The sequence below is a fragment of the Streptomyces sp. R818 genome (assembly GCF_056172735.1).
Window position 1 is genome coordinate 114423 of sequence record NZ_JAOCNE010000012.1, and the last position, 56511, is coordinate 170933.

51 protein-coding genes, 3 tRNA genes and 2 pseudogenes (1 of these 56 cut by a window edge) are annotated in these 56511 nt (G+C 70.7%); 26 read left to right on the top strand and 30 right to left on the bottom strand.

The window, feature by feature from the left end; genetic code table 11:
* From N5I75_RS26910 to N5I75_RS26920, 3 genes and pseudogenes are all read right to left on the bottom strand, one after another.
* Positions 1–346: pseudogene (locus tag N5I75_RS26910) on the bottom strand (hypothetical protein); the annotation flags it as partial.
* Positions 343–606, bottom strand: a complete 264-nt coding sequence (locus N5I75_RS26915) for a DUF6284 family protein (RefSeq protein ID WP_476681472.1) — start codon at positions 604–606, stop codon at positions 343–345. The gene N5I75_RS26915 and the pseudogene N5I75_RS26910, both read right to left, overlap by 4 nt.
* A gap of 131 nt (positions 607–737) precedes the next feature.
* The gene (locus tag N5I75_RS26920; RefSeq protein ID WP_476681474.1) at positions 738–929 is read right to left on the bottom strand and encodes a hypothetical protein; all 192 of its coding nucleotides are present in this window, start codon (positions 927–929) and stop codon (positions 738–740) included.
* Between the two features lie 665 nt (positions 930–1594).
* On the opposite strand from N5I75_RS26920, the gene N5I75_RS26925 reads away from it, so the two are divergent.
* The 3 genes from N5I75_RS26925 to N5I75_RS26935 all read left to right on the top strand — a co-directional run bounded on the left by N5I75_RS26925 (position 1595) and on the right by N5I75_RS26935 (position 3916).
* The gene (locus N5I75_RS26925) at positions 1595–1960 is read left to right on the top strand and encodes a GntR family transcriptional regulator (RefSeq protein ID WP_476681476.1); all 366 of its coding nucleotides are present in this window, start codon (positions 1595–1597) and stop codon (positions 1958–1960) included.
* A gap of 242 nt (positions 1961–2202) precedes the next feature.
* Positions 2203–3417 carry a helix-turn-helix domain-containing protein gene (locus N5I75_RS26930; RefSeq protein ID WP_476681478.1) on the top strand — a complete coding sequence of 405 codons (1215 nt, stop codon included), beginning with the start codon at positions 2203–2205 and terminating at the stop codon, positions 3415–3417.
* A gap of 52 nt (positions 3418–3469) precedes the next feature.
* Entirely contained in the window at positions 3470–3916 is a 447-nt protein-coding gene (locus N5I75_RS26935) for an NUDIX domain-containing protein (protein ID WP_476682319.1), read from the top strand.
* 48 nt (positions 3917–3964) lie between these two features.
* Here the strand turns inward: N5I75_RS26935 and N5I75_RS26940 are convergent, their stop codons facing one another.
* The 4 genes from N5I75_RS26940 to N5I75_RS26955 form a co-directional block, all read right to left on the bottom strand.
* Positions 3965–5659 carry a DUF6119 family protein gene (locus N5I75_RS26940; protein ID WP_476681480.1) on the bottom strand — a complete coding sequence of 565 codons (1695 nt, stop codon included), beginning with the start codon at positions 5657–5659 and terminating at the stop codon, positions 3965–3967.
* Between the two features lie 419 nt (positions 5660–6078).
* Positions 6079–6846, bottom strand: coding sequence for a hypothetical protein (locus N5I75_RS26945; RefSeq protein ID WP_476681482.1), 768 nt, complete (start codon positions 6844–6846; stop codon positions 6079–6081).
* 222 nt (positions 6847–7068) lie between these two features.
* Positions 7069–8250 carry a DNA cytosine methyltransferase gene (locus tag N5I75_RS26950; protein ID WP_476681484.1) on the bottom strand — a complete coding sequence of 394 codons (1182 nt, stop codon included), beginning with the start codon at positions 8248–8250 and terminating at the stop codon, positions 7069–7071.
* Between the two features lie 330 nt (positions 8251–8580).
* A complete protein-coding gene (locus tag N5I75_RS26955) occupies positions 8581–9660 on the bottom strand; it encodes an alkene reductase (RefSeq protein ID WP_476682320.1) in 1080 nt (359 codons plus the stop codon).
* Between the two features lie 425 nt (positions 9661–10085).
* On the opposite strand from N5I75_RS26955, the gene N5I75_RS26960 reads away from it, so the two are divergent.
* Positions 10086–10778: a sensor domain-containing protein gene (locus tag N5I75_RS26960; protein ID WP_476681486.1), complete on the top strand. Its 693-nt coding sequence runs from the start codon at positions 10086–10088 to the stop codon at positions 10776–10778.
* Here N5I75_RS26960 and N5I75_RS26965 read toward each other — a convergent pair.
* Genes N5I75_RS26965 through N5I75_RS26975 form a run of 3 tightly spaced genes read right to left on the bottom strand, consistent with a single transcriptional unit; the run spans position 10761 to position 14060 of the window.
* A complete protein-coding gene (locus tag N5I75_RS26965) occupies positions 10761–12662 on the bottom strand; it encodes a propionyl-CoA synthetase (protein ID WP_476681488.1) in 1902 nt (633 codons plus the stop codon). The two genes, N5I75_RS26960 and N5I75_RS26965, sit on opposite strands and share 18 nt — an antisense overlap.
* Before the next feature lie 57 nt (positions 12663–12719).
* A complete protein-coding gene (locus N5I75_RS26970) occupies positions 12720–13046 on the bottom strand; it encodes a cupin domain-containing protein (RefSeq protein ID WP_476681490.1) in 327 nt (108 codons plus the stop codon).
* A gap of 42 nt (positions 13047–13088) precedes the next feature.
* Positions 13089–14060, bottom strand: a complete 972-nt coding sequence (locus N5I75_RS26975; RefSeq protein ID WP_476681492.1) for a LysR family transcriptional regulator — start codon at positions 14058–14060, stop codon at positions 13089–13091.
* A gap of 181 nt (positions 14061–14241) precedes the next feature.
* Here N5I75_RS26975 and N5I75_RS26980 point away from each other — a divergent pair, with 181 nt between their 5' ends.
* The gene (locus N5I75_RS26980; protein ID WP_476682322.1) at positions 14242–14994 is read left to right on the top strand and encodes a sulfite exporter TauE/SafE family protein; all 753 of its coding nucleotides are present in this window, start codon (positions 14242–14244) and stop codon (positions 14992–14994) included.
* Positions 14995–15022: 28 nt separating this feature from the next.
* On the opposite strand, the gene N5I75_RS26985 is transcribed toward N5I75_RS26980, so the two are convergent.
* Positions 15023–17656, bottom strand: a complete 2634-nt coding sequence (locus N5I75_RS26985; RefSeq protein WP_476682324.1) for a GNAT family N-acetyltransferase — start codon at positions 17654–17656, stop codon at positions 15023–15025.
* Positions 17657–17871: 215 nt separating this feature from the next.
* On the opposite strand from N5I75_RS26985, the gene N5I75_RS26990 reads away from it, so the two are divergent.
* From N5I75_RS26990 to N5I75_RS27005, 4 genes are all read left to right on the top strand, one after another.
* Positions 17872–18318, top strand: a complete 447-nt coding sequence (locus tag N5I75_RS26990) for a hypothetical protein (protein WP_476681494.1) — start codon at positions 17872–17874, stop codon at positions 18316–18318.
* Positions 18319–18446: 128 nt separating this feature from the next.
* Positions 18447–18605 (top strand): hypothetical protein, encoded by a 159-nt coding sequence (locus tag N5I75_RS26995; protein WP_476681496.1) that lies wholly within the window; start codon positions 18447–18449, stop codon positions 18603–18605.
* Positions 18606–18904: 299 nt separating this feature from the next.
* The gene (locus N5I75_RS27000; RefSeq protein WP_003955420.1) at positions 18905–19201 is read left to right on the top strand and encodes a type II toxin-antitoxin system VapB family antitoxin; all 297 of its coding nucleotides are present in this window, start codon (positions 18905–18907) and stop codon (positions 19199–19201) included.
* 148 nt (positions 19202–19349) lie between these two features.
* Positions 19350–20003, top strand: coding sequence for a LytR C-terminal domain-containing protein (locus N5I75_RS27005; protein ID WP_476681498.1), 654 nt, complete (start codon positions 19350–19352; stop codon positions 20001–20003).
* 102 nt (positions 20004–20105) lie between these two features.
* Here N5I75_RS27005 and upp read toward each other — a convergent pair whose 3' ends face one another.
* Positions 20106–20741, bottom strand: coding sequence for a uracil phosphoribosyltransferase (gene upp, locus N5I75_RS27010; protein WP_394432597.1), 636 nt, complete (start codon positions 20739–20741; stop codon positions 20106–20108).
* A 112-nt stretch (positions 20742–20853) separates the two neighbouring features.
* Between upp and N5I75_RS27015 the strand changes: the two genes are divergently transcribed.
* From N5I75_RS27015 to N5I75_RS27055, 9 genes are all read left to right on the top strand, one after another.
* Positions 20854–21060 (top strand): hypothetical protein, encoded by a 207-nt coding sequence (locus N5I75_RS27015; protein WP_476681500.1) that lies wholly within the window; start codon positions 20854–20856, stop codon positions 21058–21060.
* A gap of 224 nt (positions 21061–21284) precedes the next feature.
* Positions 21285–21851 carry a tRNA adenosine deaminase-associated protein gene (locus N5I75_RS27020; protein WP_476681502.1) on the top strand — a complete coding sequence of 189 codons (567 nt, stop codon included), beginning with the start codon at positions 21285–21287 and terminating at the stop codon, positions 21849–21851.
* 129 nt (positions 21852–21980) lie between these two features.
* Positions 21981–22439 (top strand): tRNA adenosine(34) deaminase TadA, encoded by a 459-nt coding sequence (gene tadA, locus N5I75_RS27025; protein WP_476682326.1) that lies wholly within the window; start codon positions 21981–21983, stop codon positions 22437–22439.
* Between the two features lie 10 nt (positions 22440–22449).
* Positions 22450–22534: transfer RNA gene (locus tag N5I75_RS27030), tRNA-Ser, on the top strand.
* Between the two features lie 177 nt (positions 22535–22711).
* Positions 22712–22900 carry a hypothetical protein gene (locus N5I75_RS27035; protein ID WP_361076648.1) on the top strand — a complete coding sequence of 63 codons (189 nt, stop codon included), beginning with the start codon at positions 22712–22714 and terminating at the stop codon, positions 22898–22900.
* Between the two features lie 37 nt (positions 22901–22937).
* Positions 22938–23231 carry a Dabb family protein gene (locus N5I75_RS27040; RefSeq protein WP_476681504.1) on the top strand — a complete coding sequence of 98 codons (294 nt, stop codon included), beginning with the start codon at positions 22938–22940 and terminating at the stop codon, positions 23229–23231.
* A gap of 215 nt (positions 23232–23446) precedes the next feature.
* The gene (locus N5I75_RS27045; RefSeq protein ID WP_476681506.1) at positions 23447–24265 is read left to right on the top strand and encodes an RNA polymerase sigma factor SigF; all 819 of its coding nucleotides are present in this window, start codon (positions 23447–23449) and stop codon (positions 24263–24265) included.
* Positions 24266–24511: 246 nt separating this feature from the next.
* Positions 24512–25435, top strand: coding sequence for an RNA polymerase sigma factor SigF (locus N5I75_RS27050; RefSeq protein ID WP_476681508.1), 924 nt, complete (start codon positions 24512–24514; stop codon positions 25433–25435).
* Between the two features lie 53 nt (positions 25436–25488).
* Positions 25489–26313 (top strand): hypothetical protein, encoded by an 825-nt coding sequence (locus tag N5I75_RS27055; protein ID WP_476681510.1) that lies wholly within the window; start codon positions 25489–25491, stop codon positions 26311–26313.
* A 29-nt stretch (positions 26314–26342) separates the two neighbouring features.
* Here N5I75_RS27055 and N5I75_RS27060 read toward each other — a convergent pair whose 3' ends face one another.
* Positions 26343–26555, bottom strand: a complete 213-nt coding sequence (locus N5I75_RS27060; RefSeq protein WP_476681512.1) for a hypothetical protein — start codon at positions 26553–26555, stop codon at positions 26343–26345.
* Positions 26556–26750: 195 nt separating this feature from the next.
* Between N5I75_RS27060 and N5I75_RS27065 the strand changes: the two genes are divergently transcribed.
* The 3 genes from N5I75_RS27065 to N5I75_RS27075 all read left to right on the top strand — a co-directional run bounded on the left by N5I75_RS27065 (position 26751) and on the right by N5I75_RS27075 (position 30864).
* Entirely contained in the window at positions 26751–27257 is a 507-nt protein-coding gene (locus N5I75_RS27065) for a MarR family winged helix-turn-helix transcriptional regulator (RefSeq protein ID WP_476681514.1), read from the top strand.
* A gap of 100 nt (positions 27258–27357) precedes the next feature.
* A complete protein-coding gene (locus N5I75_RS27070; protein WP_476682328.1) occupies positions 27358–29820 on the top strand; it encodes an MFS transporter in 2463 nt (820 codons plus the stop codon).
* A gap of 225 nt (positions 29821–30045) precedes the next feature.
* Complete coding sequence (locus N5I75_RS27075; RefSeq protein WP_476681516.1) at positions 30046–30864, top strand: YceI family protein; 819 nt, start codon at positions 30046–30048, stop codon at positions 30862–30864.
* A 20-nt stretch (positions 30865–30884) separates the two neighbouring features.
* Here the strand turns inward: N5I75_RS27075 and N5I75_RS27080 are convergent, their stop codons facing one another.
* The gene (locus tag N5I75_RS27080; protein ID WP_476681518.1) at positions 30885–31658 is read right to left on the bottom strand and encodes an ANTAR domain-containing protein; all 774 of its coding nucleotides are present in this window, start codon (positions 31656–31658) and stop codon (positions 30885–30887) included.
* A gap of 28 nt (positions 31659–31686) precedes the next feature.
* Positions 31687–32334 carry an ANTAR domain-containing protein gene (locus N5I75_RS27085; RefSeq protein WP_476681520.1) on the bottom strand — a complete coding sequence of 216 codons (648 nt, stop codon included), beginning with the start codon at positions 32332–32334 and terminating at the stop codon, positions 31687–31689.
* Between the two features lie 303 nt (positions 32335–32637).
* On the opposite strand from N5I75_RS27085, the gene N5I75_RS27090 reads away from it, so the two are divergent.
* Complete coding sequence (locus N5I75_RS27090; protein ID WP_476681522.1) at positions 32638–33000, top strand: STAS domain-containing protein; 363 nt, start codon at positions 32638–32640, stop codon at positions 32998–33000.
* Positions 33001–33090: 90 nt separating this feature from the next.
* A complete protein-coding gene (locus N5I75_RS27095) occupies positions 33091–33561 on the top strand; it encodes a PPOX class F420-dependent oxidoreductase (RefSeq protein WP_476681524.1) in 471 nt (156 codons plus the stop codon).
* A 31-nt stretch (positions 33562–33592) separates the two neighbouring features.
* Here the strand turns inward: N5I75_RS27095 and N5I75_RS27100 are convergent, their stop codons facing one another.
* Complete coding sequence (locus N5I75_RS27100) at positions 33593–34348, bottom strand: TetR/AcrR family transcriptional regulator (protein WP_476681526.1); 756 nt, start codon at positions 34346–34348, stop codon at positions 33593–33595.
* Between the two features lie 219 nt (positions 34349–34567).
* On the bottom strand, positions 34568–36079 hold the full coding sequence (locus N5I75_RS27105) for an MFS transporter (RefSeq protein WP_476681528.1): 1512 nt from the start codon (positions 36077–36079) through the stop codon (positions 34568–34570).
* Positions 36080–36191: 112 nt separating this feature from the next.
* Here N5I75_RS27105 and N5I75_RS27110 point away from each other — a divergent pair, with 112 nt between their 5' ends.
* Positions 36192–37061, top strand: a complete 870-nt coding sequence (locus tag N5I75_RS27110; protein WP_476681530.1) for an endonuclease/exonuclease/phosphatase family protein — start codon at positions 36192–36194, stop codon at positions 37059–37061.
* Between the two features lie 314 nt (positions 37062–37375).
* On the opposite strand, the gene N5I75_RS27115 is transcribed toward N5I75_RS27110, so the two are convergent.
* The 9 genes and pseudogenes from N5I75_RS27115 to N5I75_RS27155 form a co-directional block, all read right to left on the bottom strand.
* Positions 37376–39553 (bottom strand): ArnT family glycosyltransferase, encoded by a 2178-nt coding sequence (locus N5I75_RS27115; RefSeq protein ID WP_476681532.1) that lies wholly within the window; start codon positions 39551–39553, stop codon positions 37376–37378.
* On the bottom strand, positions 39550–40947 hold the full coding sequence (locus N5I75_RS27120) for a bifunctional glycosyltransferase family 2/GtrA family protein (protein ID WP_476681534.1): 1398 nt from the start codon (positions 40945–40947) through the stop codon (positions 39550–39552). The genes N5I75_RS27115 and N5I75_RS27120 overlap by 4 nt, the downstream gene beginning before the upstream one ends.
* 26 nt (positions 40948–40973) lie before the next feature.
* Positions 40974–42500 (bottom strand): sensor histidine kinase, encoded by a 1527-nt coding sequence (locus N5I75_RS27125; protein ID WP_476681536.1) that lies wholly within the window; start codon positions 42498–42500, stop codon positions 40974–40976.
* Positions 42497–43246, bottom strand: a complete 750-nt coding sequence (locus N5I75_RS27130; RefSeq protein WP_476681538.1) for a response regulator transcription factor — start codon at positions 43244–43246, stop codon at positions 42497–42499. Before N5I75_RS27130 ends, N5I75_RS27125 begins: the two co-directional genes overlap by 4 nt.
* Before the next feature lie 126 nt (positions 43247–43372).
* The gene (locus N5I75_RS27135) at positions 43373–44284 is read right to left on the bottom strand and encodes an amidohydrolase family protein (protein WP_476681540.1); all 912 of its coding nucleotides are present in this window, start codon (positions 44282–44284) and stop codon (positions 43373–43375) included.
* Positions 44265–44618, bottom strand: coding sequence for an antibiotic biosynthesis monooxygenase family protein (locus N5I75_RS27140; protein WP_476681542.1), 354 nt, complete (start codon positions 44616–44618; stop codon positions 44265–44267). The genes N5I75_RS27135 and N5I75_RS27140 overlap by 20 nt, the downstream gene beginning before the upstream one ends.
* A gap of 333 nt (positions 44619–44951) precedes the next feature.
* Positions 44952–45856, bottom strand: a pseudogene (locus tag N5I75_RS27145) (DUF2797 domain-containing protein).
* A 92-nt stretch (positions 45857–45948) separates the two neighbouring features.
* Positions 45949–46021: transfer RNA gene (locus tag N5I75_RS27150), tRNA-Arg, on the bottom strand.
* A 226-nt stretch (positions 46022–46247) separates the two neighbouring features.
* Positions 46248–46338 (bottom strand) — tRNA-Ser (locus N5I75_RS27155).
* Positions 46339–46551: 213 nt separating this feature from the next.
* Here N5I75_RS27155 and N5I75_RS27160 point away from each other — a divergent pair.
* Positions 46552–47076, top strand: a complete 525-nt coding sequence (locus N5I75_RS27160; RefSeq protein WP_476681544.1) for an SSI family serine proteinase inhibitor — start codon at positions 46552–46554, stop codon at positions 47074–47076.
* Positions 47077–47279: 203 nt separating this feature from the next.
* Complete coding sequence (locus N5I75_RS27165) at positions 47280–51794, top strand: PAS domain-containing protein (RefSeq protein WP_476681546.1); 4515 nt, start codon at positions 47280–47282, stop codon at positions 51792–51794.
* A 70-nt stretch (positions 51795–51864) separates the two neighbouring features.
* Here N5I75_RS27165 and N5I75_RS27170 read toward each other — a convergent pair whose 3' ends face one another.
* The 4 genes from N5I75_RS27170 to N5I75_RS27185 form a co-directional block, all read right to left on the bottom strand.
* Positions 51865–53517 carry a long-chain fatty acid--CoA ligase gene (locus N5I75_RS27170; RefSeq protein ID WP_476681548.1) on the bottom strand — a complete coding sequence of 551 codons (1653 nt, stop codon included), beginning with the start codon at positions 53515–53517 and terminating at the stop codon, positions 51865–51867.
* Between the two features lie 118 nt (positions 53518–53635).
* The gene (locus N5I75_RS27175) at positions 53636–54271 is read right to left on the bottom strand and encodes a SigE family RNA polymerase sigma factor (RefSeq protein ID WP_476681550.1); all 636 of its coding nucleotides are present in this window, start codon (positions 54269–54271) and stop codon (positions 53636–53638) included.
* A 225-nt stretch (positions 54272–54496) separates the two neighbouring features.
* Positions 54497–55456, bottom strand: a complete 960-nt coding sequence (locus tag N5I75_RS27180; protein WP_476681552.1) for a DUF1906 domain-containing protein — start codon at positions 55454–55456, stop codon at positions 54497–54499.
* 67 nt (positions 55457–55523) lie between these two features.
* A protein-coding gene (locus N5I75_RS27185; RefSeq protein WP_476681554.1) for a lipid-transfer protein crosses the window boundary here: on the bottom strand, positions 55524–56511 show its 3' portion. It continues 179 nt past the right edge of the window; 988 of the gene's 1167 nt are visible here — the last part of the coding sequence; the start codon falls outside the window, past its right edge; it ends in the stop codon at positions 55524–55526.

Sequence of the window (56511 nt, forward strand, 5' to 3'; positions counted from 1 at the left end):
GGTAGATCGTGTGCGGGGCGCCGTAGTGCAGCAGCACCGTCAGCGAATCGCCCTCGGACGGGCCGACGGCCTCCAGCTCCTCACGGAGTCGGCGGATCTCGATGTCCTTCAGGAGCAGGGCCTCCTGCGCGGCGGCCAGCTCCTCGACCGCAGCGGCCAGGAGCCCGCTCACCTCGGCCGTGGCCGCCTCCGCGTCCTGCGCGCGGCTGGTGGCGGCATGCAGCTCCCGCGCGTGCCGGGCGAACTCCACGTTGGCCGCGCCGTTGGTCTGCCGGGCGTGCTCGTACGCGGCCTTGGCGTCGGCCCCGAGTCGTTCGAGGCGGGATGCGGTGACCAGGCGGATCATGCGGCCTCACCCCGAGTGCCAGCGTCGCGGTTGGCGAGCGCGGCGCGCTCGGCCAACACCTTGTGCGCGGCCCGGCGCCGCCGACGCTCGTCCAGCGGCGTCACCGGCCGGTCCAGCAGCGCGATCTGCACGTCCAGCAACTCCAGCTCCGCCGCGATCAGCGGCGCCTCACGCTCGATGGCGTCCAGCTCCGCCGCCGTGGGCTCCAGATCCGCAGCGAACCCGGTAACAGCATCCTGAACAGGAACGATGTGCCTCATGGGTCGTGTCTCCCTAGCAGTAGGTACGGCCCCAACAGCGGCTCCCGGGTGGCACCCCGGGAGCCGCGCGCCGTAAGAGAAGTGACCGCGCTCAGGCGGCGATGCCCGCGGGCAGAGGCCCGCGGGAGGGTTCAGAGCTTCTGCAACTCGCCCGCGCTGCACAGCACCGGGGCGTTCAGCAGCCCGATGTGGCCGACGGTCCACCGGCCACCCGTCAGCGGACCGGGCGGAACCTCGTCCACGATCCGGCCGGTCTTGCCGGCCGCACGCGGGTCATCCGCGCAAGCCACGATGCGCACCTTGTCGCCAGCCTTGAACGACATGACGTGCTCCCCTCCGGGCCGGACGTTCCGGCTCCCCGCCGCCCCGCCCGTACACCAGTCCCCGAAGGGCTCGCGCACGGGCGGAGGAGGCAACCGGCCGCCGCCATCAGACAGCGGGACCAGGAGGAATGGACCGAGGTGGGTGCGGCGCCGCCGACCGGTCCGAAACGGCGGCGCCCAGGTACGTCGTCGGTTCACACCGACCCCCTCACAGACGAAGGGACACGGCTTTCACCAGCACCCCGTTGCCACGGCGTACCAGTCCCAAGCCGGATAGATCGGGTGCGTCATCGTCACTGCTCTGACGCCAGCAGGGCGGCGCGTACCAGGTGGCGCCCAGGGGGTTGTCCATCGGTGACGAAGGCATGATCCCCAGGGGCGTTTCTCCAGAGCTGACACGCAGGGCAGGACAGGTTCGCCCGCCACGAAGTGGCCGCCGGCGGCCATCACCCGGGCCGTTGCGGGGACGGAGCCCAAGCCCCGTCGACAGTCCACTCTTCAGTTCTCAAGGAACGACTGGTCACGGGCGTAACCGCGACGAAGACTCCGTCTGCGCGGGGCGGCCCGACCAACGAGTCTGTTCTAGCACAACTGATACAACCAGTACAAGGAGGTGTTCTGTTCGTGCCAGTTGAACTAGTGCGATAGCGGCTAGCATCGACTGCATGGCGGCTACTGCGGACAACGCGCGACGAGTGAACGAGCAGATCGCGGAGGCTCTTGGGAGGGACATCAAGAGCGGCAAGTTGAAGGCGGGAGACAAGCTGCCTTCAGTCCGGGCCATCGCGGAACGCTTCGACGTTGCCGTTGGTACAGCAACGAAGGCCGTCCAGCTCCTGACGAAGCAGGGACGGGTCAGACCGGACTCGACTCGGGGCTACCGCGTGGCTGCTCAGCCTGCGGCGAGTGTGCAGGAAGAGCCAAGCCCAGAGTTCGTAGCGATCATGCGCGAGATCGAGTCGATGCGGGAGAGCCTGAGTCGCCTCGACGAGCGACTCCGCGAGTTGGAGCAACGGGAGCAGCCAGGGTGAGCGGCTGAGCCAAACGTTGTGCTCGTTGTGCCAGTTGAGCCACTTCCGTAGAGAGCCCTTCGAGCGCCATCATCAACTGGTGCCGCTCATCCGCTGTCAGAGGCATAGCCGTACTCCTTCGTCATCGCTGCGGGCGTCTCCCTCCCGACAACCACGACGCTATGAGCGGCCCATGACGCGACCCCGGAAAATCTTTCCGGGGTCTATCTGCGAACCGAGGTGACGCTGAAGTCATGCGAGGAATGACGCAGCAACTGACGATCGGCGAGCGGGTCGCGTGGTACCGCCATCGCCGCGGAATCTCACAGGACGTGCTGGCCGGGCTGGTCGGCCGGACCGCTGACTGGCTCGGCAAGGCGGAGAACAACCGCATCGAGCTGGACCGACTGTCTGTCATCCGCGCGTTGGCTCACGCGCTGGATGTGTCCATCGGTGACCTCATCGGTGAGCCGACACTGTTGGAGTGGTCGGCAGACAGTGGGCGGCGTACAGTCCCTGCGCTGCGCGAGGCGCTTATGGACTACCGGCAGTTGACCCCGCTCCTCGGGGCGCCGGCGGATGGCGAACCCCCGACCCTGGCTGCATTGCGTTCCGACGTGGGCGAGGTGTGGGACGCCTACCAGGCGTCGCGATACGGGTTCGCGACGCGACAACTGCCCCTGATCCTCGCAGATGCCCTGCTCGCAGTGCGTGCGTACGCTGGCGACGAACGGGAGGAGGCGAACGCGCTACTCGCCCTGACCTACCAGGGAGCCGCGATGGTGCTGGGCAAACTGGGGGAGAGCGAGCTCGCTTGGATGGCGGCGGACCGCGGACTGGCCGCGGCACAGCAGAGCGGAAACAACGTCGTCATCGGATCGCTTTTCCGGTCGGTGACGCACTGCCTTCTGTCTACGGGGCGCTTTGAGACTGCGGTGCAGCTCGTGAGCGACGCGGCAGGCTTCCTTGAGGCGGGTCTACAGGACGCAACCCCCGCGTACCTGTCCGTCTACGGAACTCTCTTCCTGACTGGCTCAATGGCCGCAGCTCGTGCGGAGGACCGAGCGACGACACGGACCTTTCTGCGGGAAGCCGACGCGATGGCGTCATGGCTTGGGGCCGACGGGAACCACATGTGGACGGCCTTCGGGCCTACGAACGTCGCTATTCACAAAGTGGCAACCGCCGGCGAGTTGGGGGACTTCCAGATCGCGGCAGAGCTTGGGCCGCAGGTCGACACGAGCGGGCTCCCAGTCGAACGCCGGGTGCGGCACAACCTTGAGGTAGCGCGGGCGCTTACAGCCTGGAATCGCACGGATGATGCGCTCAGCATGGTTCTGGACGCCGAGGAGATGGCACCGGAGCAGGTCAGGCACCACTACATGAGCCGAGAGATCGTGCTCGGCTGGGTGCGCGGGACCCGTGGGCGGCCGACTCGCCCCGTAGCCGACTTGGCCGAGAGGCTTCGAGTGGTCTGATCTGGTTAGGCTCGGTCGCGTGAGCCAGACCGAGAACGAACACGAAGCCAAGATGGCGCGCCCGCGGATGGCCTCGGGCGCGCTCTTCTTTGATGCCCTAGGCCGCGTCATGCTCGTTGAGCTGACATACAAGGACTACCGGGACATCCCCGGCGGCTACGTCGATGTAGGCGAGTCACCGCGGCAGGCTTGCATACGCGAGGTGCGTGAGGAACTCGGTATTGAACCAGATATCGGTCGCCTTCTTGCCGTCGATTGGGCACCGAGCCCGGCGGAGGGCGACAAGCTGCTCTTCCTCTTCGACGGCAGTGTGCTCTCCGAGGAGCTCAAAGCCGAAATCAGTTTGCAGCAATCAGAGATCAGGTCGTATGCCTTCCATCCAGTAGCCGCTGTCGGTGAACTCACTATTCCGCGCCTCGCGCGACGGATCCGAGCGGCGGAAGCTGCTCGGCATGACGGCTCTGTGGCGTACTTGGAGCATGGTCGACGGCCTGAATGAAGCCCAGAGTGGCGCATCTAGCCGGCATGCACTAGGCACCGGATTGACCTACTTCTTCTCTCGCTTGAAAGTCATCTGTATGCGAGCAAGCGTAGGAGTTGATCCAAGCATTCTGACACGCTTACTGAAGCTTCGTAGATTCACCTTACTGAACGTTGGCAGATCTTCAGGCATGCGCTGCTGACCGTCGAAAGCCACGGCGTACGTGACGAACTTGGGCGGCACGTGCGAAGCAGCTCCAATAAGACCGGGATTCAGCGACCGTACCGCTTCGATCATGTCTCGCCGGTAGCCAGCATCCATAATTATGGTTTGCGCCGAAACAAAGCCCTGCGAGAACAGATGGCTTAGCGTTTGACTGCCCGAATATGGTTTCACATGAATGAAATACCCGTCGACATGCAACAAGTCACACGCTTCGATTTCATCGCCATCTTCGCCGTATAGCTTGTTCCTGTCCAGACATATTAGATCCGAGCGGCCATCTTTCGCCTTATCATTGTAGTGCTTCTCCCAGTTTTGCCCGACACCCCAGTCGTCCCAGGGGATCAACCGCAGAACATCTGTGACGTCTTCCAGTCGAGACAGATCTTGATCAAGTTTTTCCGTGTACTTCTCCGCAAGGGCGTACCACTTGCCAAGCGTCAACAGATAGCGCCGCGTCTGATCGCCAGACTCAAAAACGAGCCAATGTTTCAGCGGCCTCGCCGGACTAGCGGAATCACCGTTCGCATCACGAGCGATTACCTTGATGTCGTTGAGACAGGTAACGCCAAATTTTCCCGGCAGGGAAAACAAAGCAGCTCGAAGCGCATCCAGGTTCATCGCCTCGAAGCTAACCTCCCAGCCATTCTTGTAGGCGAGAAAGTCATGCACGTTTTCCACCGAGACGTCATCCGGCGGAGCGCACGACAGAACGTGCACAGTGAGATCACTCACTCCGAGCTGTTCCAGCGGTTTCCCCTGCGGCTTCCGGCTCCGTTCGCCGAAGAGCTCATCAACGAGCAGCTTTTCTAGATCTTTGACTATTTCGCTTTTTATGCGCAAGGGCTCAAGCGAGTCAATGAAAGCTAGATCTCGATTCGCACTGGCACTTTCTGTAGTCTCAAGCATTTTGGCCAGGATATCCTGCAGTTTGTGCAGGTCTGTGTCAATCTTGAACGAGACCGAGTCCGTTGCCACGACGGCTCCGATGTCGGGAAAATCCATACCCGCATCCAGCCTACCAACGAGCTTTCTAGTGAACTCACCATCCAGCTCGATCTCAAAGTCGCTAATGCGCGTGTTAGCCGGTATCTGCACCCATTGTGACCGCGCAGAGGCATCAATCCTTCGACTGCCCACTCCGTTCATAGCTTGGCTGTCGAATCGGCGAGCAGCAAATTTCAGACCGAAGTTCGCCTCAACCCAGGACCATTCGAGCGTTGAGCTTCCGTATCCGAAGCAGACAGCGAAAACCCGTTCGTCCACCGGAAGAAAAATGACGAAGCGATTCGAATAGTTGAGCACCGCTTCAAGCTCGCTAAACACACCAGCGAGCATCTTTGCCCAGGGGGGCTGTTTCTCAGACATGTCCCTGAGGTAAGCCACGCACCCTTGCGGAGCCAGTGGCGCATCGGCCAGTCGCCTCATACCCCTAGGCTTACCTGGTCGATATTGTGGTCGGAACGCCTTCTCGTAAGACTCCAGCCCCTCTCGCAAGAGGAAGCAATTGAAACGAAGCGTCGGTGCCGTACTGGTCATAACCACACCACCCCCCAGCGACGTGGAGGTTGTTGTATCACACAGTGTTCAACAAAGGAACCGCTTCGACCACAACACGTCTTTATGCGAACAAAGATTCGCATAGCGTGAGGCCGACCCGTTGCGTCACCGGGATGCTTGTGAACGGTGTAAAGCACACGCGGCACGAGCACTCGGCGACGCTGATCCAGTACGACCACTGAACCTGTGCTGCCGGTCGTGCGGTTGCTCCCCATCCGGCGTAGTGGCGAGCGTCGTCCTCAAGACTCGCGCCCCGTGCCCCCATCCGGCATACCCCTACGGACGCCTCTGTATGGCAACGGGGACGCACCAGACCCATGCCACCGATCGGCTCGGATGGACTACCCAACGGGGTGGCGCTCATCAGCCGGCCGCCAAGCACCACCCCGTTCAAGGCGTTAAATCATCGAGAAGCGGGTGTCGTATTCATGAGCCATGCGCTGCACCATCGAGTCGTAATGTAGGACGTCGTCCTCTGCAGGGGCCGGAGCAGACGTAACCAGCGTGCAAGGGCTTACCCCGTCGTTGATCATGTCAACTACCACGATCCCCAGTCCATCGAAGCCCTGAGAGCTGTGGTGGCTACGTCGGGGAAGATCGGCGACCTGTGCAACAGCTCTCTGCAACGCGTGGGGCTGCCTGTGTTTGTTCGGGCCTGGATCGTTAGTCGGGCTGTAGAACTCTTCTGCGGCGTTGACCATGAAGAAACCGATCGAAAGAGCCTGGCTTGAGTGGCCGTGCACAATTTGATGGCTGGAGTTCAGCTCGTCGTACAACCTCGGAAGGGCTTTGATGTGCTCGGTCATGCACGCCTTGGCCTCAAGCGCCACAAGGACACTGCCAACCGGGCCTTCGGTAATGACAGGCAGACTCTCCAGCAGGCTCCGCTGCCTCGGGGTGAGCTCAATGCCGTGCTTGTCCACAAGTGTGCCCAGCGTATGAGGCTTCTTACGGACAGCGGCTCCGGCCTTCGGACGGCACAGCACTAGGTCGAGTCGCTTCTTCTTCTCAGGTGAGAAGCTCCTCAGCGTGTGATTGATGCCGAAGACCACCTTGCCTGACTCCACGTGCCAGCGCAGCAAGTCGCTCGTCAGCATGAGATCGAAGAGGATTCCCCAGCAGATGAGCTGGCCGTGCCGGTCGCTACGACCGTGATACTGCAGCATTCGGCCTTTGATCGGAACGGCCCTGCTGAGGCTCCGAGTGAGAATGTCAACGGCTTCCAAGATCCACCCCTTTCGGGGGGCACCCTACCGCTCCTTCAGCCCGTTCCTCCCGGCTACCAACAACCCTGCCTGCGACCAGGCTTGACGTTGGCAGCGCCCGCCCCACGGTCCACGCCGCAGGACGGCAGGGTCAGCTTCGAGCTGTCGTCTGGGTGCGCTTCGCTAAGCGGGCACGAGACTGGACATCTGCTCAGCATGCAGCTTGAGCGCATCCGAAAATGCCTGCGGATAGCGGAGCCGACTCCTGAGCAGACGGCCGTGAAACCCTACTGTCGCGCGGAGACTCAGCGGGGCGGCCTCGTCTACGTTGATCACATCCAAGAGATGCTGGTAAGTGTGCGCCTCGGGCCACAAACTCACTGGGACAGACCAGCGCTGGCTCGCGCTGCCCCACGCGGCTGACGGCCAGCGCGTTCCCCTAGCGAGTGTTTGGTGGTTCGCCCCGTCATACGTGCCGGGGGTGACTAGCCGACGGCCCAGCCACTCCGAGACGCCAACGGTTACGGCGTTACCCACTAGCTTCCACCTGACGCCAGGCTTTGCCTTCTCAAGCGCAGGTTCAGTCCAACCGCGGGGGAAGCCTTGCAGAGCTTCGGCGTCCTCAATTCGTGGCGTCACAATAGCGCGCCCTGGTTGGCCTTCGCGTACCCACATGGCCGGCGCAGAAGGGATACCAAGCCCCGACCCGCCCTTGAGGGTCGGTAGAGCGTCCTGAGCCCAGCCCAAGCCGGTGTTGCCTTCTGTCCAGTAGAAGCCGAACGCATCGTCTCGATAGTCATCGTCAGAGCGCTCGCCCGCGTCGTCCCCGAAGAGCACTGAGCAGGGGTCCTCGGTACGTGAGGCGACGAAGATAACTCTCTGTCGTCGCTGCGGCACGCCCGTGAAGCGCGAGTCCACGAGCCGGTATGCCCACGTGTAGCCGAGCCGCTCAAATTCGCCCACCAAGTACTCCATGGCCGTGCCACGGTCCAGCGCGAGCATGTTGCGTACATTCTCGATGACTACCCACTTCGGGGAAGCATCGCCCAGAAGCTTGATGAGGTGCTTGACCATCCCGGATGCTTCCCCGTGAATGCCAGCAGTTCGCCCCGCTTGGGACAGGTCTGTGCAGGGGAAGCCGGCTGTCACAACATCAACGTCCGGCAGGGCTGGCAGGGTTTGGATGTCATCGTGCAGCGGGATATCTGGGAATCGCTTCTGGAGTACGGCCTGTGCTGGCTCCCACCACTCGCAGAGCAGCTTGGTGCGCATACCTGCGGCTTCAAGCCCGCGCTCGACTCCGCCGATGCCGGCGAACAGTCCAGCAACGGTCAGTGTCTGAGTAGTGGCATCCGGGTCTGGCATGGTGACGATGATCCTACGTCCCTTCTTGTGCGAGCACAGTTTCTCCTGCGTACCAAGTGATGAGCCGAGGGGGTGCGAGTACGACACCGTTCCTTGTCCTGGTCTTTGTCCAGTGCACTGGCAGCCGTCACAGTTCAACACCGTCCATGCACCCCGTCTGACCTGCTGGGCGAACCCCTGCGGACGCCTCCGTACGACCACGCGGACAGTTGGAAAGCGTGTTGGGGGCAACCCCTCACGAGTTCGAATCTCGTATCCTCCGCCAGTGCCTCACCGGGCACGATGTCGAAGGCCCCGCTGCTTGCAGCGGGGCCTTCGACGTTGGCGGGGTCATGTCGCCGGTGTCGGCGTCGTCGTCGTCGCGAGGGGTGGGTAGTCCGTGTAGCCCTCCGCGCCGCCCACGTACATCAGGAACTTGTCGCGGATCGGGTTCAGGGGTGCTGCCGTGCGGAGGCGGGCCGGCAGGTCCGGGGTGGTGAGGAAAGGGCGGCCCAGAGAGATCAGGTCCGCCCCCGCGGTGAGGAGGGCCTCGCCCGCTGCTCGGCCGCCGTCGGGCGGGGAGGTGTCGGAGGGGTTGAGCGGGTTCGCGATGAGCGGACCCGGCCAGGCCGCGCGGATCTGCCGGTACGTGGGAGAAGTCGGGTCGGCGTGGACCAGGTGCAGGTAGGCCAGGGGGCCTACGGACTCCAAGGACCGTACGAGGGTCTCGTAGAGGGCGTTCGTGTCGCCCTCCTCCATGCCGTTGACCGTCAGGCCCGGGGAGAGGCGGACGCCCACCCGTTCCGGGCCGATCGCCTCGGCCACCGCGCGGACCACCTCGACCGTGAGACGGACGCGGTGTGCGACCGGGCCGCCGTACGCGTCCGTGCGCCGGTTCGTGTTGGCCGCCAGGAACTGGTGGAGCAGGTAGCCGTTCGCCGAGTGCACCTCTACTCCCTCGAAGCCCGCGTCGATCGCGCGGCGGGCAGCGGCTGCGAAGTCCGCGATCGTCCGCCTTATGTCCTCGTGCGTCATCTCGCGCGGGACAGCCGACTCCTCGTGGCCGTTCGGGGTGTGGATGCCGCCCGGGAGCGGGATGGGGGACGGCGCCAGCGGGGTCAGGCCGCTCGTCGCCGGGTGGCCCACGCGGCCACCGTGCTGCAACTGCAGGAACATCCGGCCGCCCGCCGCGCGCACCGCCCGCGTCACCTGCTGCCAGCCGGCCTGGTGCGCGTCGGTGTGCAGGGCGGTGATGTTCGGGTACGTCCGGCCGACCGCGTTCGGGGTCGTCGCCTCCGCGATGATCAGGCCCGCGGTGGCGCGCTGGGCGTAGTACGTCGCCATGAGGGGCGTCGGGGTGCCGTCCGGGAGTGCTCTGTTGCGGGTCATCGGGGCCATGACCAGGTGGTTGGGGAGGGGGAGAGCGCCCAGGTGGGTGGGGGGGAGAGGGGGGAGAGGGGGGAGAGGGGGGAGAGGGATGAGCGGGGTGAGGTTGTGGTGGCGTGTGGCCCGGTGGGTGTGGACGTGGACGTGGACGCGGACGTGGTCATCGGATCGCTCCCTGCGGTGTGCTGGTGTCGGGCGGCCGTGACAGCACTGTGCGCGCGGGCGGTTCGGGTTCGCTGATGGGCTGCTGCGGATCCGCTGACGGTTCGCTTGGGGTTCGCTTGCGCGGGGTGCCAACCGTGCGCCGCGCTCAGCGCCCAGGTGCCGACCGTGCGCCGCGCTCAGCGCCCAGGCGCCCACCACCCCGTAGAACAGCTCCCGGAGGGGCCCGAGTCCGGGGGGTTAGCCCCACCCCCAAGACCCCAAGCTCCCCCATGTCCCCGCCCCTCCCCGGACGGGACGCTGTACGCATGACCTCGACCATGACCTCGGCCGTCACCTCGCCGACGCTCTCCGCCCCGCGGCGCACCCCCGCCCCCGCCCCCTTCTGGCGCGCCCCCTTCGCCCGTTCCACGTACCGCGAGATCGGGCACACGCTGACCTCGTTGCCGGTGGCGATCGCCGGGTTCGTGTTCTCCGTGACGATGGTCGTGCTCGGGGTGGGCACCCTGGTGGTCTGGGCCGGGCTGCCGGTGCTCGCGGCGGCGTCGGCCGGGGCGCGGGGGCTCGGCGGGGCCGAACGGAACCGGGCCCGCGCCCTCCTCGGCCTGGACGTCCCCGGCCCGCACGGCGAGCCCGCGCCCGGTCTGCGCGGCCGGCTCGCCGACGCCGCCGGGTGGAAGGCGCTGCTGTTCCAGACGGTGATGTTCCCGTGGCGGGTGCTGTCGTTCGTCGTGTCGGTGACGTTCCTGGTCACCGGGTGGGCCGTGGCGCTGTTCCCGGCGTACTCCTGGGTGTTCCACCGCTACCTGGACTGGCCCGGCTACCGGGTCTACGACTTCACGACCGACGCGGGCGTGCACCACGCCTATTACATCGAGTCGCCCGCGCAGATCGCCGGCGTCTCGGCGCTCGGGTTCGTGCTCGTGTTCCTGACGCCGCTGCTGGTGCGCGGGCTCACCCATGTCGACCGGGTCGCGATCCGGTCACTGCTGTCCCGTTGAGCGGCTCCGCGTGAGGACCGGGCGCAGTGCGTCCAACACGGTCGCGTCGTCGACCGTCGACGGCACCGGTTCCTCCCGGCCGTCCGCGATGCCCCGCATCGTCCTGCGCAGGATCTTCCCGGACCTCGTCTTCGGGAGCGCGGCGACCACCGCCACGTCCTTGAGCGAGGCGACGGCGCCGATCCGGTCCCGTACGAGCGCGATCAGCTCCGCCTCCACGGCGCCCGGGTCCGCTTCCGCGCCCGCCTTGAGGACCACGAGCCCCCTCGGCACCTGCCCCTTCAGCGGGTCCGCGACGCCGATCACCGCGCACTCGGCGACGGCGGGGTGGGCGGCCAGGACCTCCTCCATGGCGCCGGTGGACAGGCGGTGGCCCGCGACGTTGATGACGTCGTCCGTGCGGCCCATGACGAAGACGTAGCCGTCCTCGTCGATGTGGCCGCCGTCGCCGGTCAGGTAGTACCCGTCGTACGCGGAGAGGTAGGAGGCGACGAAACGGTCGTCGTCGTTCCAGAGGGTGGGGAGCGAGCCCGGGGGCATCGGGAGCTTCACCACGATCGCCCCGTCCTCGCCCGCCGGGGCCTCCTTGCCGGACGCGTCCAGGACTCGTACGTCCCAGCCGGGGAGCGGGTACGTGGCCGAGCCCGGTTTCACGGGAGCCACTCCGAGCCCCACCGGGTTGGCGACGATCGGCCAGCCCGTCTCGGTCTGCCACCAGTGGTCGACGACCGGGACGCCGAGGAGGTCGCTCGCCCAGTGGTAGGTCTCCGGGTCGAGGCGCTCCCCGGCCAGGAAGAGGTGGGTGAGGCGGCTGAGGTCGTAGCGGCGCGCGAGCTCGCCCTGCGGGTCCACCTTCTTGATCGCCCGGAACGCGGTCGGCGCCGTGAACAGCGCCTTCACCCCGTGCTCCGCGGCCACCCGCCAGAACTGGCCCGCGTCCGGCGTCCCGACCGGCTTCCCCTCGTACAGGACGGTCGTGGCGCCCGCGAGGAGCGGCCCGTAGACGATGTAGGAGTGGCCGACGACCCAGCCCACGTCCGACGCCGTGAACATCACCTCGCCGGGACCGACGCCGTACACGGCCTCCATGGACCAGCGCAGCGCGACCGCGTAGCCGCCGCAGTCGCGGACGACGCCCTTCGGTTTTCCGGTGGTCCCGGACGTGTAGAGGATGTAGAGCGGGTCGGTGGCGGCCATGGGGACGGGTGGCGCCGGGGTGTCCGCCGCCGCGCGCATCGCCTCCTGCCAGTCGAGGTCACGCGTCCCCATCTCCCCCTCCTGCTGCGGCCGTTGGAGGATCACGCACGCGTCGGGCTTGTGGGCCGCCAGCTCCACCGCCCGGTCCAGGAGCGGCTTGTACGGGACGACCCGCGACCCCTCGATCCCGCAGGACGCGGAGACGACGACCTTCGGCGCCGCGTCGTCGATGCGCACGGCCAGCTCGGGCGCCGCGAACCCGCCGAACACCACGGAGTGCACCGCCCCGATCCGCGCGCACGCGAGCATCGCGACGACCGCCTCCGGCACCATCGGCATGTAGACGACGACGCGGTCCCCGCGCCCGACCCCGAGCCGGACGAGCGCCCCGGCGAACGTGGCGACCTCCGCCGTCAACTCCGCGTAGGTGTACGTGCGTCGGGTGCCCGTCACCGGCGAGTCGTGGATCAGCGCCGCTTGTTCCCCGCGGCCCGCCGCCACGTGCCGGTCGAGGGCGTTGTGGCAGACGTTCAGCCGCCCGTCCGGGAACCAGCCGTAGAACGGCGCCCGCCCGGCGTCCAGCGCCCGCGCGGGCGCGACGTCCCAGTCGATCGCCCCGGCGGCGGCCAGCCAGAACCCCTCGGGGTCCTCCGTACTCGCGCGGAAGACTTCCTCGTACGACGTCATCGGCCCGCCCTTCGTCCAGTGTCGTTCAGCGCCTGGAGAGACGGGAACACGATCCGGTCAGGCCATCACCGCGGTCAACAGCACCACCGCATCCGTCAGTGCGAGCAGCCCGTGGCGTTCCTGGGGGATCGCGCGGAGTTCGTTCTGGCCCAGTTCCGCGTCGCCGGAGACCGTGGTCAGGCGGACGCGGCCGCGCAGGACGAGGAGGGTGGCGGCCTGGGGGGTGTTGTGCTCCTCCAGGGCGCTGCCCTCGGTCAGTGCGATGACGCTCTGGCGCAGGGGGTCCTCACGGACGAGGACCTCCGCGCTGCGGCCGTGCGCGTCGCGGTGGGCGGCGGCCAGGTGCTCGTCGGCCAGGGCGGGTAGGTCGTACGTCGTCGTCATGGGGCAAGCGTGGACCGGACGGGCGCGGAGCGCGACGTGGCGTCAGCCGATCGGTTCAGGCCACCCGGGCCGTGCCCCGGCCGGGCGCCGCCCCGGGCAGTTCTCGTTCACCGTGTCCGCGAACGCCCTGGCCAGCGGGGAGAGGGCGGACCAGCGGCGGACCGCCCAGCCGACCTGGAGCGGCGGGAGGATGGGGACCGGGAGCAGGGTGAGGGACGGGGACGAGGACGGGTGAGGCGGGGTGCGCAGGCCCGGGAGGTCGGGGACCAGGGCGTGGCCCAGGCCCAGTTCGGCCAGGTGGACCGCGGTGTCCCAGTCGGCGATTCCCGTGCCGGAGGTGGCGCTCTTCCCGGGGCCGGGGCCGGGTCCGAGGCCCAGTTCCGCGAAGTGCGTGTCCAGATGGGCGCGGGACGTCGCGTGCGCGGGCGGGAGGATCAGCTGGGTGGAGGCGCCCAGGTCATCGGGGGTGGCCGTCGCCTTCGTCGCCAGGGGGTCGTCCGCGCTCACCGCGAGGACCCAGGGCAGCTCCACCACAGGGCGCAGTTCGATGCCGCGTTCCGGCGGGCCCATGGTGATCCAGGCCAGGTCGAGGTCGTGCGCGGCGAGCGCCTCGAAGCAGCCGCGGCTGGAGCTGACCGTCTGGAATTCCAGGCTGACCTGGGGGTGCGTCCGGCGGAACGCGACGATCGCCGCCGCCATGAAGTGCCGTACGGACGTCGCGCCGGTCGCCACCCGCACCGAGCCGCTCTCGCCGCGCGCCAGATCGTCGAGGCGGCGCAGCGCCTGGTCGAGGGCGCCGAGGCCGTCGGTGGCGGCGGCGCGCAGGATGCGGCCCGCGGGGGTGGGCACGACCCCGCGCGCGTGCCGCTCGACCAGGCCGATGCCGACCTCCTTCTCCAGCCGTTTGACGTGCTGGCTGACCGCGGACTGCGTACAGGACAGCTCGCGCGCGACGGCGCTGAGACTGCCCGCGCGGCACACGGCGACGAAGACGCGGAGGTCGTCGAGGGTCATGGAAGCCAAGGTATCCCTTGGGTGTGTGCAAGACGACCCTAGGATTGACTTGGGGTGCGGGGCGGAGCACGATCGTTTCGGGTCGATCCAAGGGCGGCAACCCGTCGCGGAGGTCGCGAACTCCCGCCGGGTGCCGACCCGTCGCGGGCCGATGCACAGTGCCGGAGGGCTCGTGGACATCATGCAGGCCGTGGCCATCGGCGGGGCCGGGATCGCCGCGGGCGGCATGAACGCCGTCGTGGGGTCCGGGACCCTGATCACCTTTCCCACGCTGCTGGCCTTCGGCTATCCGCCGGTCCTCGCCAACGTCTCCAACAACGTCGGGCTGGTGCCGGGCGTGCTCAGCGCCGCGTACGGCTATCGGCGCGAACTGCGCGGCCAGCGCCGCCGGCTCGTGCGGTTCGGCGCCGCCTCGCTGCTCGGCGGGCTGGCGGGCGCCCTGCTTCTGCTGCGCCTCCCGGACGCCGCCTTCCGCGCGATCGTGCCCGTGCTGATCCTGACGGCCTGCGTCCTCGTCCTGCTCCAGCCGCGCCTGAACCGCTGGACGAAGAACCGGCGGCAGGCGGACGCGCGGGCCGACGGCGGTGTCCCCATGTGGCTCGGCGTCCTCGGCACCGGCGTCTACGGCGGCTACTTCGGCGCGGCCCAGGGCGTCCTGCTCATGGGCATGTTCGGCGCGGTGCTCCGCGACGACCTGCAGCGCCTGAACGCCGCCAAGAACGTTCTCGCGTCGCTGGTCAACGGCGTCGCCGCGATCGTCTTCGTCATCGCCGCCGACATCGACTGGACGGTCGCCGCGCTGATCGCCGCCGGGTCCACGGTGGGCGGCCTGCTCGGCGCCCGGCTCGGGCGCCGGTTGCCGCCGGTGGCGATGCGCGCGGTCATCGTCACGGTCGGAGTGACGGCGTCGGTGCTCCTGATCGCGCGCTCATGAAAGCGCCGCCGGACTCCGCCCCTGGCACCTACCGGCTGTAGAAGCCCAGCTGCGCCCGCTTCTCCGGCAACCGCACGTCCGGCAGGTCGATCTCCGGGAGCACGATCTCCCCGCCGAACTCGAAGCCCGCGCGCCGCAGCAGCGCGATCGCCTTGCCGTTGCGCGCGTCCGGCTCCACCACGAGGCGCTTGCGGCCCAGGCCGTCGAGCCCGTACGAGATGAACACGCGCGTCAGCGCCTCGGTGAACCCGTGCACGGCGCCCTCCTTCCCGGCCGGGCCGACGAGCAGGTGCACGCCGAGGTCGCCGTCGCGCACCTCGTAGCACTCGCTGACCCGGTCGGCCTCGGGCTCGTACGTCTGGAACAGGGCGACGGGCGTGCCGTCGAGCCGGACGAGCCAGGCGTGGTGCGTGTCGAGGGAGTCCAGGTGCGCGTAGATCTCGCGCACCTCCTCAAGACCGAGGCCGGTCATGCCCCAGAAGCGGGCGCGCTCCTCGGTCACCCATGCGTGCAGTACGTCGATGTCGGCGCCGGCCGGGTCGAGGCGCGCGATCCGGAACGTGCCGAACCCCTCGACGGTCTCCTCGTACGCGACGCTCGTCGCGGGCAGTGCTTCGGTCACGGGGCGCGGCTCCTTGATCAGACGGTCGAAATCGGTGACGACGGGCGCCAGTTCGCCGCGCAGCCACAGCGGCAACTGGTCCCGGTGGTGTGCGGAGCCGGGTGTCCCGGACGCGCCGAGCGGCACGATCCAGCGGCTGTCGTCGCGGCGTGCGAGGTCCCACACGTAGCGGGCGGCGGGTCCGCGCGCGCTGAGGTCGGTCACTCCGGGCACGCTCGACGTCGACAGGACGCAGTCGTGGTCGCCGTCGAGGCCCGGCCACAGCGTGCCGGGGTCCGGCAGCGCCTGCCAGGGCGCGAGCCGGTGCAGCTCGCCCCAGGTGGTGTCCGGGTCGTCCGCGGCCTCCTCGACCGCCGCGCGGACAGCGGCGAGACGGTCCTCGTACGGGAGCCAGTCCTCGGCCAGCAGGTGTTCCAGGGCGAACGCGATCCGCGGCACGAGGGCCAGCCAGGGCCGGAACACCTCCGGGTAGCCGGGCATGAGGCCCGTGAGCGGGGCGAACCGTTCGTGCTCGGCGAGACGCCGCACCACGCGCGAGCGCACGCGCGCGTAGGCGGCTGCCCGCACACTGCCCGCCACCATGCGGCGGTCCCAGTTGATCAGGCGCTCGCGCAGTCCGGCCGCCGCCGGGGAGAGGCCGTCGAGCCGCTCCACCAGTTCGAGCAGGGGCTTGCAGGAGGCCAGCTCGGTGTCGGTGTGCACGTGGCTCATGTCCTCGGCCCGCCAGGACTCCCGCCCGTCGAGCAGCTCGCGGATGCGGCGTGCGCGGTGGGGCGGGGCGAACTCGATGCCGAGCGGGGCGGCGAGCGAGCGCTCGTTGGCCATGACGGCGACGCCGTCGACCTCAGCGCGCGGCAAGGGCTCGTGCCGTCCTTGCCACGCGTACCGCTCCTCCCAGGCGGGCACCACGCGGAGCATGTTCTCCGGGTCGCGCACGGGGACGGTGCCCGCGACGCGGTGGAGCAGGCCGCCCTCGGTGTCGGCGGCGAGGACGACGTTGACGGGTTCGGCCCAGCGGTCGAAGGCGCGGTCGACGTCGGCGACGGTGCGGGCGCGGAGCAGGGCGGGCAGCGCGGAGAACCCGAGGTCCTCGTGGACGCGCGCGGGCTGGCGCAGGCTGATGCCCTCGCCCCAGCCCTCGCCGCTGTCGTGGTCGGGGCCGCCGATGACGACGACGCCGCGCTCGGTCTCGACGACCTCGACGCCGTCCTCCGTGTGCGCGTGGGCGGCCTGCCAGCCGTCGGGGCCGTACGCCTCCACGCCGCCGTCAGCGGTGCGCCGCAGCCGCTCGCGGTAAAGGTCCTGGTAGTCGGCCATGGCATTGGTGATGGCCCAAGCGACCGCGCCCGCGTGGCCGAAGTGCCCGATGCCGGGGACGCCGGGGACGGCGAGGCCGACCACGTCGAACTCGGGGCAGGCGAGCCGGATCTGCTGGTAGACGCCCGGGTCCTCGATGAAGCGGTGCGGGTCCCCGGCGATCAGCGCGCCGCCGCCGGTGGCGCGGGCCGCGTCGACGAGCCAGCCGTTGCTGCCCACGGTGGTGGGCCCGTCGGTGGCGAACAGGGCGACGGTGTCCGCGCCGAGCCGCCGCGCGACCTCGTCCCGCCACAGCTTCGCGGGGAACCCGGCGAACAGCACGTGCGTCGACAGCCACACCCCGAGCGGGGTCCACGGCTCCCAGTGGCCGGGCGCGGTTCCGGCGCGCGCGAACTCCGGTGCGGCGGCGCCGCGTTCGCGCAGGCCGTGGTTGACGCCGTCGACGTAGGCGACGACCCACGCGCGCGTGGCCTCGTCGAGAGCGTCGTAGCAGCGCCGCGCGGTGTCGGCGAGGCGGGCCTGGCGCGCGAACACGTCCCAGGCACGGGCGTCGGGGCCGAGCGGCCGGGCCGAGGTGCCGAGCAGGCGGTGCCGCTCGACCTCCAGCTGCCAGGCGCGGTCGACGGCGGTCACGTATCCCTGGGCGTACGCGAGCGCCGAGGCGTCGTCCGCCCGCAGGTGCGGGATCCCCCACGTATCCCGGAAGACCTCGAAGTCCGCCATGCCCGTAGCGCCGATGACGGCCACGCGTCCTCCACTCGCTCTCCACAATTCGTTAGGGGACCCTAACCTAATTCGCACTGGAGTCGGAGAAGCGGACCGATGAGGACCGGCCAATTCCGGGCCACCGTCAAAGCGGCGCGCCGGGCTTAGCCCAAGAGGACGGATCTGCCGGCCCCGACGCAGGTCACGGCCGGTCCCGGGGGACAAGACCCCGTATGAGCGCCGCCACGTCCGCCCCGAACGCCGGGACGACCGCGGGCCCGTGCCCCCGGCGGGAACGGGCCGGGACCGACGCGCCGCTCCCCCGCCACCGACTCGTACGGGTGCTCGTACGGACACTCGCCCCGCTGCTCGGGCGCCCACTGGTCCGGCTGCTCGCCCCGCTGCTCGTCCTCGTGCTCGCCGTGCTGGTCGCGCCGCTCGCCGCGACACCCGCGCAGGCCGCGGCCCCGCTCCCGGCCGCCGCGTCCTCTCTCGAACCCGGCGAGCTCCACCAGGACGTTCCCGAGGTGACCCTGCGCCGCCCGGCGGGCGCGCCGACGCCCCTGACCCGGGACCGGAGTCCGCGCCCGTACGCACGGCCGCTCGCGCCCACCGGCCCGGCCGAACGCCTCACGCCCCCGTCCCACCGCGCCCTGCGCACGGTCATCCTGCGCTGCTGACGGCCCCCGGCCATGGGCGGCCCGGGTCCGAGTCACGGGCCCACGGCGGCCCCGGCCCACATCACCGGCCCCGGCCGCCCGGCCCGACCGCACCGCAAGACCTCCGCAGGACTCGGAAGGACACCCCCATGCCCAAGGACCCGTACGCACTGCTGCGCGCCCTCGTACGCGCGGAAGCGGCGCGCGACAGCCGCGCCCGCAAGGCGTCGCCGCGTGAGAAGGCCGCCCCGCCCCCGATGACCCCGCGCCAGGCGCACACCGCCCCGCTGGACGAGAACGACCGCTGAGGAACGGCGGGGGAGGCGGGAGAGAACGGCGGGGGAGGCGGGAGGACAAGAAGGGGGAGATCCCCTCCCGCCTCCACCCGTCAACCCCGCGCCCACCGCTCCCCCGGATGAGCCCTCACCGCGCGACTCGGGGCGCCGACAACCCCGGTGTGCGCGGCGCCGGCCCCCATGGCGCCCGCTTCCGGCCCCCGCCCAGGGCACCGGCCTCCCGGTTCGCACCGTTTGCCGCGGGTATGTACCGGACTCGTCCTGCGTCTCCATGGCTGCGCCCGGCGAGCCCGGCCCGGTAGGCTTTCCGTGTGATCTTCAAGCGCATCGGAAACGGCCGGCCGTACCCCGACCACGGCCGGGAAAGCACCCGGCAGTGGGCGGATGTCGCGCCGCGCCCGGTCCGCCTCGATCAGCTGGTGACGACCAAGGGCCAGCTCGACCTCGAAACGCTGCTCGCCGAGGACTCCACGTTCTACGGCGACCTCTTCGCGCACGTCGTGAAGTGGCAGGGCGACCTCTACCTGGAGGACGGCCTGCACCGCGCGGTCCGCGCCGCGCTCCAGCAGCGCCAGGTGCTGCACGCCCGCGTGCTCGAACTCGGCTGAGAACGGGCCCGGAAGCCGATCTGCGAGCTGGGCCGACGCGCCTCGCCTGTCCAGCCCTGAGGCGCACATTGGCCCTTTTGGGTTGGCCTGCCCCCCGAGCGGTGATCATTTAATAGGCATCACCGCCGCACGGCATTACGCTGCGCTCATGAGCATGCTCACTCCCCCCGGCATGGGCGGTAAGTACCGCATCACGGGGGACAAGTACCCCCGGATGCGCCGCGGTCGCCCGCGCGGCAGGATCGTGCTCGCCGTCGTCGCGTCCGTCGCCGTGCTCGGTCTGATCGGCTGGGGATCGCTCCAGCTGGTGGACGTCTTCACCGGCGGCGGCAAGGCCAAGGCCGCGGGCGCCGCTCCCGCCGACTGCGCGAAACGGCCGGAAGCGTCCGCCTCCCCCGCCGCGTCCGCGGGCAAGAAGCTGCCCACGCCCCAGCAGATCAAGGTGAACGTCCTGAACGCCACGCCGCGCGGCGGCCTGGCGAAGAAGACCGCCGACGAGCTGAAGAAGCGCGGCTTCGCCATCGGGGACGTGGGCAACGCGACGAAGGAGTACGACAAGAAGGTCAAGGGCGTCGGCCTGCTCCTCGGCGCCAAGGCGGCGACCGGCGCGGCGCTCCCGGTGCTCGGCACGCAGCTGACCGGCGCCGAGCAGAAGACCGACACCCGCGCCAAGCCCACCGAGGTCGACCTGATCATCGGCACCGCCTTCAAGTCCCTGGCGACGAAGCCGGCGGCGGACAAGGCCCTGAAGGCCCTGAACGCCCCCAAGCCCGCACCGTCGTCGTCGCCGACCTGCTCATAAGGGGCGCGGGGAACGGCGCGAGCAACCACAAAAAAGCCGCGGACGCGGCACACCGGCAACCCGGCGGACGCGTCTGCGGCTTCTGTCTTCGGGACGGGCCCGCTATTCAGCGGCCCCGTACATACGGTCACCCGCGTCGCCGAGACCCGGCACGATGTACCCGCTCTCGTTGAGCCGCTCGTCGACCGACGCGGTCACCACGGTCACCGGCGTCCCCGCCAGCTCCCGCTCCATGATCTCCACGCCCTCCGGCGCGGCGAGCAGCACCACGGCGGTGACGTCGTCCGCACCGCGCTTGATGAGCTCCTGGATCGCCGCGACGAGCGTGCCGCCCGTGGCGAGCATCGGGTCCAGGACGTAGACCTGGCGGCCGGAGAGGTCGTCCGGCATCCGGGTGGCGTACGTGGAGGCCTGCAGCGTCTCCTCGTTGCGCACCATGCCGAGGAAACCGACCTCGGCGGTCGGCAGCAGCCGGACCATACCGTCCAGCATGCCGAGACCGGCGCGCAGGATCGGCACCACCAGCGGGCGCGGGTACGACAGCTTCACGCCGGTCGTCCGCGCGACGGGGGTGTCGATGTCGACCTGCTCGGTGCGCACGTCCCGGGTGGCCTCGTACGCGAGCAGGGTGACCAGCTCGTCGGCGAGGCGCCGGAAGGTCGGGGAGTCGGTGCGCTTGTCGCGCAGCGTGGTGAGTTTGTGCGCCACCAGCGGGTGGTCGACGACGTGGATCCGCATGTCCTCAACAGTAACCGGGGCCCAGGACCCGGGCTCCCCCGCGCGGTGGCATCAACCGCCGTGACCGGGGGAAAGTGGAGAGGACGCGAGGGACTGGGGTGGTGGTGCGGCGATGCCCGACGAGGAACGGCAGGGGCGGCCCGGGGCCCAGGCGGCCCCCGGAGAGCCCGTGGAGTCGGACGCCGAACGCAGGCGCAGGCGCGCCGTGTTCCTGCGCGAGCTGACCGAGGCGCGTGAGCTGCGCGCCCGTGTCCAGCCGCGACGCGCGCGGGCCGCGCGGATGCGCCGCCAGATGAGGATGCGCACGTTTCGGTGGTGAGGACCCCGTTTCGCCGGTGACACACAGGTGACGTACAGGTGACGGGCCTCACACCGGACGCTCCCGATCGGGGCTCGACGCCAACACAGCGCGCGGAAGACCTCTCTTGGAGCCCGACTTTCTGCCACGATTCCGAGTGGGCGGGGCTTGAACTGCACTCCCCGCCTCCAAGACTCCGCCGGGGGGACCCCCGACCGGCACCTGAGACCAGTGGGAGAGTCACGGTGTACTTCGCCGCACTGCTCGCGCGCACCGAAGACGGGTGGGAAGCGAGCGACACAGAGCTCGACGACGTGGAGACCTTGTCGGACCTGTCCGATCTGGCCCGCGAGGCGTTGGCAGCGGCCGACGCCGAGGACGACACCGTCCTCGTCTTCATCGAACAGGAGGACGCGTGGTTCGGCGTCGTCCGGGTGGACGGCGAGGACGACCCTCGCATCTTCATCTCGGACGCGGCGGCCGCCGCCCGCAGCAGCTATGGCGAGATCCTGCTCACCGACGAGCTGCTCGGCAAGGATCCGGACGCCGCCGACGACGATCTGGACTCCCTCGACCTGGACGGCACGGAGGACGGCGAGTCCAGGACGGACGACGACGACGGCGAGGACGCGGACGAGGGGAGCGGCGGCGCGGGCGACGAGACCGTGCCCGCCGGGCCGCTCGGCGACACCGGCATCCTCGCCGACCTGGGCTTCTCCGAGAAGGAGCTGCTCGGCCTCGACGGGACGGACGCGCTCAGCGAGATCGCGGACGCGCTCGGGGCGGCGGAGGTGCTCGAAACGGTGCGCTGAGCGCGGGGGTCGGCGGGCGGGGTTAGATTCCTGCCCGTGACACCCCCCGAGTCCGCAGAGTTCCCGAAGTCCCCCGAGATTCCCGACCCCCCCGAGTCCGATCCCGTACGAGATCCCTGGCGGCCCGTGATGCGGCAGGCCCTGGCCGAGGCCGGGCTCGCCGCGGCGGCCGGTGACGTACCGGTCGGCGCCGTACTGCTCGCGCCGGACGGAACGACCGTGCTCGCCACCGCGCACAACGAGCGCGAGCTGACCGGCGACCCCACCGCCCACGCCGAGGTCCTCGCGGTCCGGCGGGCGGCGCGGGTGCTCGGCGAGTGGCGGCTGACCGGCTGCACGCTCGTCGTCACCCTGGAGCCGTGCACCATGTGCGCGGGCGCCATCGTCCAGTCCCGGCTCGACCGCGTCGTCTACGGAGCCCGCGACGAGAAGGCCGGAGCGGCCGGTTCGCTGTGGGACGTGATCCGCGACCGGCGCCTCAACCACCGCCCCGAAGTCGTCTCCGACGTGCTCGCCGAGGAGTGCGCGGAGCCCCTCACGCGCTTCTTCCGGGATACCGATTTCAAACCACGGCCCACCTTGGGCTAGAGTTCCTCTCGGTAGCGTGTCCGAGCGGCCGAAGGAGCTCGCCTCGAAAGCGAGTGTGGGGAAACTCACCGAGGGTTCAAATCCCTCCGCTACCGCTGACAACGCCCCTCTTCCACGGGTTTCCCGAGGAAGAGGGGCGTTCTGCGTGTCCGGCTCCTGCGCAGGTTCTGTGGACGTGGTTCTCCTGGTGCACATGTTCCTCGGTGTGAACAAGTGACCGAGATAGACTCGCGCCCGGCCACAGGAGCAACAGACGTGGCACAGGCGCGGGCATGGGGAGGCCGAACGTAGTGCAGCCGAAGAAGATAGGTCTGTTCGTCGTGGTCGTCTTCGTGCTCTACGTGATCATCACCGACCCCGCCAAGGCCGCCGACTACGTGCAGATAGGGTTCGAGGGCGTCTCGACCGCCGCGCAGTCCGTCGGCGACTTCATGACCTGGGTCGCCAACGGCGGCAAGTAGGCGAAGCAGCCCCGAGCCCTACAGGGAGAGCACAGCCGTGATCCGCCACCTGGTCCTCTTCAAGCTCAACGACGGCGTGAGCCGTGACGAGCCGCGTGTCGTCGAGGGCGTCGAAGCCTTCCGCGCGCTCGGCGGCCAGATCCCCGAGCTGACGTTCTGGGAGTGCGCCTGGAACATCACCGACCGCCCCATCGCGTACGACTTCGCGATCAACTCGGCGGTCGAGGACACCGAGGCCCTGAAGCGGTACCTCGAACACCCCGCGCACCAGGCGGGCGTGGCCCTCTGGCGCGAGTTCGCCACCTGGGTGATCGCCGACTACGAGATCTGAGCCGGGCCCGGCAGACGGCCCCGTACGGCCAAACGGCCCCTCGCTGGAGCAGCGGGGGGCTTTTTCGCGCCCTGAACCGGAACTGTCCTAACTTGCCCTGCAACACGTAGTTATAAGGTGCTTGCACACAGTGCACATGTCTTGTGATGCTATGACCGCTTTTGAGCAATGAGTAACGAAGATGAACTGACGAAGATGAACTGACGAATACAGAGGTGGGGTTGACCGTGCCGGCCAGTACTGCGCCTCAGGCGCCGCCCGCGAAGTCCACGCGCGGTGCCGACACACGGGCCCTCACGCAGGTCCTCTTCGCGCAGCTCAAGAACCTCCCGCCGGGCAGCCCCGAGCACTCCCGGGTGCGCGGCGCGCTCATCGAGGCCAACCTGCCGCTCGTGCGGTACGCGGCGGCCCGCTTCCGCAGCCGCAACGAGCCGATGGAGGACGTCGTCCAGGTCGGCACGATCGGGCTGATCAACGCCATCGACCGGTTCGACCCCGAGCGCGGCGTGCAGTTCCCGACCTTCGCCATGCCCACCGTCGTCGGCGAGATCAAGCGGTACTTCCGCGACAACGTACGGACCGTGCACGTGCCGCGCCGCCTGCACGAGCTGTGGGTCCAGGTGAACGCCGCGAGCGAGGACCTGACCACCGCCTTCGGCCGCTCCCCCACCACCGGCGAGATCGCCGAGCGCCTGCGCATCCCCGAGGAGGAGGTGCTGGCCTGCATCGAGGCCGGGCGCTCCTACCACGCGACGTCCCTGGAGGCCGCGCAGGAAGGGGACGGCATGCCCGGTCTCCTCGACCGGCTCGGCTACGAGGACCCCGAGCTCGACGGCGTCGAACACCGCGACCTCGTCCGGCACCTGCTCGTCCAGCTCCCCGAGCGCGAGCAGCGGATCCTGCTCCTGCGCTACTACAACAACCTGACGCAGTCGCAGATCAGCGCCGAACTGGGCGTCTCCCAAATGCATGTGTCAAGGCTCCTCGCCCGCAGTTTCGCCCGACTCCGATCCGCAAACAGGATCGACGCGTAGCTGGAACGGGTAGACCGTCCCAGCGGGGTTTTTCCGACAGAAACCCCGTCCACTTTGGCCACACCCCCTGCGTCCTGCGGCGATTCGTCCCTTCCATGTCGACATGTCACTACAGCGTGTTGCCGACATGTGACATTCTGCTGGAACGGCGTTTGGCGCGGCTCCACGTCCGGTATTCAGGTGGAGGCTGCGCTCTTACCTGACGGGAGCGTCCGCCGCGACCGTCCGCGACCTCAAGGGGGTGGCATGTCCGCAGACCAGGGCAGCTCGAAGGTGCTCACGCTCCCGCCCGGTGTGTCCGATGACGCGAGCGCGTCCACGACCACCGCGCCGATCGACTCCCCGCCCGCCGAGGTGGCGGAGGCGGCGGTGGTGACCGAGGCATCGGTCCCGGCCCCGTCATCGGCGTCCATCGACACCCGCACCCTGTCCCGCTCCCTGTTCCTGCGCCTCGCCGCGCTCGACGAGCACAGCCCCGAGCGGGCCTACGTCCGCGACACCCTGATCGAGCTGAACCTCCCGCTCGTGCGGTACGCGGCGGCCCGCTTCCGCAGCCGCAACGAGCCGATGGAGGACATCGTCCAGGTCGGCACGATCGGCCTGATCAAGGCGATCGACCGGTTCGACTGCGAGCGCGGCGTCGAGTTCCCGACGTTCGCGATGCCGACCGTCGTCGGCGAGATCAAGCGCTTCTTCCGGGACACGTCCTGGTCGGTGCGCGTCCCCCGGCGCCTCCAGGAGCTGCGGCTCGCGCTCACCAAGGCGTCCGACGAGCTCGCGCAGAAGCTGGACCGCTCGCCGACCGTCCCCGAGCTCGCCGCGGTGCTCGGCGTCTCGGAGGAGGACGTGGTCGACGGCCTCGCGGTGGGGAACGCCTACACGGCCTCCTCCCTCGACTCCCCGGCCCCCGAGGACGACGGCGGCGAGGGCTCCCTCGCGGACCGGCTCGGCTACGAGGACACGGCGCTCGAAGGCGTCGAGTACCGGGAGTCGCTCAAGCCGCTCCTGGCCAAGCTGCCGCCGCGCGAGCGCCGGATCATCATGCTGCGGTTCTTCGCGAACATGACGCAGTCGCAGATCGGCGAGGAGGTCGGCATCTCGCAGATGCACGTCTCCCGGCTGCTCACGCGGACCCTCGCACAGCTGCGTGACGGTCTGATCGCGGATTGAGCACCGTCCGCCGCACCCTTCCCAATTGACGGGGCGTCAGACACACTGGCGCGATGGTGCGGACGTGGATGCGCGGGCGTCGTGGGGCCGCGGTAGGTGCCGGGTGCGCCGCCGTGGCCTGTCTCGGCGCTGTCGCCGCGTTCGGCGGGGGCGCCGGTCCCGACGGCTACGTCGCCGTGGGCACGGCCGGCGGCACGCAGTCGCCGAGCACCGCGCCCAGCGGCGAGGTCCGGCTCGTACCGCTGGACCCGGACGAGACCGACCCGCCCCGGCAGACACCCACCGGTTCACCGGACACGGAGCGGTCCGGCGCGAGCGAGGACGGGGCTACGGGGGCCGGGTCGCCCGGCGCCGATTCAGCGGGCGGGGGCCAGGGCGCGGACGGCGGCCCGAGCACCGCGCGGGGCGGCGATGGTGACGGCTCCGACAGCTCCCCCCGTACGGGGACCGGCGGGACGGCCGGCACGGGCGCCAGTGCCGGCGGCGGCCCCGGACCGACCCGGGGCGGCGCCACCCCTGCCCCACCCGTCACGTCAGCCCCGGGCACCCCCTCCGCACCGAGCCCCGCCGGGCCCGCCGCGCTCAAGGTCGGCGAGCCCGTCCTCCAGGGCGCCGACAAGCGCTGGTGCCAGAAGGTGACGCTCGCGCTGCACAACTCCGGGGGCAGCGCGGTGCGTTCGGGCACGGTGACGTTCAGGACGCACATCATCGGCTCGCTCGGCGTCGACTGGGCGACGATCACGTCCACAGAGAAACTCCCCGTGCCCATCGGCGCCGGGGAGGAGAAGAAGAAGACGTGGACGGTGTGCGTCGCGTCCTGGCGGGTCCCGCTGGGGATGCACGTCGAGACCCGCGACGTCACCGTCGACTGGAAGTAGGGGCGTTACCCGGACAGCGGGCGGGGACGTTACTTCAGCGCCAGCCACGCCACCGCCGCGACCACGACGACCGCGACGACGATGCCGATGATCACGCCGACGCTCGGGCCGGACTTCACCGGGGCCGCCTGCGCGCGCACGGTGGGGGTGCCGCCCTCGTCGACGAAGGCGCGGAACATCTGGGTGGAGCCCGCGGGGTCGTAGTTGCCTTCGGGGTTCGGGCCCTGGGGGTTGTGTGCCATGGGCCAGGACCCTAGCGAATCGGCGCGACGGGCGCCACAGTCCGCTGTCGGCCCACGTGAGCTGGGCCTTTACACGAGCAAGCGCTCCTCTTTGCCGTCATTTTATCTTCGTACGTCCCTTTTAGTTTGCCTGCGGCAACCAACTGGTTCTATGGTTGCCCTAAGCAACGAATAAAATATTGGTCAGGAGGTGCTGTGGCCGCACAGCGTCATTACGACGAGCTGGCCCGTCAGCTCAGTGCCTTCGGCGCCGTCAAAAGGGATATGGCACGCATCCTGCCGCCCGAGTGCCCGGCCGGTTCGGCCGCGGTCCTCACCCTGCTCAAGCGCTATGGCGACATGCGGATGAGCAGGCTGGCCGAGCTCCTGGCGGTGGACATGTCCGTGGCGAGCCGCCACGTGGCCCACACCGCCGACCGCGGCTGGATCGAGCGTCGCCCCGACCCCGCCGACAAACGCTCGCGCATCCTCACCCTCACCGCCGAGGGGAACGCGCAGATGGACGACCTGAACGTCCGGACGACCGAGCTGCTCGCCGACCGGCTGAGCGACTGGTCGGACGACGAGGTCAACCAGTTGATCACCCTCATGACGCGCCTGCGCGACAGCTTCGGGGACTGCCGGACGACGGCGTCCCGCACCCAGCTCCCCGTCGCCGCGCAGAGTCCGGCGTCGACGCAGACCACCCGTACACCCGCGTAAACGTAAGAAAAGGAATCCCATGGCAACATCCACACCGTCCGGTGTGCGGGGCAGCCATGCCGCCAAGCACGGAGGCGCGCCTTCCGACGGCGGCGCTCCGATGACGCACCGGCAGATCATGGAGGCGCTGTCCGGGCTGCTGCTCGGCATGTTCGCCGCGATCATCTCCTCGACGGTCGTCACCAACGCCCTCCCGGAGATCATCGGCGACCTGGGCGGCGGCCAGTCCGCCTACACCTGGGTCGTCACCGCCTCGCTGCTCGCGATGACGGCCACCACGCCCCTGTGGGGCAAGATGGCCGACCTCTTCAGCAAGAAGGCGCTCGTCCAGATAGCCCTGATCGTCTACGTGGCGGGCTCCGTCATCGCCGGTCTCGCGCAGAACCCGGCGATGCTGATCTCCGCGCGTGCCATCCAGGGCATCGGTGCCGGTGGTCTCTCGGCCCTGGCGCAGATCGTCATGGCGGCGATGATCTCGCCGCGTGAGCGTGGCCGGTACTCCGGTTACCTCGGTGCGACGTTCGCCGTCGCGACCGTCGGCGGCCCGCTGATCGGTGGTGTCATCACCGACACCAGCTTCCTCGGCTGGCGCTACTGCCTCTACGTCGGTGTGCCGTTCGCGGTCATCGCCCTGATCGTGCTGCAGAAGACGCTGCACCTGCCGGTCGTGAAGCGGAAGGTCAAGGTCGACTGGGCCGGCGCCTTCTTCATCACCGCCGCGGCCTGCCTGCTGCTCCTGTGGGTCACCTTCGCCGACGACAAGTACGACTGGCTGTCGTGGCAGACCTACACGATGGTCGGCGGCGCGATCGTCCTCGCGCTCCTCTTCGTCCTGGCCGAGTCCAAGGCGTCCGAGCCGATCATCCCGCTGCGTCTCTTCAGGAACCGCACCATCACGCTCGCCTCGATCGCCTCGCTGTTCGTCGGTGTCGCGATGTTCGCGGGCACCGTGTACTTCTCGCAGTACTTCCAGCTGGCGCGCGACAAGTCGCCGACCATGTCGGGCGTCATGACGATCCCGATGATCGGTGGTCTGTTCATCTCGTCCACCGTGTCGGGCCAGGTCATCACCAAGACCGGCAAGTGGAAGGCGTGGCTGGTCTCCGGCGGCGCCCTGCTGACCGCGGGCCTCGGCCTGCTCGGCACCATGCGCTACGACACCCCGTACTGGCACATCGCGATCTTCATGGCGCTGATGGGCCTCGGCGTCGGCATGATGATGCAGAACCTCGTGCTGAGCACGCAGAACCAGGTCGCGCCGAAGGACCTCGGTTCCGCCTCCTCCACGGTGACGTTCTTCCGTTCCCTCGGTGGTGCCATCGGCGTCTCGGCGCTCGGCTCCGTGATGACCACGCGCATCGCCCACTACGCGAAGGACTCCATCGGCACGCTCGACCCGCAGGAGCAGGCGGCGGCCGGCAAGGCGATGGCCGGCAGCTCGATCCCGAACATGGATCTGCTGCCCCCGCACATCCGCACCTGGCTGGAGAGCGCCTACGGGCACGGCATCGCCGACATCTTCCTGTACGTCGCGCCGATCGCGTTCCTGGCGTTCCTCGTCACCATCTTCATCAAGGAGGTTCCGCTGCGTACGTCCGGAGCCCTCGAGCAGGCCGCGAGCGAGGCGCAGGGCGCCGGTGCCCCGGCCCCCGCCGCCGCCCAGCCCGTCCAGGCCCAGGCCCAGGACGAGCGGGTGCCGAGCCTGGTCGGCGCGGGTGAGCCCGCCGCCGACACCCAGACGCAGCCGCTGGCCGCGACCGCGTCCGTCGCCTCCGGTGACGCCCCGGCGCAGACCGTCGGCGGCGGCATCCCGGTCCGCGGCTTCGTCCGCGGCAACGAGTCCGCCCCGGTCGCCCGGGCCGCGGTCACGCTGATCTCCCTCGGGGGACGGCAGCTCGGCCGCGCGGTCGCCCAGGGCGACGGCCAGTACGGGATCGACGCCCCCGGCGCCGGCTCCTACGTGCTGATCGCCTCGGCCGACGGCTACCAGCCGCAGGCCTCCACCGTCGTCGTCGGCGAGGAGCCTGTCGCGTACGACATCCTGCTCAGCGGCACCAGCGGCCTGAGCGGTGTGGTCAAGGCCGCGGAGACCAAGGCCGCCGTCGTCGGCGCCATGGTCATCGTGACCGACGTGCGCGGTGACGTCCTCGCCACCGGGCTCTCCGGTGAGGACGGCGAGTTCACCTTCGCCGAGCTGGTGCCCGGCGCCGTGACCGTCGCGGTGAACGCCGCGGGCCACCGTCCGCTGGCGCTGCCCGTCGAGGTCGGCGGCACGGGTGTCACCCGCGTCGAGATCGAGCTGAACGCCGGTTCGCAGGTGCAGGGCACCGTGCGCGCCGGGGGCCGCTCGCTGAACGACGCCCGGGTCACGCTCATCGACGCCGCGGGCAACGTCGTGGCGACGTCCACCACCGGTGAGGACGGCGCGTACGCCTTCACCGACCTGGACGGCGGCGAGTACACCGTCATCGCGACCGGCTACCCGCCGGTGGCCACGCACCTCAGCGTGCAGGGCAGTGGCGTCGACGGCCACGACATCGAACTCTCGCACCCCGGCGAGTAGTTCGGAGCAGTTCCGACTGAGTCCCTTATGGACCCCGGACCGGGCGGCCCGCGCTTCGAGCGGAGACGCGGGCCGCCCGGACCGGTTGTGGGAAATGGGCCCCGGACCCGGTGGCGTCGTTAACGGCAGGGGACGGCCGAGACGTCACGGGCCGGGGCCCGTTCACGTCCGGGACCACCTTGATTTCCTTACGTGTGTGAGAACTTGAGCTAGGAGTTGTGACTGATGGGACTGAGTGCGCGGATCCGTACGCGGGACGGCTGGGCCCTGCCGCACGCCGTCGTCACGGTGACCGACATGACCGGCGCGCAGGTGCTGCGCGCCGAGGCCGACGACGAGGGGGCCGTGCACGACGCGTCGGTCCTCACCCCCGGCCCCTACACCGTGATCGTGACCGCTGTCGGGTACGCCCCCGCGGCCTCCACCGCCCTGGTGACGGCGACCGGCCGCGCCGAGGTGGGCACCGTCGTGCTCGCGCGGCAGGGCGGCGCGGAGCTGCCGCCGCCCGGACCGTGGACCGTCGACCCGGCCCACTCCGCCGTCGCGGCGACCGCGCAGCACCTGGGCATCACCAGCGTGCACGGCCGGTTCACCGACTTCACCGCCCGCGTCGACATCGCGCAGGACGTGGAGAAGTCCCGCGTCGAGGCCGTGATCAAGGCCGCGTCCATCGACACCGGCAACGGCATGCGCGACGGCCACCTGAAGTCGCCGGACTTCCTGGACGTCGAGACGTACCCCGAGATCACCTACCGGTCCACCGCGCTGACCCCGGCAGGTCCTGACCGCTGGACCGTCCACGGCGAGCTGAGCCTGCACGGCGTCGTCCGCCAGGTCGACCTCGACCTCAGCTACATGGGCACCGGCGCCGACCCGTGGGGCGGCACCCGCGCCGCGTTCAGGGCGACGGCCGAGCTGAAGCGCGAGGACTTCGCGATGAACTACAACCAGGTCGTCCAGGCCGGCATCGCGGCGATCGGCGCGACGCTCAAGGTCGAGCTGGACATCCAGGCGGTCCAGGGCGACGCGCTGCCGCAGGTCTGAACCGTTGCGACCAGGGGGATTCAGCCGGGGAGGCGGGCGGTGAAGTCGCCCCGGCGCGGCGGTACGCCGCCCACCTGCGTCACGATCCGGGCGCACAGCTCCCGCAGCTTGACGTTCTCGTCCTGGGAGCGGCGGCGCAGCAGCCCGAGCGCGGCGTCCGCGTCGCACCGGCGCCGGGCCATCACGATGCCGATGGCCTGGTCGATGACGCCGCGCGAGAGCATCGCCGTGCGCAGGTCGAGGCCGACCTCGCGCTCGTGCTCGATCCGCAGCGCCACCGCCACGGCGCCGGACGCCTGCGCGGCGAGCTTGCGGGCGGTCTCGCGCCGCTCGCGGAACGCGTCGCGGGTGCGCGCGTAGAAGTTGAGGGCGCCGTAGACGCCGTGGTTCAGGGTGAGCGGCAGTGCCAGCATCGAGCGGATGCCGCACTGCCACGCCTCGGCGGGGAATGGGCCCCAGCGCTTCTCGACCGCCAGGTCCGGCGTGTGCTGCTCGATGCATTCGCGCGCGGCGGTCACGCACGGCCCGGTGTCGGCCTCGTACTGGAGCTGGTCGAGCCCGCTCACCACGCCCTCGCTGGCGGCGACGGTGCGCAGCCGGTGGGCGCGGTGCAGCGTGACGCTGCATCCGCCGGGCCGCACGACGTGCGCCGCCCGCACGGTCAGCTCTTGCAGAAAACCGTCGAGACCGTCGCACTCGGCCAGGGCCCGGTAGAGGGCGCCGGTGTCCAGCGTCCGCGCGTCGGGCCGACCGTCTTCCGAATCAGGGACAGGGAATTCGGCAGGATTGGTCATTTCCTACAAGTAACCCGCGATCCGGCCTTCACGCGTCCCGGGACCGCGCCGCGGTCTCCACGTAGCGCTGCGCCAGCTCCCTCAGCTTTATGTTCTGCTGCTGCGAGGCCCGTACGAGGTGGTCGAAGGCCTCGGCCGCGTCGACCCCCTCGCGCGCCATGAGCAGACCGGTGGCCTGGCCGATGAGGTCCCGGGTGCGCATCGCCTCCGTGAGCTGCTCCTGCACGGTGGCGGAGTCGTGCGCCAGGGAGACGTGCGCGGCGAGCATCCGGCCGACGCGCAGGCTGCGCTCGTCGTGGCCGCCCGCCTTGCGCCCGTAGAGCACGAGCGCCGTCAGCTGCCGCCGCTCGGCGCGCAGCCGCAGCGCGAGCACGCAGCTCACACCGAGGACGGGCAGGGACTGCCCCGCCCCGTTGACCTCGGCGGTGTCCTCCAGGACCGCGACGGGCGCCTCCCACAGCCGCTCCCAGAACGCGCGGTGGCCCGGCATCCCCGTCACCGCCTGGGCGCTGCGCGCCGTGTCGTCGCTCCAGGCCACCGACTCGGGTACGAGGTCGCGGCCGACGGTGACGATGCCGGCGTGGTCCGCCCCCGGCACCAGGTGCACGGCGAGGCGCACGGCGGTGCGCAGGGTGGCCTGGGGGCCGGTCTGCTCGTGCAGCTGACGTGCTGCCACGGTGAACGCCTCGGCCAGCCGGAAATCGGCAGCAGAAGACGGCGGAACTTCGGGAAAACTGGGCGCAACCACCACGAACCTCTTCAGCGAGCATGACCGTATGGCCATGCGCGGGGAGAGCTCCGCAGCACATTCCCGACTGCGAGCGCAGGACGGACAGAACTCTAGCCGTTTCCTTAAGAAGAAGTGGATTTGGCAAGGAGAGCGACGCGGGGCCTTCGTGGGTGGTGCAATGGAAGCCGGGTCAGGAAGCGGCTCGTGTCCACCGACCGACCACGATCCCCGGTCTGGCAGGTGTGCCCTGTGGCCACTCCCCTTCATCTCGCGCCCGTCGACATCGCCGAGCGCACCGTCGTCACGTTCCCGCCGGAGATCGATCTCGGCAACGCGCCGGTCCTGCTCACGGAGGCCTGCACCCTGGCCGACGAGCGCGCCGAGCGCGTCGGCCACTTCGTCCTCGATCTGACCCGCACCACGTTCCTCGACTCCCAGGGCGTACGCCTCCTGCTCGACCTGCGCAGCTACCTGCGGCTCTACGGCACCTCCATGCGGGTGGCCGTCGCGCCGACCGGGGCGGTGCGGCGCGTCCTCACCCTGTCCCAGGTGCGGCGGGACGTGCCGATGCACGACAGCGTGGAGGAGGCGTTACGGGCGTGCGAGACGTAGGCGCCCCGCGCCTTCAGGGGGTCCCGCGCTGTGCGGGGGCGCCGCATAGGGGGTCCCGCGCTGTGCGGGGGTGCCGCATAGGCTGGGCTCATGGCTCCGAACATCGCGACCAACACCCGCGTCTCCCTCGACGAGTTGCTCGACTTCGTACGCCCCCGCCACCGCGCCCTGCTGATCACGGCCCGCGCCGACGGCACCCCGCAGGCGTCCCCGCTGACCTGCGGCGTCGACGACTCCGGGCGCATCGTCATGTCCACCTACCCCGAGCGCGCCAAGACCCGCAACGCCAAGCGGGACCCGCGCGTGAGCGTCCTCGTCCTCAGTGACGAGTGGAACGGCCCGTGGGTCCAGATCGACGGCGCCGCCGAGGTCATCGACGCGCCCGACTCGGTCGAGCCGCTCGTGGAGTACTTCCGGAACATCTCGGGCGAGCACCCGGACTGGGACGAGTACCGCGCGGCGATGGTCAAGCAGGGCAAGTCGATCATCCGCGTGACGCCGGAGCGGTGGGGCCCGGTGGCGACGGGCGGATTCCCGGCGCGGCTCGCGCAGGACAGCTGACGTCACCGGCTCCGCAGAGAGCCGGCCCGGCTCAGGCCCGGTCGGACGGCTGGGCGGCGACCAGCGCCTCGATGCCCGCGACGAGCAGGTCGAGCGCGACCTGGAAGTCCGCGTCGCGCAGCTCCTCGACCGTCCGGCTGCCCGCCTCCGCCGCCATGTGCTCCGCGTGCCGGAAGTCCTCGGCCATCTCCTCCGGCACCCGGAACGCCGCCATCGCCTCGTGGAAGTAGTCGTCCTGGGACATGCCGGCATCGGCGCACCGCTGCCGGAAGTGGCCCTCGATCGTGCCGTAGCCGTAGACGAACTGGAAGACGGAGGCGATGGCGCCGCGCTGCGCGGACATCGGGAGTCCGGTGGCGCCGATGACGCGCTGGACGGCGCGCGCGAAGCGCAGCGAGTTCGGCCCGATGTTCAGGTAGTTGCCGATCTGCGGTGAGACCCAGGGATGGCGCACCATCAGGGCCCGGTACCCGGCCGCCAGCTCCCGTACGTGGACCCGCCAGTCCCCGGCGTCCACCTCCTGCGGCCCCGGCACCTCCAGCTCGCCGAAGACCCGGTCGAGGGCGAGTTCGAGCAGGTCGTCCTTGGTGTCGACGTACCAGTACACGGACATCGCGGTGACCCCGAGTTCGCCCGCGAGGCGCCGCATGGAGAACTTGGCGAGCCCCTCCGCGTCGAGCAGCCGCACGCTGGCCTCGGTGATGCGGTCCCGGTCCAGGCCGCTCGGCTGCTCACTGCGCCGGGTGCGCGGCGTTCTGGCCGCCGGGGTCTCCAGCCAGATACTCATCCGCGCTGCCTTGGCCATGGCGCACCCTCCCAGAAGTCGCTCGTGAGCGGGCGGACCCTGGACCCCCGAGGGAATCCGCCCGTCCGCCCGCTCCGATGCTATGCGGAAGCCACCACCCGCTATACGGAAGCGGCGGCCACCACTGAATCCCGCTCCGCGGAGGCGGCGGCCTCCACTGAGTCCCGCTGTACGAAGGCAGCGGGACTCAGCTGCATTTCGTTATGCAGGAGTGGTGCCCACCGCTGAGTCTGCCCTCTCCGCGCGCCGCAGCAACGCGGCGGCGAGCAGCCCGCCGACGAGCACGGCGACGGCCCCGACCAGCTGACTGGTCTCCAGGCCCGAGGAGAACGCGTCGGCGATCCGGACCCGCTCCGCGTCCGATGTCGCCGCCGCGAGCGCCGCGGGCAGCGAGGCGGCGGAGACCGAGACGAGCGCCGCGAACCGGGCGTTGAGGACCGCGCCGAGCACGGCGACCCCGAGACCGTTGCCGAACTCCGCGAGCGTGCCGTTGACGCCCGCGCCGACGCCCGCCTTCTCCGGCGGGATCGCGCTCATGATGGCGTTGGCCATGGCCGGCATCGCGAAGGCGATCCCGGCGCCCATGACGATCAGGCCCACCAGCATGCCGCCGTAACGGTCCCCGCCGAGCAGCGCGATCGCCACGAGCCCGGCCGCCAGGCACGTCATCCCGGCCGCGATGGTCAGCGGCGTACCGAGCTTCGGCAGCAGCCGCGCGCCGACCCCGGTGAGGTTGAGCGCGACGACGGTGAGCGCGAGCGGCGCGGTCCGCAGCCCCGCCTCGAGGGGCCCGTACCCGAGCACGAACTGGAGGTGCTGCGTGAGCAGGAACAACGACCCGCCCATGCCGAACGCGACGAGGATCGCCCCGGCCACCGCGCCCGTGAACTTCTGGTTCTTGAAGAAGTGCATGTCGAGCATCGGATACGGGATGCGCAGCTCCCACACCACGAAGGCGCCCATGACGACGACACCGACGGCGGCGGAGGTGAGCGTGGTGGCGGAGGTCCACCCCTCGTCGGGCCCGGAGATGATCGCGTACACGACCCCGGTCATGCCGATCGTGGACAGCACGGCGCCGAGCAGGTCCGGCTGGTCCCCGCGCGGATTCTTCGACTCCGGTACGAGGACGAGCGTGGCGACCAGCCCGACGACCGCGACCGGGATGTTGATCAGGAAGATCGCGCCCCACCAGAAGTGGTCGAGCATGAACCCGCCGAGCAGCGGCCCGACGGCGAACCCCAGCGAGTTGACGGTCGCCCACAGCCCGATCGCCTTCACGCGCTCGGCGTCGTCGAAGACCTGCACGATGACGGCGAGCGTCGTGGTCATCAGGAGCGCGCCACCGACGCCCATGCCCGCGCGGGCGGCGATCAGCTGCCCGGTGGACTGGGCGAGCCCGGCCACCAGCGACCCCGCCCCGAACAGGACGAGCCCCGCCGCGAGCATCTTCTTGCGCCCGTACCGGTCGGCGGTGCTGCCCGCGGTGAGCAGCAGCCCCGACTGCACGAGCGAGTACGCGCTGATAACCCACTGGATGTCGGCGGTCGACGCGTCCAGCTCCCTGGTCAGGGAGGGGATCGCGACGTTCAGGACGGTGTTGTCGAGCAGCACGGTCAGCTGGGCGAGACAGATGACGCCGAGGATGATCCAGCGCTGCGGGTGGCGTTCGGGGGCGGTGGGTGAGTCGTTCGCGGTGGTGGTTTCCGTCATGGTTCCCCCTGCGTGCTGCTCCGTGGTCCGCGCGCCTGTGCGCGCCTTACCTATACACCGTAAGGGCACAGCTATACGCCGTACAACTCATTAATGGGCGTACGTTTCCGCCATGCCGACGCGTACTGGAGCACTGCCTCGACTGGCCCTGTCCGCAGCCCTGCTGGGCATCGCGGCGACCGCCGCGCCGCCCGCCTCGGCCGCGGCCCGCCACCACCGCCCCGTCCCCCTCCGCATCGCCACGTACAACATCCACGCGGGTTCCGGCATGGACGAGGTCTTCGACCTGGACCGGCAGGCGGCGGCCCTGCGGGAGCTGCGCGCCGACGTGATCGGCCTCCAGGAGGTCGACGTCCACTGGGGCGCGCGCAGCCAGAACCTGGACGTGGCCCGCGAGTTGGCGGACCGGCTCGGGATGCGGGTGTCGTTCGCCCCGATATACAGCCTCGACCCGGCGACGCCCGGCGGGCCCCGCCGCGAGTTCGGGGTGGCGGTGCTGTCCCGGTATCCGATCCGCGCCGCCGCGAACCACGAGATCACCCGCCTGTCCACACAGGACCCGAACCCCGTCCCGGCCCCGGCACCCGGCTTCGGCGAGGTCACCCTCAAGGTCCGCGGCGTACCGGTCCAGGTCTTCGTGACCCACCTGGACTACCGGGCGGACCCCGCCGTACGGGCGGCCCAGATCGCGGACACCCGCCGCATCATGACGGCCGAACGAGCCGCCGCCCCCGGGGCACGCCAGGTCCTCCTCGGCGACTTCAACGCGGCCCCCTCCGCCCCGGAACTCGCCCCCCTGTGGACGGAACTGACGGACGCGGGCCCGCCCGAAGCCGGCACATATCCGGCGAGCACTCCGACGCGCCGGATCGATTACGTGGCGGTGGGCCGAGGAGTACGCATCAAAACGACCTCAATCCCAAACGAGCCGACAGCATCGGACCACCGCCCCGTACTCGCCGAGGCACTAATGCCCCGCTAGGGGCGCGGGGAACGGCGCGCCCAGCCACGACGGCGGGCGCGCCGACGAAAACGAGACGCCCCCTCAGGGGCGCAAGGAACGGCGCGCCCAACCACAACGGCGAGCACGCCGACCGAAACGAGACGCCCCCTCAGGGGCGCAAGGAACGGCGCGCCCAACCACAACGGCGAGCACGCCGACCGAAACGAGACACCCCCCCAGGGGCGCGAGGAACTGCGCGCCCAGCCACAACGGCGAGCACCCCGAAGACAAGACCCCGCCCCTCCCCCTGACGCGAAGCGCCAATTCCGGGAAGGGGCGGGTTGGGGAGAATCTCAGCTCTCCCCCTGAGTCAGGTCATAGAACGTGACACTCCCGACCGTCACCTTGACGAAGTTCTCCTCCACCCAGGAGGCAATCTCCGCCGAGGCCCCGGACCCGGCCCCGGCCCCGGACCCCCCGGACTCTCCACCCGCGATGAAGTAGTGGATCCGACCGTCCTCGACGTACTGCTTGAACTGGGCAAGCGTAGGAGCCGGATCCGTCCCGTTGAACCCACCGACGGCCATGACGGGATCCCCGGTGGCGAGCTGATAGCTGGCCTGATTCTGCGACCCGACAGTGGCGGCGACCCAGGTGTAGTCCCCGGCGCCCTTCTGAAGCAGCTTCTTGGCAGCGGCGCTGACATCGGCCCCGTTGAGCAGCCCACCCATGCCACCCCCACCCTGTCCCTGCGACATCTCCGCGCCGGGCCTCTGGCTCCGGCCCTGACCAGGCATGCCCCCACCGGGGAAGCCACCCTGCCCCTGCCCCTGCCCCTGCCCCTGCCCCTGCTCCTGCCCCTGACCCTGCCCCTGTGCCGGGCCCTGTGCCTGACCTGGCTGCCCACCAGGCGGCTGCATACCGCCACCACCCCCGGGCCCACCCCCAGGCCCACCCCCAGCCATACCCATCGCACTGGCCCCCGAAGGCCCAGCCGTGACGATCGACCCGGTATGCCCGGTCCCCAACGTACTGACGGTGTAGGCAACCGGCGCCGCAAGCGAAACAACAACCCCGAGCCCGGCGGCCGAGAGCGCGACAGACCGCCCGACCCGCCCCACAAGGGCAAGCCCACCCCCCGCCGCCAGCCCCCCGACAAGCACGCCCCACCGCAACCAGGGCAGATAATCCGGCACCCGCCCAAGCAGCACATACGCCCACACCCCACTGACGACAACAACCGCCCCGAGCGTCACGGACGCCCCCACCCGGGCCCGCTCCTCCCAGAGCACCGTGACGCCCATACCGACCAGCGCCGCGATATAGGGAGCGAGAGCCACCGTGTAGTACTGGTGGAAAATCCCGGCCATGAAACTGAAGACGAGCCCGGTCACAAGAAGCGACCCACCCCACGCGATGAACGCGGCCCGAGCCGTATCCCCCCGCTTGGCCCTCCACGTGAGCACGACCCCGGCGACCAGCAGAATCAACGCGGCAGGGATCAGCCAGGAGATCTGACTGCCGATCTCTGAGTTGAACATCCGCCCGAGCCCGGTCTCCCCCCACTGCCCGGTCCCCCCACCCGCACCACCGGCACCGCCGCCACCCCCACCGACGGACCCGGTCTCCTCACCGTTGATCCGCCCGAGCCCGTTGTAGCCAAAGGTCAGTTCGAGGAACGAGTTGTTCTGGGAGCCGCCGATGTACGGCCGCGAGGACGCGGGCCACAGCTCCACGACCGCCACCCACCAGCCGCCCGCGACGACCATCGCGAGCCCGGCGAGAGCGAGCTGCCCGAGCCGCCTGCGCAGCCGGGCCGGTGCGAAGACCCCGTAGAGGAGGGCGAGCGGCGGCAGGATCAGGAAGGCCTGCAGCGTCTTGGTCAGGAACCCGAGCCCGACGGCGACCCCGGCGAGGACCAGCCACTTCGTACGGGCGTGCTCCATGGCCCGCAGTACGCAGTACACCGTGACGGTCATGAGCAGGGCGAGCAGGGCGTCCGGGTTGTTGAACCGGAACATGAGCGCGGCGACGGGAGTCGTGGCGAACACCGCGACGGTGATCAGACCCGCGGCGGCACTGAACCGCCGGCGCACGGCCCCGTACAGGACGCCCGCCGTGGCGAGCGCCATCAGGACTTCGGGGACGAGGATCGCCCAGGAGCTGAGCCCGAAGAGACGGACGGACAGCACCATGGGCCAGAGTGCGGCCGGCGGCTTGTCGACGGTGATGGCGTTGGCCGCGTCGGACGAGCCGAAGAACATCGCCTTCCAGCTCTCGCTGCCGGCCTGGACGGCGGCGGAGTAGAAGGAGTTGGCGTAGCCGGAGGCCGACAGGTTCCAGAGGTAGGCGAGGCCGACGACGAGGAGCAGGGCGAGGAAGGCGGGCCGCACCCAGCGCGCGTCCTCGGCCCGCCCGCGCCACACGCGGCGGGGGAAGGAGGCCCTCGGGCGCCCGTGCCCCGGCGCCGACCGGACCGGAGCCACGTCATACGGACGGATGTCTGTGGTGTCTGTGGTGTCTGTGGTCATCGGAGATCCCTGGGTCCGGGTTCGGGCGTCCACGAGGGCGGCGGGTCGGCTTGCTCGTTGAAGACCCACGCCCGGAACAGCAGGAAGCGCAGCACGGTCGCCGCGAGGTTGGCCGCGATGAGCACGGCGAGCTCGGTGGAGTGCGCGGGGGCGCCGGACGCCGCGTTGAGGGCGGCGAGCGACCCGCTGGTCAGGGCCAGGCCGATGCCGAAGACGACGAGGCCCTGGGCCTGGTGGCGCACGGCCCGGTCGCGCCCGCGGACGCCGAAGGTGAGGCGCCGGTTGGCGGCGGTGTTGGCGACCGCGGAGACGAGCAGCGCGAGCGCGTTGGCGATCTGGGCGCCGGAGAACGTCCGGAAGCCGGAGTAGAGCAGCAGGTAGAGCAGGGTCGACAGGCCGCCGACGACGCAGAACCCGACGAGCTGGCGGGCGAGCCCCTTGGGGACGCCGGCCAGTTGCCGGTCGCGCGGGTCGTCACCGAAGGGGCGCACGAGCCGGTCGAGGGGGAGCGAGCCGGTGGCGAGCGCCTTGCCGACCCTCCACACACCCTTGAGGTCCTCGGTCGCCGTCTTGACGATGTGGACGGTCGAGTCCGGGTCGTCGACCCAGTCGACGGGCACCTCGTGGATACGGAGCCCCGCGCGCTCGGCGAGCACCAGCATCTCCGTGTCGAAGAACCAGCCGGTGTCCTCGACCAGCGGCAGCAGCACCTGCGCCACATCCCGCCGGATCGCCTTGAAGCCGCACTGGGCGTCGGAGAACCGGGCTTGCAGCGATCCGCGCAGGATGAGGTTGTAGGCCCGCGAGATGAACTCCCGCTTCGGCCCGCGCACCACCCGCGAACTGCGGGCGAGCCGCGACCCGATCGCCAGGTCGGAGTGGCCGGAGATGAGCGGGGCGACGAGCGGGAGCAGCGCGTTGAGGTCGGTGGAGAGGTCCACGTCCATGTACGCGAGGACCGGCGCGTCGGACGCCGACCACACGGTGCGCAGCGCCCGCCCGCGCCCCTTCTGTTCGAGCCGGGAGTACCGGACCTCGGGCAGGTCCGCGGTCAGCCGGCCGGCTTCCTGCGGTGTGCTGTCCGTGGAGGCGTTGTCCGCGATGGTGATGCGGAAGCGGTAGGGGAAGGTGCGGAGCAGGTGGTGGTGGAGTCTGCGGACGCAGGCGCCGAGGTCCTTCTCCTCGTTGTAGACGGGGATGACGACGTCCAGAACGGGGCTGCCGGGGGCGTCGGGGGAGCCACCGCTGCCCACGGGGAGGTGCTCCCGCGCGGGCAGCGCACGGAACGTCGCGGCGCGGCCGGACGTAGCGGAGCGGCCGGACGTCGCGGCGCGGCCGGACGTCGCGGCGCCCCCGGCAGTGGGGCCGAGGCCTTCGGAAGAGTCGGTTCGCATGCCATCGACATTCGCCAACTGCCCTGTTAGCGCTGTGTGGTGAAGCTTTGGCCCGCCTGTGAGTACGTACGGGGTTCGACGCGGGCCCGCGCCGCCTCCTGGTGGGCGGGCAGATGCACGGTGAACGTCGTCCGGCGGCCAGGCACGCTGTCCACGGTCACGGCACCCCCGTGCGCCGCCGCGACGGCCTGCACGATGGCGAGCCCGAGCCCCGTGGAACCCGCTTTGCGCGACCGCGACGAGTCGCCGCGCGCGAACCGTTCGAAGACGCGCGGCAGCAGCTCGGCGGGGATGCCGGGCCCGTCGTCCCGCACGTCGAGACAGACCCAGGGCCCGTGCCGGTGCACGCGCGCGGTAACGGTGGTGCCCGGTGGCGTATGCGTACGGGCGTTCGCAAGGAGGTTGACGAGGACCTGATGCAGCCGGGCCGCATCGGCGAGCACGGTGGCCGGTTCCTCGGGCAGTTCGAGCCGCCAGACGTGGTCCTGTCCCGCGGCACGGGCATCGCTGAGCGCGTCGACGACGAGCGGCGACACGTCCGTCGCCTCGTACGACAGGGGCCGTCCCGCGTCGAGCCGGGCGAGCAGCAGCAGGTCCTCGACCAGGCCGGTCATCCGGTCGGCCTCGGACTCGATGCGGCCGAGCGCGTGCCGGGTGTCGGGCCCGGTCTCCTCGCGCCCGCGCCGGGTCAGCTCGGCGTACCCCCGGATCGAGGCGAGCGGCGTGCGCAGCTCATGGCTGGCGTCCGCGACGAACTGCCGTACGCGCGTCTCGCTCTGCTGCCGAGCCTGGAGCGCGCCGTGCACATGGTCGAGCATCCGGTTGAGCGCGGCGCCGACCTGGCCGACCTCGGTGTGCGGGTCGGCCTCGGCGTCCGGCACCCGCTCGTACAGGGCGACCTCGCCGCTGTGCAGGGGCAGTTCGGACACCCGGGTCGCTGTCGCGGCGACCCGGCGCAGCGGCCGCAGGGCGACACCGACCATGACGGCCCCGGTCACCCCGGCGGCCAGCAGACCGGCGCCGGTGACGCTGACCTCGATGAGGATGAGGGTGTTGAGGGTCGACTCGACGTCGTCGGCGGGAAGCCCGACGAGCAGGCGGCCGTTGCCCGACGACTGGACGCGGTACTCCCCGAGTCCGGGCAGGCTGACGCTGTGCGCCTTGCCGTCGCGGGGGACGGTGTCGAGGGCGTCGGACTGGGCGCTGGTCAGGTCGGTGATGCGGGTGGGGGAGTCACGGTCGGAACCGGCCGCTTGTTTGATGGATCCATCGGCGCCGACGAGCGCGCCCACGGTCTTCTCGCCGCCGGGGCCGGGCAGCCCCAGGAACGACAGGTCGTTCCCGCGTGCTCCCGCGCCGGGCTGCGGCTTCTCACCGGGCCCGCCCCCGGCCATCCGGACGACCTGGTCGACCTTGCCGTCGAGCTGCTTGTACAGGTACGTGTGCAGGGCCAGCGTCGTCACCGTGCCGATGACCACGCCGACCAGTGCGATCAGCCCGACCGCGGTGACGACGAGCCGGGTCCGCAGCGTCCGCGTACGGCGTCGTCTCACGACACCGTCGTGGCGGCGGGCTTGATCAGATAACCGGCGCCGCGCCGCGTATGGATCATCGGCTCACGCCCGGCGTCGATCTTCCGCCGCAGATAGCTGATGTACAGCTCGACGACGTTGGCCTGCCCGCCGAAGTCGTAACTCCACACGCGGTCGAGGATCTGCGCCTTGCTGAGAACGCGCCGCGGGTTACGCATCAGGAAGCGCAGCAGCTCGAACTCGGTGGCGGTGAGGTGGATGTTGGTCCCGCCGCGCGACACCTCATGGCTGTCCTCGTCGAGCATGAGATCGCCGACGACGAGGACGGACTCGCTGCGCCGGTCCGCCGCACCGGTCCGCCGGATCAGCCCGCGCAGCCGCGCGACGACCTCTTCCAGGCTGAACGGCTTGGTGACGTAGTCGTCGCCACCGGCCGTGAGCCCGGCGATCCGGTCCTCGACGGCGTCCTTCGCGGTGAGGAAGAGCACCGGCACGTCGGGCAGTTCGCGGCGCATCCGCCCGAGCACGCTGAGCCCGTCCATGTCCGGCAGCATCATGTCGAGCACGACGGCGTCGGGCCGGAACTCCCGCGCGGTCTGCACGGCTCCGGCCCCGTCGCCGGCGGCCCGTATCTGCCAGCCTTCGTACCGCAGGGCCATGGACAGCAGCTCGGTGATCGACTGCTCGTCGTCCACGACAAGCACCCGGACGGGGCTACCGTCCGGCCTCAGCAGTTCGGTGCGCCCCTGGGGCGAGGTCGTCGTCATACCGCAACAGTGCGACGCGCCTCTGAGAGCACCCTTTTCCGTACCTGTGAAATTCCTGAGAAACGCACAGGAGCCTCTCAGGAACCCGGACACCACAGCCAGGGCCACGTCGTCCCCGTTGCGAGGCTACGTGCGGAACAGCCCGGCACCATTGGTGTGGCACACGGCCCGCACCCACTCGCTCCCCAGCCCGAGCTCCTCGATGGCTTCGAGCTGATGCAGGTACGGATAGGGCAGATTGGGAAAGTCGCTGCCGAGCAGAATCCGCCCGCCGAGTCCGAGTTCGGCGAGCCGCCCCAGCTCCCGCTTCGGGAACGGTGCCCGCGCCTCACTGAAGTCCGTGAACGCCATGGTCGTGTCGAGCCGCACCTCGGAGTACCGCTCGGCAAGATCCAGAAACTCCGCGTACTCCGGCATCCCCATGTGGGCGACGATCAGCGGCAGCCGTGGATGCCGAGCGAGCACCTCGGCCATGGGCCCGGGCCCGGTGAAGGCGCCGGGCGCGGGCCCGGACCCGCAGTGCGCGACGACAGGCACCCCGGCCTCGGCGAGCAGCCCCCACACAGGATCCAGCAACGGATCATTGGGGTCGTACGCCCCCACCTGCACATGCGCCTTGAAGACCCGGGCCCCTCGCTCCAGGGCCCGACGGACGTACGTCTCCACCCCCGGCTCGGGATAGAAGGTGGCGGTATGCAGACAGTCGGGCGTCCGCGCGGCGAAGTCGGCGGCCCACCCGTTCAGCCACTCGGCCATGCCCGCCTTGTGCGGATAGAGCATGGAGGTGAAGGCGACGACCCCGAACCCGCGCAGCCGCGCCAGCCGCTCCCGCTCCTCCTCCCGGTACGTGATCGGCCACACGCTCCCCACGAGCGGCCCGGCCGAGTCGAAGTAGGCCCACACTTTGTCGAGCACCCGCTGAGGCATGAAGTGGGTGTGCACGTCGACGAGCCCGGGCAGCCGATGCCGCCGCAAGAACGCACCGACGAGCGCGGCCTCGTCGTCCCCGCCACCTGACTCAGCCACGCACAAACCCATGACTCCGCTCGACCTTGGCGATGTGCACGGTGTACTGCTCGTACCACTCGGCGCGGCCCCGCTTCTGCGCGTCCCGGTGCTCACCGACGGCCCGCCACTCCTCGATGGCGGCGACATCGGAGAAGTACGACACGGTGATCCCGAGCCCACCGGGCGTCCGCGCGGACTCGTGACCGAGATACCCCGGCACGTCACGCACCCTCTCGTCGAGCCGCTCGGCGGTCTCCCCGTACCCCTGATCCCCCGGCCTGCGCACGGAGCTGAACACGACGACGTAATAGGGCAGTTCAAAGGCGGGCAACGGCCGCGCTTCCCCCACGACGTGATCACTCATGCCCCCCACGGTCACCCACCGATCCCCACCTTGTCCATGCCAACCCACCCCACCGGCCCCCAGCACGCCCTGCACGCGATCACGCCCACACCACCCCGCACCCGGCATGCCCGGCACGCGATCACGCCCGCGCCACCCCGCCCCGCCCCCGGCACGCCCTGCACGCGATCACGCCCGCGCCACCCCGCCCCGCACCCGGCAGGCCCGGCAGCCGACACGCCCCGTATCGGGCCGCCTTAGCGATCGCGCTCGCCCCGCGCCGCCCCGCACCCGGCACAGCCCGCCACACCTCCGCTCGGCCCGGTCCGGCCAACCCAGCTCAGCCCCGCCCACCTAGAACAACCCACCCTGCACCCCCGGCGCCGAAGAGACCTCCCGCACCTCAACTCCCGAAACCCCCGCCCCCGCGGGCCCCGCCTCCAACGGCCACCCCGCCAGCACCCGCGTATCGAGGACGAGCCTCCGCCCACCCGCCTCGACGAGATGCAGATCAGGCCCGGCGGCCGCAGCAACGGTGCCGGCCACCACGGCCCCCTCGGCGAGCCCCGCCACAACGGCATCGACCCGATCGACAGCGGCCAGCGCAAACGCCTCGGCGTGCTCGACGACCCGGCAGGGCAACGGTTCGAGCGCCTCGGGCCACCCGCCCCCGCCCGCCCCCTCCCGGAGCCGCACGGCCACCGTATGCGCCCGCGCAAGCTCCTCGCTCCACCCCGCGCCTCCACAAGCCCCGCCCGAACGCCGCGCTTACGCTCGTACGGGATCCGGTCGGGCACCCCGAGCGCCACCCGGAGCAGCTCCTCGGCCCGCCGGGCGGACATCAGCGGCCCCCGCCCCAGCCACGTAAAGGCGACCGCCCCTTGCTCCAGCAGCCGCGCGCTTTCTCTCCCCACCCCCGTGATCCCCACCTTCACGAGCCCGTCCCCGAACCAGGCCAGATACACGTGGTACGGCCGCGGATCATCGGCCATGGTGTCGGCGGCGACGGACCGCGCCCGGTCGATCCCGGCACACGCCGAGCACTGCGCCCGCGTCCCCCGCACCGGCACGTCCTCCCACCCCGGGCACACGGTCCGCCGCCCCCCGCGCCAGACCCCGAGACACCGCCGCGCCCCACCGACCCGGAAAGCCACCGGCTCCCCGAACCGCACCCCGCTCTCCCGCTCCCCCTTTTCCCCCGTCCAGCCGAACCCGGGCCGCCCCCCGCCCCACCGCATCCCGGTGCACCACCACGTCATGCCCCCAGCATGCCGCGCCCCACTGACAACGCCCCCGCCCACCGCACACACGAAGAAGCCCCCGGAGATCCTCCGGGGGCTTCTTCTCGATGTGCACTCGGCAGGATTCGAACCTGCAACCTTCTGATCCGTAGTCAGATGCTCTATCCGTTAAGCTACGAGTGCTTGTCTTTTCAGTTTTTGTCTCCGGCCCCTTGCCTTTCGGCTCGTTCCCGGCGACAGGAAGAACATTACATGACTGCCGCCGTCATGTGAAATCCGTTAGGCACACCCGTTGTGACCTGCGAAAACGCGCTCGCAGTCGCGGGCCCGCCCGGAGCCGGGCCGCGTCGCGGGCGCCTGGGAAACACCGAAGCCCCGGTCCGTGTGGACCGGGGCTTCGATCTTGGGGCGGAGGCGGAGGGATTTGAACCCTCGATGGGATTTAAGTCCCAAACCGCATTAGCAGTGCGGCGCCATAGACCGGACTAGGCGACGCCTCCAGCACAACCGCTCCGCGCTTGCGCGAATCGGTGCGTGCAGATGATGACACAGCTGAGCGCCGCGTCACCAATCGCCCCCCACGGTACTAGGCGGGCGGGCCGGAGAGCAAAGCCCTGGGGCGGAGCGCAACGTCATGGCGGGGCGCGCGTTAAGCACGGCATGTTGAAGCGACGTTTCTCCTCCCGGCCCGCCCCCGCCTGGGGTCCCGCCCCGTGCCCCGCCTCGCCCCCCGCCTCCTGCTGACCGCCGTCGCCTCGGCCGCGGCCCTCGCCGCCGTACCGGCCGCCGCGCACGCCGACACCGGCCCGACCCGGATGCCGCCGTCCCCGTTCGGCTCGCTCGACGGGCTCGTGGACCCGGGCGCGTTCAGCGGCATCGGTGACGGGTTCGGAGGCCTCGACGGCGGCCGCGCCGGCCACCTCACCGTCTCCGTCACCGACTCGGGCACGAGCGGCGACGGCACGCACGAACTGAAGTGCGGCCCCGCGGGCGGCACCCACACTGACCCGGCCGCCGCCTGCGACCGGCTCGAGGAGCTGGACCGCGGCGGCCAGGACCCGTTCGCCCCCGTGCCGAAGGGAACGGCCTGCACGATGCAGTACGGCGGCGACGCCACCGCGCACATCACCGGGACCTGGCACGGCCGGCCCGTCGACGCCACGTACAAGCTGACCAACGGCTGCGAGATCTCCCGCTGGCACCGGATGATCCCCGTGCTCCCCGCGACGGCGTCGTGACCGTGGGTCAGGCGTGCACATCGCCCCGACCCGGCGTGCACGGGGTCCGCACAACCTCCACCCCTCCACGTGGGCTCCCTCTCATCCGGCGCCGCGATGACAACCGGTGCCCGTAGACTCCCTTCCGTGACACGCTGCGGGCCGCGAGGCAAGATGGCCCGCACGGTCGGCAAGTCGCGGTGAATCAGGGAGGAAGCGTCGTCGTGAGCAGCAGGCCATCCCGAGGCGCTGCTCGCCTCGCAGCCATACTCGATGCACTCCCGGACGCGTTGGTGCTGGTCAACACCAACGGGACGGTGGTCAACGCCAACGCGATCGCCCTGGAGGCCTTCGAGGCCCCGGGCACGGCCCTCGTCGGCCGCGGACTGCTCGATCTGCTGCCGGAGTTCGACTCCCGGCTGATCCCCGGCTCGATGCGCAGGCCCGACACCGTCACCGACGAGCGCGGGCGCACGAAGCCGACGCGGATGATCGCGCGGCGGACCGACGGCACCGAGTTCCCCGTCGAGGTGACCAGCGCGAACGTGGCGGACGGCGCCCGGGACGCCGTGGACCCGTACAGCACGGGCGGCACCTCGTACAGCGGCTCCGAGCTGCTGATGCTCGTCGTCCGCGATCTCTCGGGAACGCTCGACACCGAGGCCGAACTGGCCCGTTCGCAGCGGCAGACCGAGATGATCCTGCGCGCCGCCGCCGAAGGCGTCGTCGGTACGGACACCGACGGGCGCATCGTTCTCGTGAACCCTGCCGCCGCGCAGATCCTCGGCTTCCGCGCCAGCGATCTCGGCGGTCAGGAGCTGCACCCGCTCGTGCTGCACTCGCGGCCCGACGGCGAGCCGTTCCCGTACGCCGAGTCGCCCCTGGCCGACACCCTGCGCTCCGGACGCAAGCACCGCGTCCGCGGCCAGGTGCTGTGGAACAAGAAGGGCGAAAAGGTACCCGTCGACATGACGACGGCGCCCGTGCGCGACGGCGACCAACTGGTCGGCGCCGTCATGACCTTCACCGACCGCCGCCCGTACGAGAAGCTCGTCACCGAGCACGCCGAGGAGCTCGCCCGGCGCGACGAGGCCGCCGAGCAGGAGCGCGAGGAGCGCGCCGCCGAGCTGGCTCGGGTCCGCGAGGAGCTGGGCGCCGAACTCGCCGCCACGCGCGAGGAGCTGAGCGGTGAGCTGGCCGCCGCGCGCGAGGAGCACGCCGAGGAGCTGTCCGCCGAGCGCGAGCGCGGCGCCGCCTTCGCCGAGCGCGAGAAGGACCGGTTCGAGGAGCTGGCCGCCCGCCACTCCCAGCTGCTCGCCGTCCTCGGCCAGTCGCTGCGCGGGCCGCTCGACGAACTCCGGCACGAGCTGGGCCAGCTGGCCGCGGACGACGCCGGGCAGCTCTGGCCCGAGGCCAACCAGGTCCTGCACCACCTGGCCGCCGGCTACTCCCGCATCACGACCCTCGTCGACAACGTGCTCGCCTACCAGCTCCTCGACGCGGGCGGCGAGCAGCTCCTCCGTACGCCGGTGATGCTGGACGCGGTCGTCGCCGCCGGTGTCGACGGGGCCGTGGAGCTGATCGGGCCCGGGCGCGTCCAGTTCGCCGTGCACGCGCCGCCGATCGAGGCCGAGGTCGACGCGGGCCGGCTCGCCACCGCGCTCGCCCACCTGATCGCCGACGTCGCCGGGATCGATGCCACGGGCAACGCGCGGGTCCCCGCGGGCGCCGGGTACGTCGACTCGACCGTCGTCGTGGCCGCGGCCCAGCGCGGCGAGACCGTACGCATCGAGGTGCGCGGCCCGTACGCGGGCGGCGACCCGGTGCACGAGCCGATCGTGCGGGGCATCGTGCGGGCGCACGGCGGCGTGCTGCAGACGCACGAGATGCCCGGTATGGGCGGCAGCGCGTACGTGCTCGAGGTGCCGATCGGCAGCGGTGCCGGGGTCGTTCCCGTCCCGGCCGTGCCGTACGTCGAGCCGGTCGCCGAGCCGGCCGTAACCGAACCGGCCGTGACTGAACCAGCCGTGACCGAGCAGGTCGCCGAGCCCGTCCCGGGCCTTCCCGAGCAGGCCACCGCGGCCACGGGCGGCGGACGGCGCCGGGCCAGGCGCGCTGCCGGGCCCTCGGTCGACTCGTTCCTGGACAGCAGTGAGGCGCAGGCGGAGAGCGGGTCCTCCGGCTCCGGCGGTACGGGCCGTCGGCGCGGGCGGCGCGCCGCCGAGCCGGTCGGTTCAGCGGAAGGTCCCGAGCAGCCCGTGGCGCCCGCGGCCGCGGCGGGCCCCGAAGTCACTGGTGGCGGCACCGGGCGGCGGCGGGCACGGTCCGCCGAGGCCGGTACGGCCGCCGAGGGCGCCGTGCTGACGGCGGCCGAACACGCCGCGGGCTCGCCTGCGTTGGGTCAGACGGTGCCGCCGCAGGGCGTGCCCGCGCCCACCGGGCGGCGTGCCCGGCGTGCGGGCGACCCCGAGCAGGCGGCGCTGCCCGCGCTGCCGTCGGGCTCCTCGCAGCAGCCGGGGGCGGGGCCGAACCACGGCGAACTCGAACTGGCGGGCTCGGGTGCGGGTTCGGGCGCCGGTGCCGGCGCCGGTGGCGGGCAGCAGCCTTCCGGGCGGCGGGCTCGGCGTGCCCTCGGTACCGCGCAGAGTGCCGTGACCACCGAGGAGGCGGCGCCCCGCGAGGTGTTCGCCCTGCCGCCCGCGCAGGCCGACCGCGCGCCGCAGGTGGCGAACCCCGGGCCCGTACCGTTCGACGTGACGGACACTGCGGCCAGGCTGGCGGCCGGGTCCGGATCCGGGGCCGCCCCCGTCGACGTACAGCAGAAGGTGGCCGACGCCGCTGAGGCGACTGACGCGGCTGACGCGGTCTCTGGCGTGCAGCCGGGCGCTGTCGGCAATGGGCGGCGACGCGGCGCGCCCCTGCCTGGCACGCCCCTGCCTGGTACGCCTTTGCCTGGTCCGGCGCAGACCGGTGGCGCACAGCTCGGGGCGGCGCAGACCGGCGGCACCCAGGCCCGTGACGCCCAGCTCGGGGCCGCACAGACCGGTGGCGCACAGGCCGGTCACGCCCAGTTCGGGACCGCACAGACCGGTGGCGCACAGCCCATGGCGGCCCAGACCGGTGGTCCTCGGGCCGGTGGCGCGCAGCCCGGGGCGGCGCCGGACGAACCTCAGCAGCACGCCGCCGCCACGGGGCACCTGGCGGAGGAGGACCACACGCCGCCGCAGCCGCACCCGGCGCAGGGCACGCCCGCGCAGGGCACGCCCGCCCCGGCTCCGCTGCCGCCGGAGAACGCGCCGCGGCCGCGTGCCGCCCAGCCGTTGCCCGCCGAGGCTCCGCAGCAGCCGGCCGGTGACACGAACTCGACGCAGGGTCGCGCCTTCAGCGTGCGCACGCTCGGGCAGGGTGTGCCGTTCGGTCGGCGCCCCGCTGACCAGCCGCAACGTCCGCAGGGGGCCGCTCCGGCAGCCCCGGCACAGCCGCCCGCCCACCCTGGCGCGACGCCGTCGCAGGGTGTGCCGCGTTCGGGTCGGCCCCAAGGCGGCCAGTCCCTTGGCGGCCACCAGTCCCTGGGCGGCCAGTCGCAGGGTGGTCAGTCACAGGGCGGCCACCAGTCCCTGGGCGGCCAGTCGCAGGGTGGTCAGTCACAGGGCGGCCAGCCACAAGGTGGCGGTTCGGGTCGGCGGCGCCGGTTGTCGACCGGCCCCGAGCAGAACGACGCCGCCGAGCCGCAGGTACCGGGCCAGGGCCCGGCGCAGACCCCGCCGCGTGGCACGGCACAGCCGCCGTCGCAGCCGCGCGGGATGACGCCGCCTCCGGCGCGGAACGCGACTGCCCGGCCGCACCCGCAGCCGCAACCGCCTCTGCTGCCGCCGAACGCGTCCGAGGGGCACGGCCGCTCCTACACGATCGGCGCGCCCGACCAGGACGCCGACGAGGGCCCCGAGCCGTTGGACGGTCCGGGCGGCGCCGTCGAGGTCGCCGTCAGGCCGCAGCCGCAGCCCATGGACGACGAGCTGCCCCCGGAGCCGCTCGACAACCCGCGCCGCCTCCTCGTGTGGCCCGCGCCGGACGTGACGACGCAGCAGGCGCTCAGCGACCGCGGCTACCGCCCGGTGACCGTGCACTCGCGCGAGGAGGTCGACGCGCAGATCGCCGCGTTCCCCGCCGCGCTCTTCGTCGACCCGCTGACCGGGCCGATCACACGCACCGCGCTGCAGTCGCTGCGCCAGGCCGCCGTCGCGGCCGAGGTGCCGGTCCTGGTGACCGCGGGCCTCGGACAGGCGACGCGCGAGGCCGCGTACGGGGCCGATCCCGCCGTGCTGCTGAAGGCGCTGGCGCCGCGCGACAGCGAGCAGCACCCGCCCCGGGTCCTGCTCATCGAGGAGCACGAGGAGATCGCGCTCGCCCTGACCGCCACGCTCGAGCGGCGCGGTATGCAGGTGGCGCGGGCCTCGAGCGACGCGGACGCGGTGACGCTCGCGGGCCAGATGCGGCCGAACCTGGTGGTCATGGACCTGCTCCAGGTACGGCGTCGGCGCGCGGGCATCATCGACTGGCTGCGCGCGAACGGCCAGCTGAACCGTACGCCCCTCGTCGTCTACACGGCCGCCGTCGACCACGCCGACCTGCCACGACTCGCAGCGGGGGAGACGGTGCTCTTCCTCGCTGAGCGGTCGACGAGCAGCGAGGTGCAGGGCCGGATCGTGGATCTGCTGGCGAGGATCGGCACCAACTGACGAGTGAGGGCCGCCCATTGAGGGCGGCCCTCGTTTCACGTGAAACAGCGCGCTGAGAGGAGCCGGGGGCTCAGAGCTGGGTGATGGCCAGCTCCCCGTCCGCGTACTGCTTGCGCAGCACCTTCTTGTCGAACTTACCGACGCTGGTCTTCGGCACCGCGGGGATGATGGTCCAGCGCTCGGGCAGCTGCCACTTGGCGACCTTCTCCGCGAGGAAGGCACGCAGCGTCTCGAAGTCGGCGCTCGCACCCTCCTTCAGCACGACGGTGGCGAGCGGCCGCTCCCCCCACTTGTCGTCCGGAACGGCGACAACAGCGGCCTCGGCGACATCCGGATGCGACATCAGCGCGTTCTCCAGGTCCACGCTGGAGATCCACTCACCGCCGGACTTGATGACGTCCTTGGCGCGGTCGGTGAGGGTGAGGTAACCGTCGGGGCTGATGGTGCCGACGTCGCCGGTCTTCAGCCAGCCGTCCTCGCTGAACTTGTCGGCGGGCCGCTGCGGCTCACCGTCCACGCCGCCGTAGTACGCGCCCGCGATCCAGTTGCCGCGGACCTCCAGCTCGCCCGCGGACTCCCCGTCCCAGGGCAGGATCTCGCCGCCGGGCCCGCTCAGCCGCGCCTCGACACCGGCCGGGAAACGGCCCTGCGTGAGCCGGTACGCGAACTCCTCCTCGCTGTCCGGCTCGACCCCGACCGGGGGCCGCGACACCGTGCCGAGCGGTGACGTCTCGGTCATGCCCCAGGCGTGACAGACACGCATGCCGAGGTCGTCGAACGCCTTCATCAGGGACGGCGGACAGGCGGAGCCGCCGATGGTGACCTGGGTGAGCGTCGAGACGTCGCGCGGCTTCGCGGTCAGCTCGGCGAGCAGGCCCTGCCAGATCGTGGGGACGGCGGCGGCGTGCGTGGGGCGCTCGGCCTCGATCATCTCGGCCAGCGGCCCCGGCTGCAGGAAACGGTCCGGCATCAGCATGTTCACGCCGGTCATGAACGTGGCGTGTGGCAGCCCCCACGCGTTCACGTGGAACTGCGGGACGACAACGAGCGAGGTGTCGGAGTCGGTCAGACCCATCGACTGCGTCATGTTCACCTGCATGGAGTGCAGGTAGATCGAACGGTGCGAGTAGACGACACCCTTCGGGTCCCCCGTGGTGCCGGAGGTGTAGCACATGGCGGCGGCCCGGCGTTCGTCCAGCTCCGGCCAGTCGTATGTGACCGGCTTCCCGGCGATCAGCTCCTCGTACTCGTGGACCTGCGCGTCAGCGCCTTCGAGCACCGAACGGTCACCGGGTCCGGAGACGACGATGTGCTGCACCGTCTTCAGGCCTGGCAGCAGCGGCGCGAGCAGCGGCAGCAGCGAACCGTTGACGACGATCACGCGGTCGGCCGCATGGTTCACGATCCACGCCAACTGCTGCGCGGGGAGCCGAAGGTTGAGCGTGTGCAGGACCGCGCCCATCGCGGGGACGGCGAAGTACGTCTCGACGTGCTCGGCGTTGTTCCACATGAGGGTCGCGACACGATCGTCGTCGCGCACCCCGAGGTCGTCCCTGAGCGCGTGCGCGAGCTGGGCCACACGGTCTCCCACCTCGGCGAACGTACGGCGGTGCGGCTCGCCCTCGCCCGTCCATGTGGTGATCCGTGAGGTGCCGTGCACACGCACCCCGTGCGTGAGGAGGCGGGTGACGGTCAGCGGTACGTCCTGCATCGTGCTCAGCACGGCGTCCTCCCGGGGCGCTACGGAGCAGTAGGGTTCCGCCGATTCTCACTGCATACCAGGCGGTATGTCACTACTCCCGGAATGATCGATCAGTGCATCCGCCCGTCGTCCACCGTGCTCAGCTGCGTGCGGGCCGCAGCTCAGGGTCCTCGCGGAGCTTGCCGAGCGCCCGCGACACCGCGCTCTTGACGGTACCGATCGAGACCCCGAGCACCTCCGCCGTCTGCGCCTCGCTCAGATCCTCGTAGTAGCGCAGGACGACCATCGCCCGCTGCCGCGCGGGCAGCTTGGTGATGGCACGCCACATCGCGTCGTGCAGCGCCTGTTGCTCCGCCGGGTCCGCGGCCCCCGGGGTCGCGGGCTCCGGCAGCTCGTCGCAGACGAACTCGTCGACCTTGCGCTTGCGCCACTGCGAGGTCCGCGTGTTCAGCAGGGCCCTGCGCACATAACCGTCGAGCGCCCGGTGATCCTCGATCCGGTCCCAGGCGACATACGTCTTCGCCAACGCCGTCTGCAGCAGATCCTCCGCGTCGCACGGATTCGCGGTCAGCGACCGGGCCGTCCGGAGCAGCACGGGCTGGCGCGCCCGGACGTACGAAGCGAAGGACGGGTACGCCGACTGCCCGGGGTGAACGGCCGGGGCGGAGTGCCCGCCGGGCGCGGGGTGCGCCGGGTGCGCGGTGCGCGTCCCCGCCGGGGTTCGCGTCGCCGACTTCGATGCGCTGGTGCAGACAGGCGCCAGGGTTGCGGTCATGGCTCCACGCTATGAGCGGCCCCCACCCCTACGGATCGGCCGGAGGTCCCGAAGCCGCGTCCGCCTCAGGTTGTACGAGGGGTGGTATCCCCACCTCCTGAAGGTGGAGGAGGGGGTGAGGACCCCTGAGGGTTCAGCCCGAGAACCGCACTCCGAGCGTACGTCCACGAGCGCGCCCTTGTTGACGCAGCGCACGCTCATGACAGCGGCGCGGTCACCTCCCTCTCACCCGATCCGCGCCACCGGGGCGCTCACCAGGTTCCGGTCGATCACCATCGTGCGGCCGCCGTGCCGCTCCTTCACGTTCCCCGCGTACTGGTGGATCCTGCGCTGCGGATGCCACGCGTACTTCCACAGCGAGGGCTCCTGGTACAGGTGCGGTTTCCTGTGCCAGCGGGCGAACCACATCACCGACGGCAGATCCCGCACCCCGGCCCGCCGTGCGATCTCCATGTGCCGCACCCCCGAGTCGGCGCTGCTGTAGAACCCCGGAACGTACCCGTACCGTCGCACCTCCCTGTTCCAGGCCCGCACGAAAGCCAGCGTCGTGTGCGCACACTCCCGCTTCCGGTAGTTGTAGGCCTCCATGTCCAGATAGAGCGGGCTGTATCGCGTGATGCCGAGCGCCGCCGCCCTGCGCACCGCGTCCCGCGCCTCCTGCGCCCCCTGCCGCCACGGGTACTTCCCGATGACCACCCCCTTCTTGTGCTGCGCCCCGACGCAGGGCGACTGCGATCCCACATACACCGGCAACATCCCCCAGCCCATGGAGTCCACCTGCCGCGTCCACGTCCGGTTCAGCGCCGGCTGGTGCTTGCACGCCCGCCCCCGGCCGCCGAAGTAGACCCCCAGCGCCTTGTAGTTCGACGCCCGCCAGCGCCACATGCTGTCCAGCGACGGCGCCCTGCACACATCGAACGCCCAGCCGGTGAAGGTACGCACCTCGGGGCCCCAACGACCGGACTCCGCGCCTGACTCCGCGCCTTCCTGTGTCGCGGTGACCGTCGGCGCCTTGTCCGCGGCGGCGGCCGTCGGCGCCTTGTCCGCAGCGGTGACCGTCGGCGCTCTGTCCGCGGCGGTGGCCGCCGGCGCCTTGTCCGCAGCGGTGGCCGTCGGTGCTCTGCCCGCAGCGGTCGCGGGCAGTGCGCCGAGGCTCAGAGCGAGCCCCACCAGTCCAATGATCATCTTTTGCCGATCCATGGACCGAGTGAAGGGGCCGCTCCCGCACACGGGACAGGAACACGCGACTCGTTCAGCCGTACGCCCGCAGAATCAGACCCGATGTGGGGACGCCAGTGCCCGCGGTGACCAGAGCCGTCGCCGCATCGGCCATCTGGTTCACGGCGGTGCCTCGCAGTTGCCGCACCCCCTCCGCTATCCCGTTCATCCCGTGCAGATAGGCCTCTCCCAACTGACCGCCGTGCGTATTGATCGGCAACCGCCTCTCCGCCACGAACCCGGCCGCCTCACCGGGCCCGCAGAACCCGAACTCCTCCAACTGCATCAGCACGAACGGTGTGAAGTGGTCGTAGAGGATCCCGACGTCCACGTCACCCGGCCCCATCCCGGCCGTCCGCCACAGCTGCCCGGCCACCACGCCCATCTCGGGCAACCCCGTCAGGTCGTCCCGGTAGAAACTGGTCATCTGCTCCTGCGCCCGGCCCGCGCCCTGCGCCGCAGCGGCGATCACGACGGGCGCGTGCCGCAGATCGCGGGCCCGCTCGACGCTGGTGACGACGATCGCCTGCCCCCCATCCGTCTCCTGGCAACAGTCGAGCAACCTCAACGGCTCGACGATCCAGCGCGACGCCGCATGATCGGCGAGAGTGATCGGCTTACCGTGGAAGTACGCGGCAGGATTCGTCGCCGCGTACATGCGGTCCACCACCGCGACGTGGCCGAACGCCTCCGGGGTCAGCCCGAACGTGTGCAGATACCGCTGCGCCGCCATCGCCACCCAGGACGCCGGCGTGAGCAGCCCGAACGGCAGGTTCCAGCCGAGCGCCGTGCCCTCCGCCGACGGTTCCCGATGCTGCACCCCCGAGCCGAACCGTCTGCCCGATCGCTCATTGAACGCCCGGTAACAGACCACCACCTCGGCCACGCCCGCGGCGACCGCCAGCGCCGCCTGCTGCACCGTCGCGCAGGCCGCGCCACCGCCGTAGTTCACCCGCGAGAAGAAGGACAGCTCCCCCATCCCCGTCGCCTGAGCCACGGTGATCTCCGGACTGGTGTCCATG

Excerpts from the sequence above, each read along its gene's own strand:
- N5I75_RS27075 (WP_476681516.1), top strand. The coding sequence starts at position 30,046 with ATGGGACTGAGTGCGCGGATCCGTACGCGGGACGGCTGGGCCCTGCCG.
- N5I75_RS26945 (WP_476681482.1), bottom strand. The coding sequence starts at position 6,846 with ATGCTGCAGTATCACGGTCGTAGCGACCGGCACGGCCAGCTCATCTGC.
- tadA (WP_476682326.1), top strand. The coding sequence starts at position 21,981 with ATGCGGCAGGCCCTGGCCGAGGCCGGGCTCGCCGCGGCGGCCGGTGAC.
- N5I75_RS26935 (WP_476682319.1), top strand. The coding sequence starts at position 3,470 with ATGGCGCGCCCGCGGATGGCCTCGGGCGCGCTCTTCTTTGATGCCCTA.
- N5I75_RS27105 (WP_476681528.1), bottom strand. The coding sequence starts at position 36,079 with ATGACGGAAACCACCACCGCGAACGACTCACCCACCGCCCCCGAACGC.
- N5I75_RS27175 (WP_476681550.1), bottom strand. The coding sequence starts at position 54,271 with ATGACCGCAACCCTGGCGCCTGTCTGCACCAGCGCATCGAAGTCGGCG.
- N5I75_RS26985 (WP_476682324.1), bottom strand. The coding sequence starts at position 17,656 with ATGGCGGACTTCGAGGTCTTCCGGGATACGTGGGGGATCCCGCACCTG.
- N5I75_RS27005 (WP_476681498.1), top strand. The coding sequence starts at position 19,350 with ATGAGCATGCTCACTCCCCCCGGCATGGGCGGTAAGTACCGCATCACG.
- N5I75_RS27120 (WP_476681534.1), bottom strand. The coding sequence starts at position 40,947 with ATGCGAACCGACTCTTCCGAAGGCCTCGGCCCCACTGCCGGGGGCGCC.
- N5I75_RS27180 (WP_476681552.1), bottom strand. The coding sequence starts at position 55,456 with ATGATCATTGGACTGGTGGGGCTCGCTCTGAGCCTCGGCGCACTGCCC.
- N5I75_RS27060 (WP_476681512.1), bottom strand. The coding sequence starts at position 26,555 with ATGGCACACAACCCCCAGGGCCCGAACCCCGAAGGCAACTACGACCCC.
- N5I75_RS26920 (WP_476681474.1), bottom strand. The coding sequence starts at position 929 with ATGTCGTTCAAGGCTGGCGACAAGGTGCGCATCGTGGCTTGCGCGGAT.
- N5I75_RS27055 (WP_476681510.1), top strand. The coding sequence starts at position 25,489 with ATGGTGCGGACGTGGATGCGCGGGCGTCGTGGGGCCGCGGTAGGTGCC.
- N5I75_RS27130 (WP_476681538.1), bottom strand. The coding sequence starts at position 43,246 with ATGACGACGACCTCGCCCCAGGGGCGCACCGAACTGCTGAGGCCGGAC.
- N5I75_RS26960 (WP_476681486.1), top strand. The coding sequence starts at position 10,086 with ATGACCTCGACCATGACCTCGGCCGTCACCTCGCCGACGCTCTCCGCC.
- N5I75_RS27135 (WP_476681540.1), bottom strand. The coding sequence starts at position 44,284 with ATGGGTTTGTGCGTGGCTGAGTCAGGTGGCGGGGACGACGAGGCCGCG.
- N5I75_RS26930 (WP_476681478.1), top strand. The coding sequence starts at position 2,203 with ATGACGCAGCAACTGACGATCGGCGAGCGGGTCGCGTGGTACCGCCAT.
- N5I75_RS27115 (WP_476681532.1), bottom strand. The coding sequence starts at position 39,553 with ATGACCACAGACACCACAGACACCACAGACATCCGTCCGTATGACGTG.
- N5I75_RS26925 (WP_476681476.1), top strand. The coding sequence starts at position 1,595 with ATGGCGGCTACTGCGGACAACGCGCGACGAGTGAACGAGCAGATCGCG.
- N5I75_RS26940 (WP_476681480.1), bottom strand. The coding sequence starts at position 5,659 with ATGACCAGTACGGCACCGACGCTTCGTTTCAATTGCTTCCTCTTGCGA.
- N5I75_RS26950 (WP_476681484.1), bottom strand. The coding sequence starts at position 8,250 with ATGCCAGACCCGGATGCCACTACTCAGACACTGACCGTTGCTGGACTG.
- N5I75_RS26995 (WP_476681496.1), top strand. The coding sequence starts at position 18,447 with ATGCCCAAGGACCCGTACGCACTGCTGCGCGCCCTCGTACGCGCGGAA.
- N5I75_RS27095 (WP_476681524.1), top strand. The coding sequence starts at position 33,091 with ATGGCTCCGAACATCGCGACCAACACCCGCGTCTCCCTCGACGAGTTG.
- N5I75_RS26980 (WP_476682322.1), top strand. The coding sequence starts at position 14,242 with ATGCAGGCCGTGGCCATCGGCGGGGCCGGGATCGCCGCGGGCGGCATG.
- N5I75_RS27140 (WP_476681542.1), bottom strand. The coding sequence starts at position 44,618 with ATGAGTGATCACGTCGTGGGGGAAGCGCGGCCGTTGCCCGCCTTTGAA.
- upp (WP_394432597.1), bottom strand. The coding sequence starts at position 20,741 with ATGCGGATCCACGTCGTCGACCACCCGCTGGTGGCGCACAAACTCACC.
- N5I75_RS27100 (WP_476681526.1), bottom strand. The coding sequence starts at position 34,348 with ATGAGTATCTGGCTGGAGACCCCGGCGGCCAGAACGCCGCGCACCCGG.
- N5I75_RS27035 (WP_361076648.1), top strand. The coding sequence starts at position 22,712 with ATGGGGAGGCCGAACGTAGTGCAGCCGAAGAAGATAGGTCTGTTCGTC.
- N5I75_RS27050 (WP_476681508.1), top strand. The coding sequence starts at position 24,512 with ATGTCCGCAGACCAGGGCAGCTCGAAGGTGCTCACGCTCCCGCCCGGT.
- N5I75_RS26975 (WP_476681492.1), bottom strand. The coding sequence starts at position 14,060 with ATGACCCTCGACGACCTCCGCGTCTTCGTCGCCGTGTGCCGCGCGGGC.
- N5I75_RS27070 (WP_476682328.1), top strand. The coding sequence starts at position 27,358 with ATGACGCACCGGCAGATCATGGAGGCGCTGTCCGGGCTGCTGCTCGGC.
- N5I75_RS26915 (WP_476681472.1), bottom strand. The coding sequence starts at position 606 with ATGAGGCACATCGTTCCTGTTCAGGATGCTGTTACCGGGTTCGCTGCG.
- N5I75_RS26990 (WP_476681494.1), top strand. The coding sequence starts at position 17,872 with ATGAGCGCCGCCACGTCCGCCCCGAACGCCGGGACGACCGCGGGCCCG.
- N5I75_RS26965 (WP_476681488.1), bottom strand. The coding sequence starts at position 12,662 with ATGACGTCGTACGAGGAAGTCTTCCGCGCGAGTACGGAGGACCCCGAG.
- N5I75_RS26970 (WP_476681490.1), bottom strand. The coding sequence starts at position 13,046 with ATGACGACGACGTACGACCTACCCGCCCTGGCCGACGAGCACCTGGCC.
- N5I75_RS27080 (WP_476681518.1), bottom strand. The coding sequence starts at position 31,658 with ATGACCAATCCTGCCGAATTCCCTGTCCCTGATTCGGAAGACGGTCGG.
- N5I75_RS27015 (WP_476681500.1), top strand. The coding sequence starts at position 20,854 with ATGCCCGACGAGGAACGGCAGGGGCGGCCCGGGGCCCAGGCGGCCCCC.
- N5I75_RS27110 (WP_476681530.1), top strand. The coding sequence starts at position 36,192 with ATGCCGACGCGTACTGGAGCACTGCCTCGACTGGCCCTGTCCGCAGCC.